At 50.8% G+C, this 57,671-nt stretch carries 54 protein-coding genes (1 of these 54 only partly in view); 20 read left to right on the top strand and 34 right to left on the bottom strand.

Annotation, left to right across the window (positions count from 1 at the left end; all coding sequences use genetic code 11):
* Positions 1–175: 175 nt before the first annotated feature.
* Positions 176–1,879, top strand: coding sequence for a cation:proton antiporter (locus WCY20_RS06330; protein WP_345977908.1), 1,704 nt, complete (start codon positions 176–178; stop codon positions 1,877–1,879).
* Between the two features lie 55 nt (positions 1,880–1,934).
* On the opposite strand, the gene WCY20_RS06325 is transcribed toward WCY20_RS06330, so the two are convergent.
* Positions 1,935–3,272 (bottom strand): sodium:alanine symporter family protein, encoded by a 1,338-nt coding sequence (locus tag WCY20_RS06325; RefSeq protein WP_345977907.1) that lies wholly within the window; start codon positions 3,270–3,272, stop codon positions 1,935–1,937.
* A 161-nt stretch (positions 3,273–3,433) separates the two neighbouring features.
* Between WCY20_RS06325 and WCY20_RS06320 the strand changes: the two genes are divergently transcribed.
* From WCY20_RS06320 to WCY20_RS06310, 3 genes are read left to right on the top strand one after another with little or no spacing between them, the layout of a single operon-like run.
* The gene (locus tag WCY20_RS06320; protein WP_345977905.1) at positions 3,434–3,979 is read left to right on the top strand and encodes a hypothetical protein; all 546 of its coding nucleotides are present in this window, start codon (positions 3,434–3,436) and stop codon (positions 3,977–3,979) included.
* A gap of 9 nt (positions 3,980–3,988) precedes the next feature.
* Positions 3,989–4,819, top strand: a complete 831-nt coding sequence (locus WCY20_RS06315; protein WP_345977904.1) for an HAD-IIB family hydrolase — start codon at positions 3,989–3,991, stop codon at positions 4,817–4,819.
* Between the two features lie 6 nt (positions 4,820–4,825).
* Complete coding sequence (locus WCY20_RS06310; protein ID WP_345977902.1) at positions 4,826–6,109, top strand: sugar MFS transporter; 1,284 nt, start codon at positions 4,826–4,828, stop codon at positions 6,107–6,109.
* A 679-nt stretch (positions 6,110–6,788) separates the two neighbouring features.
* On the opposite strand, the gene WCY20_RS06305 is transcribed toward WCY20_RS06310, so the two are convergent.
* The gene (locus tag WCY20_RS06305) at positions 6,789–7,787 is read right to left on the bottom strand and encodes a HAMP domain-containing sensor histidine kinase (protein WP_345977901.1); all 999 of its coding nucleotides are present in this window, start codon (positions 7,785–7,787) and stop codon (positions 6,789–6,791) included.
* Positions 7,777–8,454 (bottom strand): response regulator transcription factor, encoded by a 678-nt coding sequence (locus WCY20_RS06300; RefSeq protein ID WP_345977899.1) that lies wholly within the window; start codon positions 8,452–8,454, stop codon positions 7,777–7,779. The genes WCY20_RS06305 and WCY20_RS06300 overlap by 11 nt, the downstream gene beginning before the upstream one ends.
* A 211-nt stretch (positions 8,455–8,665) precedes the next feature.
* Here WCY20_RS06300 and WCY20_RS06295 point away from each other — a divergent pair, with 211 nt between their 5' ends.
* Positions 8,666–9,196 (top strand): cytochrome P460 family protein, encoded by a 531-nt coding sequence (locus WCY20_RS06295; RefSeq protein ID WP_345977897.1) that lies wholly within the window; start codon positions 8,666–8,668, stop codon positions 9,194–9,196.
* Positions 9,197–9,607: 411 nt separating this feature from the next.
* Here the strand turns inward: WCY20_RS06295 and WCY20_RS06290 are convergent, their stop codons facing one another.
* The 5 genes from WCY20_RS06290 to WCY20_RS06270 form a co-directional block, all read right to left on the bottom strand.
* Positions 9,608–10,822 carry an ABC transporter permease gene (locus WCY20_RS06290; RefSeq protein WP_345977895.1) on the bottom strand — a complete coding sequence of 405 codons (1,215 nt, stop codon included), beginning with the start codon at positions 10,820–10,822 and terminating at the stop codon, positions 9,608–9,610.
* Positions 10,812–11,492, bottom strand: coding sequence for an ABC transporter ATP-binding protein (locus WCY20_RS06285; RefSeq protein WP_345977893.1), 681 nt, complete (start codon positions 11,490–11,492; stop codon positions 10,812–10,814). Before WCY20_RS06285 ends, WCY20_RS06290 begins: the two co-directional genes overlap by 11 nt.
* Positions 11,489–12,697, bottom strand: coding sequence for an efflux RND transporter periplasmic adaptor subunit (locus WCY20_RS06280; protein ID WP_345977891.1), 1,209 nt, complete (start codon positions 12,695–12,697; stop codon positions 11,489–11,491). The genes WCY20_RS06285 and WCY20_RS06280 overlap by 4 nt, the downstream gene beginning before the upstream one ends.
* Positions 12,698–12,707: 10 nt before the next feature.
* On the bottom strand, positions 12,708–13,883 hold the full coding sequence (locus WCY20_RS06275) for a TolC family protein (protein WP_345977890.1): 1,176 nt from the start codon (positions 13,881–13,883) through the stop codon (positions 12,708–12,710).
* Positions 13,884–14,119: 236 nt separating this feature from the next.
* Positions 14,120–15,136, bottom strand: coding sequence for a glyceraldehyde 3-phosphate dehydrogenase NAD-binding domain-containing protein (locus tag WCY20_RS06270; protein ID WP_345977888.1), 1,017 nt, complete (start codon positions 15,134–15,136; stop codon positions 14,120–14,122).
* Between the two features lie 175 nt (positions 15,137–15,311).
* Between WCY20_RS06270 and WCY20_RS06265 the strand changes: the two genes are divergently transcribed.
* On the top strand, positions 15,312–15,599 hold the full coding sequence (locus tag WCY20_RS06265) for a putative quinol monooxygenase (protein WP_345977886.1): 288 nt from the start codon (positions 15,312–15,314) through the stop codon (positions 15,597–15,599).
* Between the two features lie 74 nt (positions 15,600–15,673).
* On the opposite strand, the gene WCY20_RS06260 is transcribed toward WCY20_RS06265, so the two are convergent.
* Entirely contained in the window at positions 15,674–16,204 is a 531-nt protein-coding gene (locus WCY20_RS06260; protein WP_345977884.1) for an OmpA family protein, read from the bottom strand.
* A gap of 468 nt (positions 16,205–16,672) precedes the next feature.
* Here WCY20_RS06260 and WCY20_RS06255 point away from each other — a divergent pair, with 468 nt between their 5' ends.
* Positions 16,673–17,620: a CNNM domain-containing protein gene (locus tag WCY20_RS06255; protein WP_345977882.1), complete on the top strand. Its 948-nt coding sequence runs from the start codon at positions 16,673–16,675 to the stop codon at positions 17,618–17,620.
* Positions 17,621–17,732: 112 nt separating this feature from the next.
* Here WCY20_RS06255 and WCY20_RS06250 read toward each other — a convergent pair whose 3' ends face one another.
* The 6 genes from WCY20_RS06250 to WCY20_RS06225 form a co-directional block, all read right to left on the bottom strand.
* Entirely contained in the window at positions 17,733–18,518 is a 786-nt protein-coding gene (locus WCY20_RS06250) for a DUF3050 domain-containing protein (protein ID WP_345977880.1), read from the bottom strand.
* Positions 18,519–18,730: 212 nt separating this feature from the next.
* Entirely contained in the window at positions 18,731–19,399 is a 669-nt protein-coding gene (gene murU, locus WCY20_RS06245) for an N-acetylmuramate alpha-1-phosphate uridylyltransferase MurU (RefSeq protein ID WP_345977879.1), read from the bottom strand.
* A gap of 177 nt (positions 19,400–19,576) precedes the next feature.
* On the bottom strand, positions 19,577–20,521 hold the full coding sequence (locus WCY20_RS06240) for a phosphotransferase (RefSeq protein ID WP_345977877.1): 945 nt from the start codon (positions 20,519–20,521) through the stop codon (positions 19,577–19,579).
* A complete protein-coding gene (locus WCY20_RS06235) occupies positions 20,508–21,599 on the bottom strand; it encodes an anhydro-N-acetylmuramic acid kinase (protein WP_345977876.1) in 1,092 nt (363 codons plus the stop codon). Before WCY20_RS06235 ends, WCY20_RS06240 begins: the two co-directional genes overlap by 14 nt.
* Positions 21,592–23,127 (bottom strand): sodium:solute symporter, encoded by a 1,536-nt coding sequence (locus WCY20_RS06230; RefSeq protein ID WP_345977874.1) that lies wholly within the window; start codon positions 23,125–23,127, stop codon positions 21,592–21,594. The genes WCY20_RS06235 and WCY20_RS06230 overlap by 8 nt, the downstream gene beginning before the upstream one ends.
* A 121-nt stretch (positions 23,128–23,248) precedes the next feature.
* Positions 23,249–24,376, bottom strand: a complete 1,128-nt coding sequence (locus WCY20_RS06225) for a DUF1343 domain-containing protein (RefSeq protein WP_345977872.1) — start codon at positions 24,374–24,376, stop codon at positions 23,249–23,251.
* 170 nt (positions 24,377–24,546) lie between these two features.
* Between WCY20_RS06225 and WCY20_RS06220 the strand changes: the two genes are divergently transcribed.
* The 3 genes from WCY20_RS06220 (at position 24,547) to WCY20_RS06210 (ending at position 26,465) form a co-directional block, all read left to right on the top strand.
* Positions 24,547–24,900 (top strand): hypothetical protein, encoded by a 354-nt coding sequence (locus WCY20_RS06220; protein WP_345977870.1) that lies wholly within the window; start codon positions 24,547–24,549, stop codon positions 24,898–24,900.
* A 154-nt stretch (positions 24,901–25,054) separates the two neighbouring features.
* Positions 25,055–25,411 (top strand): hypothetical protein, encoded by a 357-nt coding sequence (locus tag WCY20_RS06215; RefSeq protein ID WP_345977868.1) that lies wholly within the window; start codon positions 25,055–25,057, stop codon positions 25,409–25,411.
* A gap of 178 nt (positions 25,412–25,589) precedes the next feature.
* Positions 25,590–26,465: a DMT family transporter gene (locus WCY20_RS06210; protein ID WP_345977866.1), complete on the top strand. Its 876-nt coding sequence runs from the start codon at positions 25,590–25,592 to the stop codon at positions 26,463–26,465.
* Here WCY20_RS06210 and WCY20_RS06205 read toward each other — a convergent pair.
* Genes WCY20_RS06205 through WCY20_RS06190 form a run of 4 tightly spaced genes read right to left on the bottom strand, consistent with a single transcriptional unit; the run spans position 26,462 to position 29,132 of the window.
* A complete protein-coding gene (locus WCY20_RS06205; RefSeq protein ID WP_345977865.1) occupies positions 26,462–26,971 on the bottom strand; it encodes a hypothetical protein in 510 nt (169 codons plus the stop codon). The genes WCY20_RS06210 and WCY20_RS06205 overlap by 4 nt on opposite strands.
* Positions 26,968–27,660, bottom strand: a complete 693-nt coding sequence (locus WCY20_RS06200; protein WP_345977863.1) for a TIGR01621 family pseudouridine synthase — start codon at positions 27,658–27,660, stop codon at positions 26,968–26,970. Before WCY20_RS06200 ends, WCY20_RS06205 begins: the two co-directional genes overlap by 4 nt.
* Complete coding sequence (locus tag WCY20_RS06195) at positions 27,660–28,880, bottom strand: dicarboxylate/amino acid:cation symporter (RefSeq protein WP_345977861.1); 1,221 nt, start codon at positions 28,878–28,880, stop codon at positions 27,660–27,662. The genes WCY20_RS06200 and WCY20_RS06195 overlap by 1 nt, the downstream gene beginning before the upstream one ends.
* Before the next feature lie 21 nt (positions 28,881–28,901).
* The gene (locus WCY20_RS06190) at positions 28,902–29,132 is read right to left on the bottom strand and encodes a VF530 family protein (protein ID WP_345977859.1); all 231 of its coding nucleotides are present in this window, start codon (positions 29,130–29,132) and stop codon (positions 28,902–28,904) included.
* 312 nt (positions 29,133–29,444) lie between these two features.
* Between WCY20_RS06190 and WCY20_RS06185 the strand changes: the two genes are divergently transcribed.
* Complete coding sequence (locus WCY20_RS06185; RefSeq protein WP_345977857.1) at positions 29,445–30,551, top strand: GGDEF domain-containing protein; 1,107 nt, start codon at positions 29,445–29,447, stop codon at positions 30,549–30,551.
* Positions 30,552–30,695: 144 nt separating this feature from the next.
* On the opposite strand, the gene WCY20_RS06180 is transcribed toward WCY20_RS06185, so the two are convergent.
* From WCY20_RS06180 to peaA, 7 genes are read right to left on the bottom strand one after another with little or no spacing between them, the layout of a single operon-like run.
* The gene (locus WCY20_RS06180; RefSeq protein WP_345977855.1) at positions 30,696–32,030 is read right to left on the bottom strand and encodes a tryptophan 7-halogenase; all 1,335 of its coding nucleotides are present in this window, start codon (positions 32,028–32,030) and stop codon (positions 30,696–30,698) included.
* Positions 32,027–32,662 (bottom strand): hypothetical protein, encoded by a 636-nt coding sequence (locus WCY20_RS06175; RefSeq protein WP_345977853.1) that lies wholly within the window; start codon positions 32,660–32,662, stop codon positions 32,027–32,029. Before WCY20_RS06175 ends, WCY20_RS06180 begins: the two co-directional genes overlap by 4 nt.
* Positions 32,655–34,313, bottom strand: a complete 1,659-nt coding sequence (locus WCY20_RS06170; RefSeq protein WP_345977851.1) for an ABC transporter ATP-binding protein — start codon at positions 34,311–34,313, stop codon at positions 32,655–32,657. The genes WCY20_RS06175 and WCY20_RS06170 overlap by 8 nt, the downstream gene beginning before the upstream one ends.
* A 12-nt stretch (positions 34,314–34,325) precedes the next feature.
* Positions 34,326–35,453, bottom strand: a complete 1,128-nt coding sequence (gene peaD, locus WCY20_RS06165) for a quinohemoprotein amine dehydrogenase subunit beta (RefSeq protein ID WP_345977849.1) — start codon at positions 35,451–35,453, stop codon at positions 34,326–34,328.
* Positions 35,454–35,468: 15 nt separating this feature from the next.
* Positions 35,469–35,789 (bottom strand): quinohemoprotein amine dehydrogenase subunit gamma, encoded by a 321-nt coding sequence (qhpC, locus tag WCY20_RS06160; protein ID WP_345977848.1) that lies wholly within the window; start codon positions 35,787–35,789, stop codon positions 35,469–35,471.
* Positions 35,790–35,800: 11 nt separating this feature from the next.
* Positions 35,801–37,183: a quinohemoprotein amine dehydrogenase maturation protein gene (gene peaB / locus WCY20_RS06155; protein WP_345977846.1), complete on the bottom strand. Its 1,383-nt coding sequence runs from the start codon at positions 37,181–37,183 to the stop codon at positions 35,801–35,803.
* A gap of 9 nt (positions 37,184–37,192) precedes the next feature.
* The gene (gene peaA, locus WCY20_RS06150; RefSeq protein WP_345977844.1) at positions 37,193–38,752 is read right to left on the bottom strand and encodes a quinohemoprotein amine dehydrogenase subunit alpha; all 1,560 of its coding nucleotides are present in this window, start codon (positions 38,750–38,752) and stop codon (positions 37,193–37,195) included.
* Between the two features lie 242 nt (positions 38,753–38,994).
* On the opposite strand from peaA, the gene WCY20_RS06145 reads away from it, so the two are divergent.
* The 4 genes from WCY20_RS06145 to WCY20_RS06130 all read left to right on the top strand — a co-directional run bounded on the left by WCY20_RS06145 (position 38,995) and on the right by WCY20_RS06130 (position 42,235).
* Positions 38,995–39,807 carry a DUF6597 domain-containing transcriptional factor gene (locus WCY20_RS06145; RefSeq protein WP_345977842.1) on the top strand — a complete coding sequence of 271 codons (813 nt, stop codon included), beginning with the start codon at positions 38,995–38,997 and terminating at the stop codon, positions 39,805–39,807.
* 419 nt (positions 39,808–40,226) lie between these two features.
* A complete protein-coding gene (locus WCY20_RS06140) occupies positions 40,227–40,682 on the top strand; it encodes an NfeD family protein (protein ID WP_345977840.1) in 456 nt (151 codons plus the stop codon).
* A gap of 1 nt (position 40,683) precedes the next feature.
* Positions 40,684–41,544: an SPFH domain-containing protein gene (locus WCY20_RS06135; RefSeq protein WP_345977838.1), complete on the top strand. Its 861-nt coding sequence runs from the start codon at positions 40,684–40,686 to the stop codon at positions 41,542–41,544.
* Positions 41,545–41,677: 133 nt separating this feature from the next.
* A complete protein-coding gene (locus tag WCY20_RS06130; RefSeq protein WP_345977837.1) occupies positions 41,678–42,235 on the top strand; it encodes a hypothetical protein in 558 nt (185 codons plus the stop codon).
* Positions 42,236–42,320: 85 nt separating this feature from the next.
* On the opposite strand, the gene ftsH is transcribed toward WCY20_RS06130, so the two are convergent.
* The 4 genes from ftsH to WCY20_RS06110 all read right to left on the bottom strand — a co-directional run bounded on the left by ftsH (position 42,321) and on the right by WCY20_RS06110 (position 48,020).
* Positions 42,321–44,189 (bottom strand): ATP-dependent zinc metalloprotease FtsH, encoded by a 1,869-nt coding sequence (gene ftsH, locus WCY20_RS06125; protein WP_345977835.1) that lies wholly within the window; start codon positions 44,187–44,189, stop codon positions 42,321–42,323.
* 224 nt (positions 44,190–44,413) lie between these two features.
* Positions 44,414–46,018: a cation:proton antiporter gene (locus WCY20_RS06120; RefSeq protein WP_345977833.1), complete on the bottom strand. Its 1,605-nt coding sequence runs from the start codon at positions 46,016–46,018 to the stop codon at positions 44,414–44,416.
* A 110-nt stretch (positions 46,019–46,128) separates the two neighbouring features.
* Complete coding sequence (locus tag WCY20_RS06115; protein WP_345977831.1) at positions 46,129–46,722, bottom strand: GDSL-type esterase/lipase family protein; 594 nt, start codon at positions 46,720–46,722, stop codon at positions 46,129–46,131.
* A 71-nt stretch (positions 46,723–46,793) separates the two neighbouring features.
* The gene (locus WCY20_RS06110) at positions 46,794–48,020 is read right to left on the bottom strand and encodes a diguanylate phosphodiesterase (protein ID WP_345977829.1); all 1,227 of its coding nucleotides are present in this window, start codon (positions 48,018–48,020) and stop codon (positions 46,794–46,796) included.
* A gap of 243 nt (positions 48,021–48,263) precedes the next feature.
* On the opposite strand from WCY20_RS06110, the gene WCY20_RS06105 reads away from it, so the two are divergent.
* Together WCY20_RS06105 and WCY20_RS06100 are read left to right on the top strand one after the other, a co-directional pair.
* On the top strand, positions 48,264–48,947 hold the full coding sequence (locus tag WCY20_RS06105) for an endonuclease V (protein ID WP_345977828.1): 684 nt from the start codon (positions 48,264–48,266) through the stop codon (positions 48,945–48,947).
* 146 nt (positions 48,948–49,093) lie between these two features.
* Positions 49,094–49,429: a hypothetical protein gene (locus WCY20_RS06100; RefSeq protein ID WP_345977826.1), complete on the top strand. Its 336-nt coding sequence runs from the start codon at positions 49,094–49,096 to the stop codon at positions 49,427–49,429.
* 161 nt (positions 49,430–49,590) lie between these two features.
* Here WCY20_RS06100 and WCY20_RS06095 read toward each other — a convergent pair whose 3' ends face one another.
* Positions 49,591–49,743 (bottom strand): hypothetical protein, encoded by a 153-nt coding sequence (locus tag WCY20_RS06095; RefSeq protein WP_345977825.1) that lies wholly within the window; start codon positions 49,741–49,743, stop codon positions 49,591–49,593.
* Between the two features lie 156 nt (positions 49,744–49,899).
* Positions 49,900–50,784, bottom strand: coding sequence for a hypothetical protein (locus WCY20_RS06090; RefSeq protein ID WP_345977823.1), 885 nt, complete (start codon positions 50,782–50,784; stop codon positions 49,900–49,902).
* A gap of 277 nt (positions 50,785–51,061) precedes the next feature.
* Between WCY20_RS06090 and budA the strand changes: the two genes are divergently transcribed.
* The 3 genes from budA to WCY20_RS06075 all read left to right on the top strand — a co-directional run bounded on the left by budA (position 51,062) and on the right by WCY20_RS06075 (position 54,038).
* Entirely contained in the window at positions 51,062–51,784 is a 723-nt protein-coding gene (budA, locus tag WCY20_RS06085) for an acetolactate decarboxylase (RefSeq protein WP_345977821.1), read from the top strand.
* Positions 51,785–52,158: 374 nt separating this feature from the next.
* Entirely contained in the window at positions 52,159–53,367 is a 1,209-nt protein-coding gene (fabF, locus tag WCY20_RS06080; RefSeq protein ID WP_345977819.1) for a beta-ketoacyl-ACP synthase II, read from the top strand.
* A gap of 89 nt (positions 53,368–53,456) precedes the next feature.
* Positions 53,457–54,038: a TetR/AcrR family transcriptional regulator gene (locus WCY20_RS06075; protein WP_345977817.1), complete on the top strand. Its 582-nt coding sequence runs from the start codon at positions 53,457–53,459 to the stop codon at positions 54,036–54,038.
* A gap of 77 nt (positions 54,039–54,115) precedes the next feature.
* On the opposite strand, the gene WCY20_RS06070 is transcribed toward WCY20_RS06075, so the two are convergent.
* On the bottom strand, positions 54,116–57,283 hold the full coding sequence (locus tag WCY20_RS06070; protein ID WP_345977815.1) for a DEAD/DEAH box helicase: 3,168 nt from the start codon (positions 57,281–57,283) through the stop codon (positions 54,116–54,118).
* 8 nt (positions 57,284–57,291) lie between these two features.
* Positions 57,292–57,671 carry the final stretch of an excinuclease ABC subunit UvrA gene (uvrA, locus tag WCY20_RS06065; protein WP_345977813.1) on the bottom strand. The gene runs 2,440 nt beyond the window's last position, so the window shows 380 of its 2,820 coding nt (coding positions 2,441–2,820); the start codon falls outside the window, past its right edge; its stop codon occupies positions 57,292–57,294.

Below are 57,671 nucleotides of genomic sequence, written 5' to 3'. Positions count from 1 at the left end.
TGGTTTTTTGCTGTCTCCGTAAGATTCTTCGGGCACAGCCATGGCAGCTGCCGGGATACATATATACGGCATCCCATTCCCCTCAGATCTAAAGACTGCGATGAGAGAGAAGTAAAATCTTACATCGTTCCTTTTTAGTGTTACAATATAGCATCTATCACATCAGCGAGTTGTCATGGGCATTGAAGCACTCCTTTTCTCCACACTCTTTTTATTGTTCATCGTCTCCTTGACTGTTGGGCTCTCAAAAAAACTGGGACTGGGTTCTATCCTGGGACTTCTGGTGGCCGGGGTGATCGTAGGCCCCTATACTCCTGGACCTTACCTGACCAGTGAAGTAGGGACCCTACGCCACTTCGCAGAGATCGGGGTGGTACTGCTGCTCTTTTTGATCGGACTGGAGATGAAGCCCAGCAAACTTTGGACCATGCGAAGAGACGTTTTCGGGTTCGGGAGTCTGCAGATCCTCCTTTCGGGAGCAGTTATCGGGGTGTATCTCTCTTTTGTGATGCCGCTTACACCCGGCGTCGCCTTCCTGATCGGTCTGACGCTGGCCCTCTCTTCAACGGCATTTGTAATCCAGATACTCCAGGAGCGCGGCGAAATAGCCAGCCGCTACGGCAGCAGCGCCTTTGCGGTGCTGCTGATGCAGGATCTGGCCGTTGTTCCGCTGCTGGCCGTCGTCCCGCTGCTCTCCGGAAGCGGAACACCACTGGAGAGTGTTTCGTTCTGGAAACAGCTGCTCTTTGTCCTGGGGATGATCGCTTCCGTGTTCGTCATCGGCAAATATTTTGTACCGTTTCTGCTCGAACGTTTTGCCAAAGACCACAACAAAGAAGCTTTCGTCTTCACCGTAATGTTTTCGGTGGTCTTCGCCGCCTGGTCGATGGAGTATTCGGGACTTTCTATGGCACTGGGGGCATTTTTAATGGGGATGACACTCTCTGACTCCAAATACAGCCTCCAGATCGCGGCCCACATCGAACCCTATAAGGGGGCCTTGATGAGCCTCTTTTTTGTAGCGGTGGGAATGTCCCTTGACCTGGACATCGTTCTGGATCACCCCGCCATCATCGCGCAGCATGTTTTTTTGATCATGCTTTTCAAGATCGTAGTACTCTTTATTCTTGCCCTGGTGTTCGGCCACAGCAGGAACAATGCCGTTCAGATCTCCTTTCTTCTCGCACAGAGCGGAGAATTTGGCTTTGTCCTCTTCAGCGCCGCCCTGGCACTGGGGGTGATCGGTGCAGAGGTCTTTGCCGTTGGCATCGCTGTGATCTCAATCACAATGCTCTTGACCCCTTTCTCTATCAAGGTAGGCGAGCTGTTCGTTTCCAGTGCCCAGGGAGTGAGTGATCCGATCGGAGGTGAACTTCCCGAAGATGAGAAGTTTGAAGGGGTGGTCATCGCCGGGTACGGGCGGGTCGGCCAGATGATAGGCAACATTCTCGAAGGAAGCCAGATCCCCTATATCGCCTACGACAGCGACTACGAAACGGTCGCCGCAGAACGCCGTAAAGGCAAGCCTGTCTATTATGGGGATATGAGCGACGCCGACTTCATCGGGGCGATCAAACTTGCCAAATCAAAGCTGGTCGTGGTCACAGTAGATACACCGTTGCACGCCATCCGGGTCGTTTCTCATATCAAAAACACCTATCCGGGAGTAAAAGTCTTTGCCCGTGCCAAAGATATGAAGACGAAGAAGCTGCTCATCAAGAACGGCGCGAACTGGGCCATGCCCGAAGCGATGGAGGGGAGTCTGAGAATGGGTGCCGAAACACTGATGGCGATGAACGTGCCAGAAGAAAAAGTCACAGATCTTCTGGCCGCACTCCGAAAAGATGACTACAGCATCCTCGAATCACAGGATGAATAAGCCAACAGTTACGTCTTCATGTTTATAACACTCAGGAGAAATATGAGAGGTTCTTCTATTTCTGAAAATACTCTTTTGTCAGCATAAAGACCACCGGACTGAGCAGTGCCAATGCTATGAGGTTCGGCACCGCCATCAGGGCATTGAGTGTGTCCGCCATCAGCCAGATGAATTTCAGGTTCATCACCGATCCTACGGGGATGACGAGTATCCAGAGCAGTCTAAAAGGGATGATCGCTTTTTGGCCAAAAAGAAAATAGACGCTCTTTTCACCGTAAAAACTCCACCCCACCAGGGTCGTGAAAGCGAAGACGATGAGTCCCAGCGTCACCACATATTCACCGCCATACGGCAAAACTGTAGAGAAGGCAAGCATCGAAAGTGCGGCACCGCTCTCACCGGAGAGGTAGGCACCCGAAAGCACGATGGCCAGCCCCGTGATCGTACAGATGATGATGGTGTCGATAAAAGTCCCCATCATCGCGACAAGTCCCTGCCTTACCGGAGAGTCAGTCTTTGCCGCGGCGTGTGCGATCGGAGCCGAGCCCAGCCCAGCCTCGTTGGAGAAGATGCCGCGCGCCACACCGAACTGAAGTGCCGCCCAGACGCTTGCGCCCGCAAAGCCGCCGGCCGCCGCTGTCGGGGTAAAGGCAGAGGTTACGATCAGCACGAGGGCTTCGGGGATCGCAGTGAGGTTAAGCAGCAGGATCAGCAGACCGCTTGCAAAGTAAGCGATGGCCATGAAGGGGACAACCGCGCCGGCAACATGGGCAATACGTTTGATCCCGCCGATAAGCACCAGTCCCACCAGGATAGAGAGCACAATGCCGGTATAAAGTTCAGGGATTCCGAATGAGGACTCCATGACATCTGAGACGGAGTTAGCCTGAATAGTGTTTCCGATGCCGAACCCGGCGACCGATGCAAACACTGCAAAAAGAACGCCCAGCCATTTCCACTTTTCGCCCAGACCGTTCTTGATATAGAACATCGGGCCGCCGACGTGGTTGCCCTTTTCATCGACTTCACGATAGTTGACCGCCAGTACAGCTTCGGCGTACTTGGTCGCCATTCCCAGCAGCGCGGCCACCCACATCCAGAACATCGCACCCGGACCGCCCATGAAGATCGCGGTTGCGACACCGGCGATATTACCGGTTCCTATCGTCGCCGAGAGCGAGGTCATCAGGGCATTGAACGGCGATATCTCGCCCTCATCCCTCTCCTCTTTTCGCCCCTGCCAGATGAGTCTAAACCCCTCAGGGATCAAACGTACAGGTAGAAAATGAAGCCCCAAAGAGAGATAGAGCCCGGTCCCAAGGATGAGCACCAGCATCACCGGCCCCCAGACAAAACCGTTAACGGCACCTATCATCGCATATATCGCTTCCATATCATTCCTGTTTACGGGTCTCATACCCCGGTTTATGTGAAATTATTATACCTATTTTATAATTTATGCTCATCTTCAACGGCTTCAAGGCAGTTCTAATGGGCTTTGGTGGTGAGCCTGTGCTATGATTCACTACTACTTTTTACAGAGGACGGCATCACTTGAAAGCACTGACAATCAACCCCGAGACAAAAGAGATCGAAGCGATCGAGATCGAGATGAAGGCCAACACGGTCTACAGTTTTTTCAACTCCATACTCATTGACGAACTCCCTACGCTCAATCAGCACATCATCTACAGTGATGCCAATGCACTTTCACAGAAAAAAGAGCCTTTTTTCCTCGGCGAACAGCTCATACTCGGCAATGCACTCATTGTCGGCCAAAGGGGCATGGAAGAGATTGATGCCAGCATTCCGGCAGAGGAGCTTGAATCGCTTATCGATTATGAGGTCAATGATTTTTACAGACAAACGCTTGCACTGCTTTCACAAAGCGATATCAACCTCTATCGCAGTTTTGTACTACAGAAAGAGGGTGAAGCCATCCCGCTCAACATCGAATGGGTCCTCTACACGTTCAACATGGCGGACGAGAGGACAAAAGAGTACTTCCTGAACGAACTGAAACAAACACTTGAGGCCGGCGAAGACATGCTGGAGAAGCTCAAAAAGATGGGCCAGCTGGCTCTCAATGCGGCGCAGTAATTTGGAAAAATGATGAACAAGGTCTACATCACCGACCTCGACCACACCTTCTTAAGAAGCGACCTGAGCGTCAGCGACTTTACCCGAAAGATCTGGAACGCCAAAGCGAAGGAGTCCACCCTTTCCATCGCCACCGCCAGAAGTTTCTACGCCGCCATGAAATACCTTCCCGGCCTGACCTTCAACGCCCCGATGATCCTGCTTGACGGCACGCTGATCGCGACACCCGAACGAAAGATCATTGACGCCAAGTTTATCGACACCGCCGCTGCGAACGATCTCATCGCCGAAGCGATCCGCTTCGACAACATCCACCCCTTTGTCATCGGCCTCAAAAACGACAACCTCGACGAGAGCTTCGACTTTCCCCGCACAAAAACACCCACGCAGGAGAAGGTGCTTCTCAACTACAGGGACGATATCAGTCTGAGGGAGTTTGACCATATCGTTGCCAAAGAGCGGACCTTCAAGGTGGTCTATATGGCCTCAAAAGAGCGGCTGGTCGCCCTGACCGAACACCTAAAAGGGATCTACGGTGACACCTTCCACTTCAAACTCTCTCCGGAGAACTACACCGGCGACTACTTCCTCACCATCCTTCACCCCCTCGGCGACAAGGCCCATGCCCTCAAAAAGGTGTGCGACGTTCTCGGCCGTCCGCTCGAGGATGTCACCGTTTTCGGCGACAGCATCAACGATATCGGGATGTTCAGGCTTGCCGGGATGTCGGCAGCGGTGGCCAACGCGCTCGCAGAGACCAAGGCCGTCGCCAAGACCGTCCTGCCACACAGCAACGACGAGGATGCCGTGGCACACTACCTGAAATCAACAATGAAGTGAGAACACATGCCTGCAGACGTAAAACAATCCAGCCTGATTCCGATGCTGATCATCGGCACCCTCTTCTTTATCTTCGGTTTTGTCACCTGGCTTAACGGCTCGCTGATCCCCTTTCTGAAGGTCATCTGCGACCTTAACGACTTCCAGGCCCTTTTTGTCACCTTCGCCTTCTACATCGCCTACACAACGATGGCCTACCCGATGTCCTTTATTCTGACCAAAACAGGCTATAAAAAGGGGATGGCGATCGGCCTGGGCATCATGGCCGTCGGTGCCCTGCTTTTCATCCCTGCCGCCTTCAGCGCCGACTTCCTCATCTTTTTGGCGGCGCTCTTCACCCTCGGCAGCGGGCTGACCATCCTGCAGACGGCATCGAACCCCTACATCGTCCTGATCGGTCCGACCGAGAGCGCGGCGATGCGTATCAGCATCATGGGGGTGGTCAACAAGGGAGCCGGCATCATCGCACCGCTGGTCTTCACCGCGCTGATCTTCAGCGACCTGAGCCTCTTTTCGAAAGAAGTGCTCTCCGGCGCCGAGATAGAGCTGCTGGCTTCCAAGCTGATCGTCCCCTACCTTGTCATGGCGGCGATCCTGACCGGTCTTATCTTCCTGGTCCTCTTCTCCTCCCTGCCCGAGATCGAGTTCAACGAGGCAGAGGAAGATGAAGCGAAAACACATATCTTTCACTACCCCCAGGTCGTTCTCGGCGCCGTGGCACTCTTCGCCTACGTCGGTGTCGAGGTCGTCGCGGGTGACACGATCGGCCTCTTCGGGCAGACCCTGGGCGTCGCCAACTTCACCGCACTCACCTCCTACACGATGGTTTTCATGGTGATGGGTTATCTCGTCGGTGTCGCTGCCATTCCCAAATATCTGAGCCAGGAGAGAGCACTGATCTACTCCGCTGTCGGAGGAACACTGACCATTGTCGCCCTGCTTTTCAGCTCTTCCGAGAGCAGCGCCATCTCTAATGTACTGTGGGGCTGGAGCGGTATCGCCACCATTCCCGACCCGGTCGCACTGGTGGCGCTGCTCGGGCTCTCGCATGCCCTGGTCTGGCCCGCCATCTGGCCCCTTGCGCTTCAAGGCCTTGGGAAATTCACCGCCCAGGGGAGTGCCCTGCTCATCATGAGCATCGCCGGCGGGGCACTGATCCCCCTGGTCTTCGGTCAGGCGACAGAGCTCGGCGGCGACATGCAGTTCGCCTATGCCGTCACCCTGCCGTGCTACCTCTTCATCTTCTTCTACGCCCTCAAAGGGCATAAGATCAAGCGCTGGCAACGCTAAAAAGCTACAGCTAATTTAGATAATAATCTTGAAACTTCTGACTGCTGTTTTTGAGAGGAAGTAAGTGTTTTTATCGCATACACTCTTACTTTTTTTTGCCGCAAAAAAAGTAACAAATAAGCTCTCGTGACGGCTTCGAGGTGAGAACCGTAAAGTAAAAGCCAACTGCTTGGCTTTTATAGGTTCGAAACCAAAGGTGTTGTCGCTATGCGACCACCGAAGGCTGCTTGTCGACTGCCTTCCTTCCATTCGTTCCCTTCCTAAAAATCCCTAACTCGCTACGCTCAAACAGAGTGATTTTTTTAACGCAAGTCCACTCCTTGCAGTCAGCTCTGCAGATGCCACGATAAAAGCAAAACGGTAACGCATCTTATTGAGACTAAAAGCTGATGCTTTTCAATTCGGCTGCGCCTCATAGTGTCGAACTTTCAACTCCCTAGACGGTTTAAAATTTCTTAGAAGTTTGTGTCCCCTGTACGTCAGAACATTTATTCCGGCAGTAGTGACGGAATGCCAACTGTTAACAGTTTAAAGTTCTAGCAGTAACGATATCCGTCAGGTTCTTGCACTTTCTTTTTTCGTTAGGTTTTTCTTTGTGCACACAAAGAAAAACCTAACAACACTACTAGCAAAAAACATTTAAACTACATAACTCATCAAAAACCGTCTCTCGCATCACCTATGACGTAGAGGATTTGGAGAGAATAAACCGGGCACCTCTTTCATAACCGGCATCGTATTGGATGAGACATTGGTTGCGCCGGCAGAGATTTTTCGTGATGGCCAACCCCAGCCCGAAACCGCTATGTACACGGTTCTTGCTGCTGTCGACAGTGTAGAACGGCTCAAATATTTTGCTGTGATGCACCGGCTCTATCCCTATGCCGGAGTCTTCGACTATGATTTCGGCGTCTTGGCTGTAGATCTTTATCTCTTCGGATTGTGCATATTTGAGTGCGTTTTGCAAAAGGTTTATCAAGACCTTCTTCAGATCGATGACATTGAAAGCAAAAGAAATAGACGGATCAACAGCATTGACAATAGGTGCATCCAGAAGAGCAATGACCTCATCGGCTATGGGCTGCACCAGTATCGCGTCATTAACGCGACTTTCTTTCTCCCTGGAGTGTTGATAAGTAAGAATATCATTACACAGCTCATTGATATAGTTATTTTCGTTCTTCAGCTTTTCATACACAGCCGGCAATCTTTCACTGGGGACCAGGTTGTCTTCGAGCTCTTCGATGTAGCCGTTGGCGATCATCAGCGGTGTTCTTACATCGTGCGAAAAGGTAAGCAGCATCATGCTCAACTCTTCGTTTCTTGCTTTCAGCGAGCCTAACAGCGTGCTGATCTCCTGACTCAAACGGTTGCTTACATCGTTGATGGTCGCCAGTTCTTTGATCGCACTGCCGGAGAGATCGGTGCCGTATTCCCCCTCTGCGATCTTTTCCAGACGCTCGGCGATGGCATTGATGTGGCGCGCGAACAACCCTCCGGTGACAGCACTGATCAGAATGACGACAGGGGTTGTCAGCACAACAGTGAGCACGATTTTGGAGCCCATTTTGTACCCGATCGGCTCTTCGATGATCAGAAAGGTCATAAAGGCGGTGATCGAGGCGATAAAGAGCCCGGCTGTGCCGTAAACCAGAATCAGAAAAGATTTAATCCGCATTGATCACGTACCCTTTACCGCGTACTGTCTCTATGAGATCTTTTTGATCGAACGGCTGAAGTTTTTTGCGGATATGGGCGACATGGCTGTCAATACCCCGCTCACTGATGTCACCCTGGCCGTGTTCATAGATAAGCGCTGCGAGATCGAGGCGTGAGAAGGGCGAACGCCTGTTTTCGAACAGGGTGCTGAAAATGAGATATTCACTGGGGGTCAGTTGCAACACATGCCCGTTTATACGCAAGCGGAAAAAATCATCTTCCAGGGAGATCTCGTTGTGCCGGACGAGATGCTGGTAGGTATTGCATCGGCGGAAAAGCGCCATGATCTCAGATGCGAGGACCCTGGGAGAGAAAGGTTTGTGGATATAACTGTCGGCGCCCATCTCATACGCTTCGATCTTCTGCGATTCAGCGGTCAGTGCCGATATGATAAAAATAAATGTTTCGGGGGCATGCTTGTGCAGATGGCGGCAGACTTCGAGACCGTTTACTCTGGGAAGCATGATATCCAGTATGACGAGGTCATAGCGGTTACCAACTATAAAGTCCATCGCCTCCCGGCCATCAAGTGCATAGTCAACGACAAACAGCTCCGGATCGAGTCGGTTTTTGATCAGACGGACGATCTCATATTCGTCTTCGACAATCAAGATCCTTTTTTTCATGCTTCACCTTTATGCCGTTATATTATAATAAATTTGATTCAACAAAGTTCACTCTGAAAAAAGTTATATAAAGTCTACAGGCTGATTGTGGAGATAACGTTAAGAATAGGTTTATGAAGTTTTGAACTATAAAAAAGAGGTTCGTTCACACAATCTCCATATTGGTCTTATAGACTGTTTCTGTGTAAAAAACATATCTGGAGGTGTACACATGTACGCAAAAAACGTTTTAATGTTGTTGGCAAGTGCTGTTATCGGGTTTGGTGCCGCTGCGGCAGATGAGACCGGATCTTTCGATAAAGCGATGGAGACTTTAAAGATGCTGCAGAACGGACTCCCCTTCAACCTGATAAAAGATTTCCAGGAGTATAAGATCGTAGCAACGCATTATAGAACAGACAAGAAAGAGCTCCGCTATATCCTGGCCAACACGGAAGCCTTTGAGGCACTGAAGAACAATCGGTTACCGCTTCCGGAAGGGAGCAAGGTTGTCAAGATCGGATGGAATGTCAAGGCGATGGGAAATTTTCCCGATGCCTTGGAAGCCGATGAAGTACAGCGCATCGAATATATGGTCAAAGACAGCAAGAACTATCCCGCAGACGGCTGGGGATATGCGCGTTTCGTTAAAACAGACGGGGGCTACAGGAGCTGGGACAAAGGGACGCAAGGCTGCGTAAGCTGTCATGCAGCGGCAAGCGACAATGATTTTCTCTTCACCCGGTATCAAAAGCTTCACTAAGCAGTTCACATTCAAACCTGCCCGGACAGATAGTCTACCTATTATAGGCACACAAATCGTAAATTTTTAAACCTTCTTGTTTTGAATGTCTTTGTATCGATAGTGTGTCACTTTTTTTCTTTTGCCTGCCCAAAACAAGGGTACCGCTTTTGCGTAGTAAAATGTTTCTCTGAAAAGAAAAAAGTAACCAAAAAAAGAAAAGGGCAATACCCTTCGGCACTATTAGCTGAATGAAAATAGCAGCTTCCAGCCTTCGTACATTTCGGCACAACTGCCGAAATTATCCCTCTACGCACTAAAGCCAAAACTTTCCGGACAATTCTAATAAGATAAAAAGCGCAAGCTTTTAAATTCAAATCAAGGCATTACCGCATTTTCACAAATATTTCCAATACAAAAGAAAAGCCCATCCTACTCATACCGCAACGCATCAATCGGGTTCATATTGGCCGCCTTACGCGCTGGGATAATACCGAAGAGTATGCCGATCAGCATCGAAAAGAGCAGCGCGACCATCGTGATACTCGGGTCGATCACCAGGGCGATGTCCATCCCGACGGCAACACCAAAGGTGATCGCCATACCGACAATGATACCCACGATGCCGCCGATGCCCGAAAGCACGACCGCCTCGATCAGGAACTGGATCAGAATGTCCTGCGCCATCGCCCCGACGGCCATACGGATGCCGATCTCGCGGGTGCGTTCGGTCACCGAGACCAGCATGATGTTCATGATGCCGATCCCCCCGACGACCAGCGATATCGCCGCGACCGCACCAAGCATGACGGTGAGCATCGAGGTGATCTGGGTGATCGTGTCGAGCAGCGCCGTCATGCTCCGCACCGAGAAGTTGTCCTCCTCCCCGTTCTTGATATGCCTCTGCTCGCGCATCAGCTGCTGGATCTGCAGTTTGGCCTCTTCGAGAGGGATATTCTCTTTAACGGAAGCCATAATGAGATTGATGTTGTCGTTGCCGCTGACACGGCGCTGGAACATCTTGATCGGCACCAGGACCAGGTCATCCTGGTCCATGCCGAAGGTGTTAGCCCCCTTGGCCTCCAACACGCCGATCACCTGGCATGAGAACTTCTGAAGGCGGATCTTTTTGCCGACGATCGACTCGTCTGAGAGTGCAAGCTCCTTGATGACGGTCTGACCGAGGATACAGACGTTCTGCCCTGTCCTGAGCTCGCTCTTTTCAAACTCCTTCCCCTCTTTCAGGCTCCAGTTCTGCACCTCAAAATAGCCGTTGTCAACGCCACGGACACTGGTCTGATAGTTTTTGTCCTTGTAGAGTACCGTCAGCGAGGAGCCCTCAGCCGGCGATACCGCCTCCAGTGCGAAGATGGAGCTCTTGAGTACTTCGACATCTTTCATCTTGAACGCCTTGGTAAGCACCGATTGCGTTCCCGGGCCGTGGCGCTCCTGGCCCGGCATGATGAAGAGGGTATTGCTGCCGAGTTCGCCGACGCTCTTCGTGATCGATTCACTGGCCCCTTTGCCGATGTTGACCATCGCGATAACCGACGCGATCCCAATGACGATCCCCGTCGCCGTCAGCAGGGAACGCATCAGGTTTCGTCTTATCTCGCGAAGGGCCTGCAAAAAGGCATTAAACAGCATGACTGCTCTCCTTTTCGATCCGGCCGTCGCGCAGGTAGATCGTCCTTGATGCATAGGCGGCGATATCCTTTTCATGCGTTACCATGATGACGGTGATCCCCTCTTCGTTGAAGCCCTTTATCAGCTGCATGATCTCGTGGCCGCGCTGTGTGTCAAGGTTACCCGTCGGCTCATCGGCGATGAGCACTTTCGGACGCGTCACCATCGCTCTGGCGATCGCCACGCGCTGCTGCTGGCCGCCGGAGAGCTGCCCGGGGTCGTAGTTCATACGCTCTTCAAGGCCGACACTTTTCAGCGCTTCCGTCGCCCTCTCTCTACGCAGCTTTACGCCGAGCCCCAGATAGATCAGCGGCATCTCCACATTCTCCAGTGCAGAGGTCTTTTTCAGAAGATTGAATCCCTGAAAGACAAACCCAAGAATATAGCGCCGAAAGAGTGCCAACTGGTCTTTGGAAAGGTTCCTGATATTTGTCTCGGCAAAAAAGTAGTTGCCGTCGCTCGGGACGTCCAGCGCCCCAAGGATGTTCAGCAGTGTGGATTTACCGCTCCCGCTGGGGCCCATGATCGCGACAAACTCCCCGTTCTGTATCTCGAGGTCAACCTCTTTGAGGACATGGGTGGCCGCTTCGCCTCTGCCATAGCTCTTGGTCACCTTCTCCAGCCGGATCATTCGCGCTTCTCCTGCGTGACAATGAGCGGGTCTCCTTCTTTGAGCTCCTCGGAAGAGAGAGCGGAATTCGAACCGCTGCTTCCGAGCACTTTGACATAGACTTTTTTCGGCTGACCGTTCTCAAGAAGCCAGACATGGGGTTTGGGGTCAATCGTCACCTTCTCCTTTTTGCCCGATCCAAAGAGGCCCGATACAGTCGGTTTGACCGGGATGTAGAGCAGTGCCGCTTTTGAGACGATGAAGGTATCGCCGAGTGTCTTGGTGATGATATCGGCATCGGCGCTCATCCCCGGTTTGAGCAGAAGGTCTTTGTTGTCAACATCCATCACCGCCAGATAGGTGACGACACCATCGACGATCTCAGAGTTGACCCGGACCAGCTTGATACGTGCTTCAAAACTTATCTCGGGATAGGCATCGACACTGAAGGTCGCGCGCTGTCCGGCCTTGACCTTGGCGATGTCGGCTTCATCGATGCTCGCCTGCAGCTCCATGCGGGTCAGATCTTTGGCAATTTTGAAGAGCACCGGTGTCTGGAACGAAGCCGCAACCGTCTGCCCCGGATCAATGTCGCGCACCAGAACGATGCCGTCGATCGGCGAATAGACCGTCGTCCTCTCCAGGTCATACTGGGCCGAGACCAGCGCATGTCTGGCCTGATCGACTATCGCCTCGGCATTGGCCACCTGTGCCTTCGCGGTAAGGTAACTCGCCCAGTCGCGGTCCCAGTCGCTTTGTGAAGGAAGGGCCCTGTTTGTGGATGCTCTGAGCGTTTTGTTGCGCGTGACCGTCGCTTTCGCCTGGTAAAGCTGCGCATTCATGTTCTGCAAAGAGGCCTTTGCCGCGGCAAGGGAAGCCTCCGCCTTGTCGAGGGTGCTCTGGTATTTTGTCTTGTCCAGACGCGCCAGGACCTGCCCCTTTTTGACCACATCGTTGTAATCGACAAGGACCTCTCCTATCGTACCGGAAACCTCCGTACCGACTTCGACATTCTCTACCGGCTCAATATAGCCGGTAGCCGAAACGGTCATCGTCAAATCGCCTTTTTCAAGCGGCTGCGTCACATAACGGAACGCCTCTTCCTGATCTTTCGGCATAAAAAGGAAGTATCCACCGACAACCAGCAGCAGTGTAAAAATCGCAATACCGATCTTCCATTTCAATGCGCTGTTGCTGTAGGCTGTGATCTTTTGCATCTCTTTCATCATACTTCCTTCACTGTCTGGTATCGAAATAGAGTGAGATCTTCTCTATTATAATGTTATAACCCTGTATCTCTTTCTCGAGTTTCTGGATCTTGACCGAATTCCCGAGCGATTCGAGGTCGTACGCCGACTTGAAACCCGCTTTGTATTGGTTATTGGTAAAATTGTAAAGGTCATCGTACATCTTGATCATCTCTTCGGCCACGCCGATCTTCTCTTCGTAATCGGCGATGGTGTTGACGCGCATCGCATACTCCTGCTCCAACTCCATCTTACGGTCAATCTCAGCCGTTTTGGTCTGCAGGTATTGCAGCTTGCCCGATGCGACCGTGCCCCGCGTATTGATGTCTAGCGGCATACTCAACACGGCACCGTAGCTGTAGGTGTCGCCGCTGTACTCGGCTATGTCCCCCTGATAATCGCTGTACCCCAGCGTACCGTTGACGGTCAGTTTCGGCAGATAGGTCGAGCGCGTCACTTTCCAGGCGGCATTATCGCTTCTGTCAAGTGCACTGTATTGCAGCAGTTCAAGATGATCCTGCAGGTACGTGTTCTCGGAGATCAACGGGATCTCCGGCAGCCTTATCTTCTCGGCATTCGCCACCCCGGAGAATTTTTTCAACTCATAGCGTTCGTTGCGGAGCGTGTTCTTGATGACGATCAGGTCTGTACGTGCACTGTCGCGATCCAGCGTCGCCCGGTTGAGCTCACTGATATCGGCACTGCCGACCTTGTATTTGGCCTTGATAATAAAGAGGTCGATATCCATATTTTTCAGCGTCAGGTTGCTTTGCTCGTATTTGAGTTTGTCACGTTCGATCTGTGCTTTAAGCGTGTAGATATTTTTAAGATAGGTCGCTTCTTCAATATCGACCCCCAGCAGGCTCGCCTCCCCTGAGGCCTTCACCTGGTCGACGGCATAATAGATACCGCCGCTTCGGAAAATATCCTGGTTTAGCGAAATACCCGCATTTTTCACTTCGCTATGCCCGTCTGTCGCATCCTTGTTTTTGGCGATCGAGGCCGAAACAGTCAGCGGCGAGACCCAGGCGCTCTTGCCTCGCTCGATATCTTCCTGTATTTTCTCTCTTTTGAGTTTCAGAAGTTCCGATTTTTCCTCAGAGAGCGGCAGCTCGTTTCCCAAAAGCGGACCGGCGATCAATAGAACTGCAGCCAGTTTTTTCATAGAATCCCTTTTTATCCGTCTAAAACAATTATATAGCAATCTGCCTGCCCGATGGTGAACAATGCACCAATACAGTGTTAACCACTGTAAACGATACATCTTCGATTCCGAAAACAAGTTCTGCTCAGAATCCTTCGTCCGCCTTTGCGATCTTTTACCTTCATTGCACTGTATTTTTTCCTGTGCTCTTTTGAATCGTACACCTGAGAGAATGCTATCTGTTCTATTATGATCTTCTAACGTTGCATCTCTTTTTCAAAAACTCGCTTGGCCATCGCTACAAGCTGGCTGGCATAGCCAAATTCATTATCCTGCCAGGCTGTCAGCTTAATACAGTTACCGCCTAAAACTTCCGTCAAAGGAAGGTCTATCGTCGCACTGTGACGGTTCTTTACAAAATCGGATGAGACTTTGCAGGTGTCATCTGTCGCGATAATATTTCGCAGCCTGCCCCGGGCTTTTTCGGAGAACAGTGCTGTAAGTTCTTCGCATTTAACAGTATGGTGGACATGGAGTGTAAAATCATAAAGTGTCGTCGCCTGGACAGGGACCCTGATGCTTTTGGTATAAAGGCGTCCTTCCAGCCGGGGAAAAAAACGGCCGAGCGTAGCCGTTGCGCTACTGCTAAGCGGCAGAATGTTTTGCGTCGCCGAACGTGCGCGGCGAAGTTCATTGGTAACGGTTTTGCCGTCAAGCAGGTTTTGCTCGCCGGTATAGCTGTGGACCATACTGATGCAGGCATCATGGATGCCGTATCGTTCTTCGATGATCTTTAAAACAGGGGCGATTGCATTGGCACTGCAGCTGGAGTTAGAGATAATTGCTTCATTGCCATACGTCTCTTCATTGAAACCCATGATAAAACTGGGTGTATCATCATGAGGCGGTGCTGAGAAAATGACCTTTTTTACCCCCTGCTCAAGGTATGGTACATTCGCCTGACGTGTCAAAAACAGACCGCTGCACTGCAGCAGAACGTCAACATGCAAAGAAGAGAGGTCAAGAGACGAAGGGTCTGCCTGGCAAAAGAGCCTGATCGTATGTCTGCCCACATGCAAGATCTCATTCTCAAGGGAGACCCGGTGCGGCAGCTCTTTATAGATCGAATCATACTGCATAAGGTACTTGAACTCAGAGACAGGAAATACATCGTTGATCCCAACGATCTCAAAAGCGTCATCGTCGAGCATCACGCGCAATGCGCTACGGCCGATACGGCCGAAACCGTTAATAAAAACCCTGATCTTCTGCATTTTATTTCAAACCTGTACTATATGAATACCCTTAAAAAACCATACGGCCTTTGAGGTTTATCTGTTACGTGATTTTAGCAGGAAATAAGATGTAAAGAGCTGACATCCCCTATGATAACGCGCATTTTCATCCTCTTCTTTTTTTGTTATACTCATTTAAAAGAAGGGATTATAAATGGTCATTGCAAATCAGATCATCATTGAAGCTGTCGAGGGAAAATCAGAAGTGTTAAAACCCCTGCTAAACGTTTTGGTGGAAGCGACACTGATGGAAAAAGGGTGCCAGAAATATGAGTTATATCAACTCGATGAAGATAAGGATGTCTTTTTTATCATAGAGATATGGAAAAACAAGAAGCGCTATAAAGCACATCTTGACAATGAGCATTTTCAAAAGCTGTGTTCGCGTATGCAAGAGCTCATAGAGATCCAGGTCTCTAACGCTCTCAATTTAACAAACTGAAATATCAGGCATACACTAAAACGGTATGGATTCCCAATCAAGCGATTGCGAATGGTCTAAAACCCAAGAAGAGTTTACGGAAGAAGTTTAACGTCCACTCGGCGGTTTTGGTACCAGCACTCTTTTGTTTTCTCTGTACAGACCGGGTTGCTCTCACCGTAGCTTACCATCGAAATACGCTCAGCATCAACACCTTCAGCAACCATCTCAGATTTGACCGCATTTGCACGACGAAGGCCCAGAGCGAAGTTGTATTCATCACTTCCCCACTCGTCACAGTTGCCTTCAAGTTTGATCGCATACTCGGCAGCCTCACCGTTTGCCAACTTGCTGTTAGCAACAACATACGCTTGCATATCCGAACGGATATCATATTTATCAAAATCAAAGTTCACCGTTTTCATCTGGCCTTCAAGATCTGCTACAGTCGGCTGACTAAGTTCAATTACCTTTGCTTCGGGGACAACAGCCTCTTCTTCTACCGGTGCAGGAACCGTTGCAACCGGAGCCGCCTGAACTTCTTCTTCAACTACAGGTTCTTTGGTTGTACAACCCGTCATAGCCAGAACAGCGATCAATGCGCTAGAAAGAACAATCATTTTCATCTATATGCCTTTGTATAAATTAACATCATCATACACTAAAATAGACTAAAAACAGCTTTTAAACCAGTTGCGATCGGACAAATCAGCATAAACGCTTTTCCCCACCCTGCTCTGTATACAGCGCTCTATACGTACAGATTAACCTACGGAAGTGCCAATCTATAGTACAGCACTGCTAAGATCTCTTTGTTCTCACCCTACGATCGGTCGGATAAGATCACGGTAAAGTCCGGCCGCATCACGTAAGACACCGCCTTTTTTTACCCCGGTAGACACCTCTGCTTGATAACGTCTACCACTAAAACCCCCGGTCATTCTCAAGAAAGACGTCGATATCAAGTCTATTCTCTTTGAAAAACTGAGAGCAGTAACAAAAAAAACCGCCTGCCGGGCAGTAAATGTAACTTATACACACCTGTTTAGTATAGTGTGCTATCATTTTGCCAATTAAATCAATACAGAGAGTTTATGGACATTATTATTATATTGGCACTTATTTCCGCTTCCGGAATGTTTTCAGGCCTGACGATAGGCCTTATGGGACTTGGCGTCGATGAAGTACAGCGTTCAGCCGACCTCGGCGACAAAAATGCCGCCAAGGTCCTTCCCGTCATCCAGCACAGCAATTTACTGCTCGTTACACTCCTTCTGGGCAACACAGCTGTCAATGCCACGCTTTCCATCTTTCTAGGCGGTATGGTAGGCGAAGGGGTCATCGCCGGCGTTATCTCAACGGCCCTCATACTTATTTTCGGAGAGATCCTTCCTGCTGCATTACTGACCCGTCACGCCCTTGTCGTCGGAGCAAAAGTAGCGGGACTGGTCAGATTTTTGATGGTTGCCTTCTACCCTGTTGCCGGCCCTATCACCATGGTGCTTGACCGTGTCCTGGGCGAAGAGTTGCCATCCATGCTAAGCCGCCATGAGCTGCGGCATGTCATCGAAACGCATCAGCAGTCGGAAGACAGCGATATCGACGCACTCGACCGTGACATCATCATCGGAGCACTCTCGCTTCAGGAGAAAAGTTCCGAAGATCTAATGACACCATGCCATGAGGTCCACACGGTCGGATACAATGACGCGCTCAACGAGACAAAGATCGCCGAACTCAAAGCAAGCGGTTACACCCGTTTTCCCGTTTTACGTGATGACCGTATCGTCGGTGTGCTCAATATTAAAGAGCTTGTCGGTCTTATGCCCGATACCGGAGCGGTCGAAGAGCTCAGCGCGGGCAATAAATTTATCCATATCCGCACTGACACCAAGGCGGACGACATGCTTAACCGCATGATCAAAGGAAAGGTCCATATGGCCGCCGTCACCGACCAGTCAGGCTGGGTCGGCATCGTTACGATGGAAGATGTTTTGGAGGCACTGGTAGGCCACGAGATTACCGATGAGTACGGCCACTGATCGAAAACACTTCTCTTCGCAATACATCTAAAGACGGCTAAAAAAGACGACAAGGCGTTAGCTCTTTGTCATGTTCTAAGCTTGGATGGTTGCGCTTATGGCTGCATCCTGGTCAGGAGCTACGGGAATCCGTGATCGCCTTTAATACACCGTCCCAGAAGCTGATCCGTGCTTCAATGGCAGTGAGGGCAGCCGCTTCCGCCTCGGCGATCTTCTCTTCATCGTCACCGCACAGCAGTTCTAACATTCGAAGGGACATCGGCCCGTGGAAGTCGGAATCGAGGTGGATATGGCGTTCGAGATAGTAGTGGAAGACCTCAGCCTGCTCTTTCGTGATGTTCATCGTCGCAAGCAGGGCACGGAACATCTCCGGAATAATATGCTCTCTCCCCAAAGCGAAAGCCGCCGCAACGACATGGGGCTTGCCGCTGTCGATGAAGTCAAAGGTCGTACCCATAAAAACACGGGACGGTTCGGGAATAACAACATTATCCATCGCACGCTGCAGCGAGCCCGATGCGACCTCGCCGACAAAAGCCTCTATCTTGCTGCTGCTGCCGTTGCGTACCTCTTCCATCGCCGCGACATAAAGTTCAAAATGGCTCGCATAAGTCGGGGTTCCGTCCGCCAGCGGCAGTCCCTCGTCGGACTCCTCTTCCAGCACAATGTCGTTGATAAAGCGTCTGACCCGAGCGTCACCGTGCGGAAGCCACGGTGACCCGGTCGGGGCAAATTCGTTCTGAAGATATTTGAGAAGGGACATAAAGTCCCAGACCGAATAGACGTGGTGCTGCATAAAGAGTGTCAGGTCGTCAATGTTCGAGACAGCCGCATAGACGGGATGGGTAGAGAGTTTTTTGCGCAAAAGCCTGATCTTTTCGAGAGGGAATGTTGCCATAAGAGAGCGCTCCTGATAATTTTTGTCCCCATTGTATCGAAGCGATTTGAAGTTGACACCAAATAATCTATCTTTATATAGAGTTATCTTGCAAATAAGGTCAGATTATTACTTTTTGACACTTCAGGCCCTTTTCTGACCCTATCGTCCTGAGAGTCTGAAATGGTCAAACAGACAGCCGAGGTAACTATACGTGAAAAGTAAAATAGGCCCTATCGAAACGTTGCATTGATCTCGGCCAAACGCTCAGGCGTACCGACGTCACGCCATTCTCCCCCATAAAGTTCGCCGCTGACCTTTTCATCTGCTATTGCCTTGCGTAACAAGGGCGCCAAAGGGCACTTGCCGTAAGGGAGATCGTCAAAGAGTCGGGGGCTGTAGTAGCCGATACCCGAGAAGGTATGGAGCGACACCCCACTGTTGCTGACACGCCCTTCTTTTAATGCGAAATCGCCCTTTTGGTTATGATCAGGGTTTTGGACCAGTATAAGATGTGCCAGATCGTCTTTGAGATCGAAGCTGCTGTCAAATGGATAATCACACCAGACATCGCCGTTGACGACAAGAAAAGGTTCATCTCCAAGCAGAGGCAGTGCTTTGACAATGCCGCCGGCGCTCTCCAACGCCCCCTCCTCCTGCTCGTCGGAGTAGGTGATCTTGACGCCCCATCTGGAGCCGTTACCGAGCGTTTCGGGTATCATGAAGCCCAGATGGGCGATGTTGATGATGACCTCCTCGAACCCGGCCGCAACAAGCTTTTCGATGTGGTAGACGATGAGCGGTTTGCCCGCCACCTCGAGCAGGGGTTTTGGCCTGTGGTTGGTCAAAGGGCGCATGCGGTTGCCCAGTCCGGCGGCCAATATCATCGCTTTTTTCATCATGATCTCCTTGATGCCGGGCAATGCCTGTCACCAATTCCTCTCACTAAAGCTACACCTGTCGGTGAGATGTAAAGAGTACCTTCTTTCATTATCATCTCCTTGATGCCAGGCAATGCCCGTCACCAATTCCTCTCACTAAAGCTACACCTGTCGGTGAGATGAAAGCAGTACCTTCTTTCATGGCAGGACGACCCGTTCAAGCAGTCTGGCCAATGCCTGCGTCTCTTTGTACTTTCGCGCCGTTTCAAGCGTGTATTTGAGGGTCAGCGGCAGATCCTTGAGGTAACCCTCTTTGCCGTCACGAAGATAGAGACGCGCAAAGATACCCAGCACCTTGATATGGCGCTGCAGTCCCATAAAGTCGAACCACTTTAAAAAGGTCGTATCGTCCGCATCGAGACCCAGCATGTCTCTGAATGTCAGGGCCAGAGCCTCCACCTCTTCGGGCGGATACTCGATGTAGAGGTCTTTGAGCAGCGAGACCAGGTCATAGGTGATGGCACCGTTCATCGCATCCTGGTAATCGATCACCCCGATCTCGTCTTCAGGGGTGAGCATAATGTTGCGCGAATGGTAGTCACGGTGGACAAAGACACCGTGAGGCTGACTCAGCACCACCTTGCTGATGGCGTCAAGCGCCTTTTCAATGGTCTCTTCGTCTTCGCGGTTCAGCGGCAGCTTGACATACTGCTCCAGAAACCATGTTTTCATCAGGTCCATCTCGAAGTGCAGAAAAGCTTTGTCGTAGAGCGGTAACCCTGTCGTATCTCCCTTCTGCATCTTGAGTATCTCTTCCATCGCTTTGGTGTAGAGTATCTTGAAGTTTTGATCGTTGAGGACATCGAGGTAGTTGGTACTGCCGAAATCATCCAGAACCAGAAAGCCCTCTTCAAGGTTCTGTGCCAGGATCTTCGGTGCGCGGACCTCGACATCCAAGAGGCGTTTGGTGATATCGACAAACGGAGAGAGCGACGCTTTTTCCAGCGAGGCATCCATCAGAATATAGCTCTCGCCCGCTTCGCTGAGACGAAAATAGCGGCGAAAACTCGCATCGGCCGAGGCGACCTCGATATCAAAATGGCGGTAGTTTGTTCTCTCCAGCCACGCTTTAATCTTTTGCATAAACACCTCCTAAAATACCGTTTGTTTTTGCCCCGGTCACCGCTTTGAGTTCCACCGCCTCCCTGTGAATGCGTTTATAGGCCAGCCAGGCGAAGAGCATCGCTTCCATCTGTTCGCTGCTCACCCCGTAGGCATCGGTCGCGGTCACGCTGATATTGTCAAGTTCCTCGGCGAGGCGGTGCATTAAAAAGCTGTTCTTAACCCCGCCGCCGCAGACCAGCAGATGTTCTATCTTGTATCGCCTGACTTCGTTGACAACCGACAGGACCGTCAATTCCAGCAGGGTCGCCTGTACATCTTCGGCTGTAATCTTCAGATGCTTTTGCAGGTGGCCAGCCAGCCACGTCAGGTTAAACAGCTCCCGACCCGTACTTTTCGGCGCCTGCGCTGCAAAGTACGCTTCATTATTCAGGTCGTCCAGCAGCGCTTGATCGCTCTTTCCTTTTTGAGCCCACTGCCCATCGTTGTCATAAGGGAGGTTGCACTGTTTTTGCACCCACAGATCCATCAGAACGTTGCCCGGGCCCGTATCGAAACCGATCAGCGGCTCCTGCAGGACCGAGAGGTTCGCCATGCCGCCGATGTTCAGCACACCGATCGACTTGGCCATATGATGGAACAGAAACTGATGGAACGCCGGCGCGAACGGCGCCCCTTCGCCACCAAGGGCGATATCTTTGCTTCTAAAGTCGCCCACCACGTCGATGTTTGTCTGTGCTGCGACCATACTGGCATCGCCCAGCTGCATCGAGAAAGGGTGTTCCCCCCGCGGATTGTGCCAAAGCGTCTGCCCGTGCAAGCCGATGGCTCTGATACGTGCCGCTTCGATCTTTTCCTTTGCCAGCAGGGCATTGACCGCTTCGCCAAAGAGCAGCCCCAGGCGATGATTCATCTCCCCGACCGTTTGAAGAGTGGTACTGCTGCCGATCATCTGCAGTACCGCTTCTTTTAACGCTTTCGAAAACGGATACTCCAGGGAGGCTACCAATCGGCAATGGCTCGTGTCAACCTCGCAAAGCGCGACGTCCACGCCGTCCATGCTCGTGCCCGACATCAGGCCGATATATAACTCAGACATTCTCACCTCCTCCAGCTCCTGAACTTGACTGCATGATGGCAAAAGAGACAAGCGTTCCTATGACGATCTGCCAGGCAAACCCCACTTTAAAATCGGTGATCATCCCAAGAATATAGGGCTGCATAAACAGCACCGTCATAAAACCGCCGATCAGTGCGAAAAGTACGCTTTTTGAACTGCCGCGCGATGTAAAAATGGCCGAGAAGTAGACCCCCAACAGGCCGGAATAGGCAAAAGCCATTACGCCGAGTGCAAAATTCAACAGCGGCAGGTCCGTATAGCGCTGCCAGAAATAGCTTATCATCGCCATGATCGAGAGCAGCAGCGCGAAAAGTAGGACCCCGGCTCTCGCCGCTTTGACAAAATGGAACTCGCTGACCTTGCCTTGTTTCAGCTTCCACGGCTTGTAGAGGTCCTCTATGGCGACGGACGACATGGCGCCCAGAACCGAATTGGTACTCGAAAGCGCCGCGGCGATGGCGCCGACCGTGACAAAACCGCGCACCCCTTCGGGCATCTCGTTCAAGATGTAGTACATCAGGATCGTGATCTTCTGCCCCTCGAACTGCTGGTCTACGCCATTGGCAAAACCGGAGAGTTCGGGGTGTTCATAATAGAGATAGAGCAGCAGCCCGATCAGCATAAAGAGGAGAACGACCGGAATGGTCATCAGTACCGAGATGATGATGGCCCGCTCGCCCTCTTTTTTATCCCTGCATGAGAGCACCCGCTGCGTCATATCCTGGTCCATCCCGTACGCCGCGATGTTGAGCAGCAGCCACCCGCTCATCAGCCCCCAGACATTGAAACTGCCTGTCGATAAGAAGTCGAGTTTGAAATCCAGAAGCCGCAGTTTGTCATCGGCCGCCAAAGTGTAGAGCACGGTCGAAAAGTCGCTGTTCAGGGAGTAGTAGAGATAAAAGAGCACCACCAGTGCGGCGGAGATGTAGGTTAAAGCCTGGATAACATCACTGTAGATGATCGACTTGACCCCGCCGAAATAGGTATAGGCCAAGGCCCCAATGACCAGAATGAGTATGGAGAGTGCGACATGGTAGGCGGCGATGTCCATAAACAAAATCATCGAAATGGCCAGGGCACCGATGTAAAGCCTTGCCCCGCTGGCAAAAAGCCGCCCGATCAGGAACATCATTCCCGCATTTTTCTTGGCCGAGGAGCCGTAACGGGTCTCCAGGAGCTCATAGACCGTTACCGCTTTGATCGCATAAAAACGGGGAATCAGCACCCTGGCGACAAAAATGACGGCAAAGAAGGCTGAGAGGTAGAAGCCCAAAAAGGTCAGATCGTTGCGAAAAGCGTACTCCGGCCCGCCCAGGAAGGTCGCCGCCGACTGGGTCGTCGCCAGCACCGAAATCGCCACGGCCCACATCGGCATGCTGTTGCCGCCTACGAAGTAGTCCCGCGAGTTCTCTATCCTGGTCCGGCTCAATAGAACCGAACTGACGATCAGTACGATAAAGTACGAAGCGAAAATGATCCAGTCGATGGCGGCAAAGCTTGAGTTCATCACTCTCCCTGAGGATTTAAAGTTGTTTATTTTAGCGCAACATACTTAATAGGTGCACTGTAGCAGGAGCTGTGCCGGACTTCCGGCCGGAGCTGTTATTTTGATCTGCACGAAAAAGAGCTCACGGATAAAGAAGATACTTTCCACGTACCGCTCTAAACCGTTTCAAATCCTCTTCCCAGCCCGCACGGATCGTTTTTTCGCTTTTGCCGGCGATGATCTGCTTTCGCAGTGCATCGCTTCCGGCAAGTCGGTCGAAGAAGTTATTCTTTAAAAAGAACCGCTCTTTGTCGGGGTAGTTGCGGTAGGCATCGAACAGATAGGAGAGTTCGATCTTTTTAGATGCGCGTGCGGCGTCGAGTGATGTGCCGCTCAGATCTGCCCCGTAGCAAACCTTTCCCTGATGTTTGGGGTACTTTGCCCCCTCTCTCGGTTCAGGGACGAAAGAGAAGTCACGCTTTGCGTAGTCAGGAGCCCCGTAGAGCTGGAACTGCTTTGGCGTGCCGCGCCCTGCCGAAAAGACGGACCCTTCAAAAAAGGCCAATGAGGGGTACAGTGCGATAGAGAGGTCATTGGGCAGATTGGGTGAAGGTTTGATTGGCAGATGATAAAAGTCACTGTGGCGGTAGTTGTGCAAAGGTATGACCGTCAGTTTCGCTTTGATGCCGCCCTTCAGCCACCCTTCGCCGTTGATCATCTGTGCATACTCACCGATCGTCATGCCGTATAGGACAGGCACCGGGTGAAGTCCGACAAAAGAGCGGTACCCTTTTTTAAGAACAGGCCCGTCGATACGGTAAGCGTTGGGATTGGGCCTGTCCAGCACAATGACGGAAAGATTGTTTTCGGCGGCGGCCTCCATCACATAGTGCAGCGTCGAGAGGTAGGTGTAAAAGCGGACCCCCACATCCTGAATATCAAAAAGAAGCGTGTCGATGCCTTTGAGGTCATCGGACGTCGGTTTGTTATGGCTGCCGTAGAGCGAAACGATAGGCAGGCCGCTTTTGACGTCCACCCCGTTCTTGAGGTGTTCGCCTGCATCTGCTGCACCACGAAACCCGTGCTCGGGTGCGAAGATCATCTTGATGCTGATATTGTTTTCCGACAGCAGGTCCACAAGGTGTTCGTCCTTGACGACGGAGGCGTGGTTAACGACCAGAGCGATATTTTTATCTTTGATGAGCGGAAGATAGGCATTAAGTTTTTGCGCTCCGGCCTCTATCTCGGCTGCCAAAGCCATGGATGCCATAAATAAAGTAAAAATAAGTGTACAGATCTTCATAAAAGTGTTTGTCGCCTTGCAAATATATAACATATTATAGGCAGATATGCTTAGTAAGATAAAAATTCCAGCGAACTTTAATCGATTAAACTCTCTTTATTGGTTTGTGTATTATGATAAAAAAAAACAAGGACGGTATGATGCAAGAAATACCTAAATACTCAAATTTGCATGAGATACTGCCGGAGCTCCTTCCGGTACTGCAGGAATCTGTCCAAACCGATCGTCTTGAGATCCAAAAGATCGATAAGCAGTCAAAAAAATTTATAATGGCGTTGGAGCGTTTTCCGGCATTGAAAGATGCTGTTTATGTTATCTATTCAAAATTTATCAAAAAATGTGAGCACGAATATGAAACCTTTATTTTTCTGGATGAAAAAGGGAAGTCGATCAGCCACATAAGCGGTCGCGAGTTGACACTTTACGGCATTATCAAACCGTGTGAAGAGTTCTGTATCTCGGAGGATTATATTTTTCAAGAAGAGGATTGATACTTCAATCACCCTTGTGGTGTCTTGACTGCAAAGCTTTTAAAAAGATGGGGGATTTGCCCTTTCTTAGCTTTTCATCATCAACGTTTCATTTCATCATACTGTTTGGTTCAGACCAGCATAATTAGCGCACTACTTTTTAATCGGATCAATAATGACAGCACCCCTTTCAAAACTCCATATCAGATTTATTCAGACGCAAAAGAACTTTGTCCTGACCGGAGAGAACCAAAGCAAAGGCGAAAAGCTCCCCCTCAGCCAGCTCTATGTCAAGAACAACAGCAGTTTCTACTTTGTCAATTTCAACGATACGCTTCAGGATGGAGGGCAGGCAGAGCTGCTCTTCAAAGAGGCCAACGACTATCTCAAATCGTTGCAGTGCAAGGTCTCAACAGAGGTCATTGCACCTTCGAGCGACGAGTATGAGGATGGCCTCCTCTTTTTCCACGTCGAACCGGCACAGGTCAAACAGCTGGTGCTGTTCACAGTTGAGACACTCAGCGATAATTGATCTACGTTTACCCCATATGCGATTGATACAGCTGCTGCTTTAGAGCACTGGCTGATACGTAAAGAGGTGATTAAGCGGCTCTCTTCTCTAGAAATCAACCCTTAAAATTTACACCCTGCACCGCATCACTAAAAAGGTATAATTCCATCATCACTTACAGCCCACCGAAAGAGACGCAATGCAACCGAAACACTTTAGCTATCTCCTCATCTTTGCAATGCTGCTCTGGGGAGCGGGCTGGCCGGCACTGAAGGTTCTTACCTATTCCCTTGAGTGGCAGGTGGTCTCTTTCTGGCGCTTTTTCTTGATGATCTTTGCTTTTTTTCCTGTACTCTACTTTCTCAAAAAACCCCTTGTCCTTAGGGCCGGGATGTTCAAATACATCATTCCCAGTGCCGTCTTGAACGTCCTTTTTATGATCTTCGCTTTTATCGGTGTACAGAAAGGGTTTGCCGGAAGCGGCGGGGTCATCATTACCACCCTTTCGCCTGTTTTGACCTTTTTGCTGGTCTCACTGGTATTCAAAAAACATCCGCCCAAAATGCAAATTGCCGGTCTTGTTATCGGGTTTGTCGGCGGTCTTATCATGTTAAAAGTGACGGCACTTGTAAGTAATCTAAACGGTGCCGAATTCTACTTTTTGCTCTGCGCATTGGACTGGGCGGTTTTGACGCTGATATCGCAACGCTCGCACGCCCTTATCCACCCTGTCCATTACAGCTTTTTCATTGCCATCTTTGCCTCAATAATCTTCTTTTTTATCGCGCTGCCTTACGAGATAACGGCGGTCAAAGAACAGGGCATCGGTTTTTGGAGTGCCCTGCTCTATCTAGCCATCTTCGGACAGACCATCGCAACCACCATCTACTTTATCGCTTCGGGTAAACTCGGTTCGGCCCAGGCCAGCTCCTACATGTTTTTAGTGCCGCTTTTTGCTTTGCTTACCAGTTATCTTCTTTTAGGCGAGCGCGTCGAGCTGCACATCCTCGTCGGCGGCGCAGTCACGCTCCTGGGCGTCTATCTGATCAACCGTTCGCAGCGTGAGAGGCGTTAACGCGGAGTGACCACCCCTTTTTTGGGCTCACGTCTGGCATAGCTGGTCGCACTGACGACATCACCGATGATAGCGCGGTGATAGGCGTAAGGCTTCTTGATATTACTGATGACGTAGCGCCCGCCAGAGGTCGTCAGAACCTCGAGCGTCCCCACATCGACAATGTGTTTAAAACGTTCATTGATAGGCTTGATGTAGATCGTCCTGATCTCTTCAAGCCTGACGGGAATGATCTCGCGCTTTTTGTACCCCTTCATGATGATGAGGCGTTCTTCCGTCAAAATACAGTGATAGTGCTTTTTCTCCTTGATCTCATACATGTGCATATAGAATGTACGCAGGATCAGGACCAGCCCGATGACGCCGATTTCGTACTCGTAACCGAGAAAGAGCAGCAACGCACCCAATGCGTAGAGCGAGACGATGCCGTTGTAGAATGTCTTGGAGATCTCGGCAGCGACCAGAACCGATTCGCCCTTGTGCAACACCTTGTCAATCGCCTTCATTTTGCGCTCCTAAAAAGGTCCCATGGTCTGGACCACTCTTGTGAAAGTGTATCACGAAATGCTTCACTTAAAAAGCGCTCACCCTCTTTCGGTGCGGAGACAAAAGCATAGGCTTCGCCGTCGAAAACAAACCGTAGTGCGTAGGCATGCAGGTAGCCCCTCTCCTCTTTTTTGGCCTCTTCGCTCCGGGCGTAGCGGAGGTCCCCGGCGATAGGCGAGCCCAGGCTCTTGAGCGCGACCCTGATCTGGTGGGTCTTGCCGGTATGCGGCTTGACAAGAAAGCCGCGCTCGCCTTCGCGCATCGCCTTGGAGTGGAACTGTGTGACGGCGGGATTCTGCATTGTGTTCAGAAGCATCCAGTCACCGCGACGGGCGCTTTTCATGTCCCCCTTGATCCACCCCTGTTTCTTCTTGGGTTTGCGCAGCGAGATCGCCAGATAGTACTTCTCAACCTGACGCTCTTCAAACATCGTGCCGAAGCGCTGCGCCGCCTCTTTTGTCTTGGCAAAGAGCACCAGCCCCGAGGTCATCTTGTCGAGGCGGTGGACAGGATAGAGTTCCTCCAGCCCCAGCATCTTTTTCGTCAGCACCACCAGCCCCGCCGCCTCTTCACTGTGAAAGTTCATACCGGCCGGTTTGTCGACAAGGGCAAAGAGATCGTTTTCATAGAGCAGTTTAATGGCTTGCATTAGACTTTCAGACCCCGTTTTTCATACTGGTCGACCACTTTGGTAACGACAAGGTCGGAGGTGACGTTCAGCGAGGTGCGGCACATGTCCAGAATGCGGTCCACCGCGACGATCAGGGCGATGTACTCCACCGGAAGCCCGATCTGGTTCAGGATGACCACCATCATCACCAGCGAGGCACTCGGCAGTGCGGCGACACCGACGCTCAGCGCCACGACCGTGATGCCCAGAAGAAGCTGATCGCCCAGACCGAGTGAAACCCCGGCAAGGTTGGCGATGTAGAGTACGGCTACGGTCAGGTAGGCGGCCGTACCGTCCATGGAGACGGTCGCGCCAAGCGGCAGGACAAACGAGGCCGTCTTTGCATCGACATCGCCCATCTCTTCGACCACGCGCAAAGAGACCGGCAGGGTCGCCGCAGATGAAGCGGTCGAGAAAGCCATGACCGGCGCTTCGCGAACGTCGGAGAGGTAACGGTAGGGGTTGACGCGGCCGAAATAGGCCAGTACGGCAGGCAGGCTGATGATGCCGTGTACGAGCAGGACACCGACAACGACCAAAATATATTGCCAGAGGTCAAGTACCACATCGATCCCCTGATCCGCGATGACATAGGAGATGAGACTGAAGACACCGATCGGGGTCATCAGGATGACCCACTCCGCCATCTTGAGCATCGCTTCGCTGACTGAGGTAAAGAAGTTCAGCATCGGCGCCTGCTGGGAAGGCTTAAGATAGAGTGAAGCCACGCCGAAAAGGATGGCGAAGACGATGATCTGCATCATCGCACCGTTGCTCAGCGAGGCGAAGATATTGGTCGGGATGAAACTGAGTATCATAGCCGGAAAAGAGAACGGCGCGATCGTCGCCGCCTTCTCGAAGCTGAGGCCCGCACTGCTGACCGGCTCGCCGATCGCGAAGATATTCATAGCGGCGATCGCCAGAAAGACAGCCAGAGCCGTTGTCAGGAGATAAAAGAAGATCGTCCGCAGCCCGATGTTTTTAAGGTGTTCGAGCGAACCCAGCCCCAGTATGGCCACGTAGATACTGGCAAAGACAAGCGGCACCACCAGCATCTTCAAAAAGGCGATAAAGGCCGAACCGATGATCTTCTGCTGCAGGGCGAGTTCCGGAAAGAAGAGACCGAAAAGTGCCCCGAAAAGAATACCGAAGAGGACCAAAGTGTTCGTGGTGGCGTATTTCTTGATTTTATTTATCAACTGCTTTTCCTTACTGCATGGCTATTTTGAACGGCTCTTGATCATGTCGATGTAAAGATCCTCGACCTTCTTTCTCGCCCAGGGTGTCTTTCGCAGAAATTTGAGGCTTGAGTTGATGGAAGGATCATTGTAGAAACAGCGTATCTCAATATAGTTGGAAAGCTCTTTCCATCCGTAGTGCTCAACCAGGCTTTCAAGCATGGCTTTGAGGGTGATGCCGTGCAACGGGTTGTTCTTGTGTTCTTCGCTCATGAGTAAAGTGGTCCTTGCGTTTTATGTATGGACTAATTTTACCTAAACAATGTGATATCATCGGAATGCGTTCTCAACGTATTGCGCAGAAGCACCGAAATAGAGGAATACATTCGCACAGCGGCCTGATTCGATACGTTCGATTAAAACTTATACAACGTTTTGTAACCAAAAATGTCAGAGGTGCATTAAACTGTATGTTAGAATTAAGCTCGGAATGGCCAACATCTATTATTACCTGTCTAATCATTTTTTGATAAGATCATTCATAACTGAGAAAAACCACCTATCTAAAACGAGGATATTTGCCCTATGACAGACAAACAAATAGACTCATATCATCATTTCCATCCCAATCACTTTCAAAACAAAAGAGTCGAAGAAGAGTTCAATACGTGGCTCGCCTCGTTAAACCGTCTACAGATCTCTGCTGTAAGTTTTCTTACCGGAACCCTGTATGTGATATATTCTCTGCTGGACCATTATGTCGCGCCCCCGCAAATGGTACCGATGATGACAACGATCCATTTATATCTTATCGCGCCTGTCCTGTTTTTAATAAGTCTGCTTTCCTTTTCAAAAAAACTTCCCGAGTTAGCGGTCACTTTGCTGCTCCTGGCACCTATTGGTGCGTCTGTCGGGAACCTGGTTATCGTTGCGAATGTAGACAATCCTGCCACCTACCTGACTGAGCTCTATCTTATACTGTTCTGGACATTCACCGTCTCCGGACTGCGGCTGATGCAGGCAACACTCAGCGCATTCTCAACATTCACGGTCGTCTTTATTACGACCTTTTTCCTCTTCCCGCTTCCGCAAGAACTTTTCATCATGCATTTTTTCTGGATGTTTTCGGCATTCTCGTTCGGTCTTTTGGGCGCCTACCTTCTGGAAAGATCCAATAAACGTGTTTTTCTTAACCACGATCAGCTCGAACGCTTAGCGGTGACCGATAAATTGACAGAGCTGTTCAACCGCACCAGGCTCGACGAGATCCTGCAAAACGAACTGGACCGGAGCCAGCGTTTCGGGCATGCCTTCGGGATAGTCGTTTTGGACATAGACCACTTCAAGAACGTCAACGACAACTACGGGCATCAGGTGGGCGATGCCGTTCTCGTGAGTATAGCGGAGCTGATCAAAGAGCATCTTCGTTCGACTGACAAAGCCGTGCGCTGGGGCGGCGAAGAATTTATTATCATCTACCTGGAAACGAATACCGATGAGCTCCTGACATTGGCGGAAGAACTCCGCCAGAAAATCGAAAACCATACTTTTGAAAAGGTCGGAGACGTAACAGCAAGCTTCGGTGTGACGCTCTATAACAACGGCGACACCATCGCATCGATCATCAAAAGAGCGGACAGTGCGCTCTACGCAGCAAAAGAAAAGGGCAGAAACCGCATCGAATTCATATGAGTGCTGCGCAGCCGACAGTATAAACAATTGATTACCTTATATAGTAATCTTACCGTGATGGATAGCTCTTTCATGGTTACAGACCACTTTGGACACACCATACAGCTTCATAACACTATTAATCCGCGCATGGCGAACAAGATATCAATGACTGATACTTACTATGTTCTGTGATACAAGCCAATGTTTCAGGGAATTGGCTGTTGCAGAAGGTAGCGCCCGGTCCCTGCAAAAATCATCCACATAGTTCCACGACTGTTCAGGCGTATTTTCAAGACACAGCCTTGCGAGAGCTACCACTTCGAGATCGCCGTAGTAACAGACACCCATCGGGTTGCTTTTCGTAATAACGACCTCCTGAGCATGGATATTCGGTACTTTCACAACGGCTCTTTTTTCAATGCGCGGAAGGGTCTGCACACCTGCAGATACTTCCGAAGGCCAGTTCTGACGTTCCTGCCAGAAACCGCTCTCATAGCGTTGTTCGAGTCTGTAAAAATCCCTTCCCACCTTCGAGAACTTGTCAAAGATCAAACGGACCCGCTCTTTGTAAAAATCGATCGCAGTCTGCTTTTCATCGGCACTGCCCTCTAAAATCGTGTTGACAACGAAAGGGGCGATACTCGACATACTCATCGCCTGAAAGGCACCGTTTCCTGAGAGCGGGTCAATGCTGGACGCCGCATCACCCACCAGCATCATCTTCTCATTAATGATCTCTCTGTGCAGCTTGCTGTAGGCATCCCTTTTAACGATCCGTTTCACCGGTTTCGCACTCTTCAGACTCCACAGCTCCGCGTTCTGTCCGCTCAGCAGTGCCAAAAGGTCCTCAAAACTGTTGACTGACGCCGCCGTGCTTTCGTCGCAGGTAAACTGTACATACCCCCGTTTACCGCCGACATAGGCCTGCCACACCCAGCCGTCCTGCGTTGAGTCAATTGAGGTCCGTTTTTCATTCATCGCTTCTATCTCGAGCTCCTGAAGAATGGAAAAGCTTTTCGGTCCACAGACATAGGCCTCTTTGAAAGGGGTAAACCTTCCCCTCGCGTCAACGATAAAATCCGCCGCCGATTCGAACTGGCGGCCGTTGTACTTATAGCCGACCTTCGGCCGCGCTTCACTGCAGTCGATGCCGCCGACCACCGTCGCCTCCACACAGACGACGCCGGAGGACCCGGCATCTTCGAGCAGCGCACGGTCGAGATCATCGCGGCAGACGACATATTCGTAATTGACTTTTTCAGACGCTTCAGCCCAGTTGGCATTTCGGACCGACTCGATTTCAAGCAGCCGTGAAGCCCTGCTGCAGCCGCTTGAGAGCAGCCCCTCTTTCGTCTTTTCCGAAAAACCTTCATAAGCGGTAAAAGGACGTCTTTTATAAAAAAGCGTCACCCCGAAACCGAGCTTTTTCAGCCCGATCGCCGTGGTAACACCGGCGATGCCTGCACCCAGGACCAGACAGCTCTTTTCACTACTCATCGTATAGCCCCTTTCTTTATAAGTTCCAGGCTCTCATCCCGACTATAGCCTTCCCCGAGATAGCGGCAGAAGAGCCTGGTGAATTTTGCGACGGCAACACTGGAACCGCCCACACCCTCAACATTTGACAAAGGATTGGCCCCGAAAATCAGTCTCTTCTCGTTAAGCAGGCTGACCTCGCCCTCGGCGCACATGCCGTCCGAGGTCACGCTGATGACACCGTCATACGAGGCCGGGTAGACAAACTCCGCCCCCGCTCTCGGAAAAGAGGCGACGATGGCGACCCCTTTTTCAATCAATGCTTCGCAAAGCGATTCGATCTCCCTGTAGTTCGTTTTTAGCCCCAGACTCAGATGGATAAGGTCGACCTTCTTTTCCATCATGTACTCCAAAGCCCCGAGAACATGTAACGGTGTCGTTGCCAGACGTTCGTCGAAAACCTGGATATCATAGAGTGCGACATTGGCTGCCTCCGTAATGATCGCGCCGACCGTGTCGCCGTGTTTGAAACGTACTGCTTTCGGCTCGACCACCTTCGGTCTCTTTGCTTCAACCTCTATGGCCGCCTTGTAGTAGGTCTCGAAACTGCAGCCGCTGTCGATCAGCGCTACAAACACCTCTCTCTCAGCCATGTTTCACCTCCTTGAAGGTCTGCTCATCGAGTTCATAGACCGTGTCGAAATGGCGCAACATGTCGAGATGATGCGTTATGGCAACGATTGTAGCCTCCGGAAAGAGCCCGGTGATGTTCTCAAAAAACCACTCGGTATCTTTCCGGTCGATCGCGGAGGTAAACTCGTCGAGAATAATGATCTTTGGTTTAAGCAGGATGATCCTTGAGAGTGCGATCCGTTGCTTCTGCCCGCCGGAGAGGTTGTCCCCTGCTTCGTAGATATTGGTCTCCAGCCCCTCTTGCAGGCTCTCGAACCATGCCAGCATCCCGGTCTGCTCCAGAGAGGCGATCAGCTCTTCGTCACTCGCGTCCGGTTTGGCCAGCAGCAGGTTCCCGCGCAGCGTGTCGTCGAAGATGACCGGCGTCTGTTCCAGTTTGACGATGTAATGGTGCAGGTTCGTAAAGTTCTCTTTGCCTATCTCTTGCATGCCGATCGAAACGGTTCCTTGAGTACATGACTGCAGACCGCACAGCAGGTCGCCAAAGGTACTTTTACCGATGCCGTTCCTGCCGATGATCGCTATTTTGCTCTTCTCTGCGATGCAGAGGTTCAAACCCTCGAAGATAACATTGTCCCCGTAGGCGAAGGAGAGTCCCTCTACGGCAATATCGAAACGCTCAGCGCGGAATCTTTTGGGCTGCTCCTCGTTCGGCAGGATCTCCATTACCCTGTTCAGACTGACTTTGACTTTGGGCAGGTTGTTGATGATCCCCAGTATCGTATTGACCGGGGCCAGGATCATGCCGAAATAGGTCAAAAACGCGATCAGCTCACCCAGTTTAAGCTCCCCGTTGATGGTCAGGTAGCCGCCGTATGAGATAATAAGGGTTTTGCCCAGCAACGAGATGAAAGCAGGCAGCTGCGTAAAGAGCAGATTGAGTTTCTTGTTCTTTATAACGACCTCTTTATAGTCGTTTTGGATCGTGCCCAGTTTAGCGATGGTCCCCTCTTTCGCCCCCAGGTTTTTGAGCACCGGGATGTAGCGGAAACTCTCTATAAAAAACTTGCTGATGTCCGACGTGCTTTCACGTACATTCTTGGTACTGTCATGCATATGCGGGTAGAGCGGCCTTAGACAGAAGAACTCGATCGGCAGGAAGACGATGATCAGTATCATTAGTTTTATGTTATACGCATAGATGATGACCGAGATAAACACAAGACTAATGATAGTTGAGAAGAGCGCGAAGAGCGAGTCCGTAAAGAAACGCTGCAGTTCGCTGACATCACCCTGCACCCTTGACATAAGATCGGCCGAGTGGTAACGGGTCATAAACTGTTTGTTGTGCAGAAAGAGTCTTGCGAAGATCTTCTCTCTGAACGCAAACAGCACATTCATCGATGTCGAAGTGTAAAAAAGTTCGTTGACACTGCTGATGAACATAGCAAAGATGGTCAGGAAAAACGATACGGCAACCAGGATAAAGAGCTGATCCAGGTTAGCCGAGAGCAGCGCATCGTCGATGATGTGCTGCATGATAAATGGCTGCAATGCGCCGCTCAAAGAGACGAGCGTCGACAACAGGAAGATGACAAAAAACCCTCTCCTGTTCTCTTTCAGAAGCGGAAGGATCGTATTTTTGATCAATGGCGGCATTGCAGAAAACATCTCTTCTACTTTTTATTTATGGAAGATCTGCATTGCTGCCGCACCCATATCGCCGGAGAGGTGGATCTTGCCCAGTTTTTCGAACGTTGCTTCGTCATAAACGGTAATGTCATCCAAACAACCGCCCACATACAATTTGCTGCCGTCCGGCGAAGGAACGACACTGTAATAGGTGTGATCCAGTGTGATACGGTTGAGCACCTTCTGATTTTTAATATCGAACTTGCTCAAGTCATTGAGTGAACCGTAAAGAATGTTCGAATCGTTCGGACTTCTGATCGCCGTAAACATCAAGGTCTCATACTCCGTAAACTCAACCTGCGTCACCTCTTTTGTTCTCAGGTCCACACTTGTAATACCCCAGTACCAGGTCCCATCTTCAGAAGGGACATCCGGGTCTTCATACTTCAAGGTCGCATACAGTGTCGAGAAATCACCCTGCTGCTGTCCTATGAGGTAATTCCCGGCAGAGTCCGCGTCGCTGTAACCTTTTCTGTCCCACCCGACGATCTTTTTGACGACTTTGATATCGCCCGTGTTCGGGTTGATCTCATAGAGGGCCGAACCGATCCCGAAAACCGTACCGTCATAGGCTGTACTGATCTCCGTCATCTGTCTCGGTATCACGAAGCTCTTCACCTCTTTTGCATCAAGCCCGTCTTTGACATCATAAACAGAGAACATCGGGTCTAGAACCGTATAACGGTCCAGTCCCATCTTTGTTCTATTATAGATGACATAGACTTTCTTGCTGTCTTCACTGACGGCAAGACCTGAAAGAGTCTGCCCCTTGATGTCACCCTGCGTCAAAGAGGTATGAAAGACCTTTTTACAGGTGTCGATCTCATAGCCGGCAATCTCTTCGCCGAAGCCGCCGATGATGTAGGCCGTCTTGTAATCCGGTGCGAGTATAACCCCTCCAGGAGAGAAGCTTTCGTCGATTTTACACTCGTTGATCACTTTATTTGTCTCAAGATCGACCAGGACAAGGTTGTTCGGTCTCGTCATTGTGACCAGATAATCCTGACCCGAGTCTGCCGTTGGCGCTTTCTCAGTCAAGGCCGTTTTTGCACAGCCTGAAAACGCCATAGACATAGCTACAAGACCTATTATGTTTATAGTAATTTTTTTGTTTAGCATCTCTTTTCCCTCACCTTATTTTTTTGGATACACATTGTCAAGTTCCCGCCAGTCGTCTTTCGTTGACGGGGATTTGTCAGCCCACTTTTTGTAGCTCGACGAGGTATCCGGTACCTGTGTCGGCCACCAGCACGGATCGGAACAACCGTATAAGTCTGCCTGCAGAGGCTGGCAGAGACTCGCAAGTCCTCCATCCTCATCGACTTCCCAGCCCGGATCGAACGTTGTGACACAGCCGACGATACTCGACATCGCGACGACCTCTTTGGCGGTACCGCTTTCAACAGCCTCTTCCAAAAGCTCTGCCTTTGGTGTTATTGGTTTTAAATGTTTCATCTTTTCTTCCCTTATTTAAAATATTTTGTAAAAAATTCCGGGTTTCCGGCCTTGATCTTGACATAAGCATAGATCGCCAGATCGATCCAGTCACGCATCTCATCGCAGTAATGAAGGACAGACTTTTCAGGTGTCCCGTACTTGATGTAGCTCTCGTGGTAGCAGCCGCCCGCACAGAGGTTTCTGATGCGGCAGGTCTGGCAGTCGGTCCCTTTGTCGTTCGCCCGCTTTTCGAGGAAGGTCGAAAGTGCTTTTTTATCGAGCCCCTTGGCAACGCTTCCGAAAGAAGGATACTCCGAACCGGTAAAACGGTGGCAGAGATCGATATCGCCTTTATACGAGACCGACAGCAGACCGACGCCCGCACCGCAAGGCAGCTTTTTCTTTCTGCCTTCATGGATGTCGGTCACCGTCCTGTGCAGGTTGGAGAACCCGTTGAAGTTTCCTTTGATCGCTTCGGCAATATAATCGTCCGCTAAAACTCTGAACCCATCAAAGACCTTTGAAAGATCGCGATCGGAAAGGTTGAACATATCGCTCTCTCCGGACGTGACCGGCGCAAAACCAACCTCTTTAAAGTTCAGATCATGGCGGAGGTGATTCCAGATGGCCTCGATGTCCGTCACGCCTCTCGTCAGCGTTACCCTTGCCCCGACCGTTCTGTCTTGATAGATCGAAAGAAGGGATGAGAGGTTTTTGACGACTCGTTCATAACTTCCTTTTCCGCCCTCATAGACGCGCGTCTTGTTGTGAAGCGCTTCGGGTCCGTCAATACTGACCGTCAAGTCCACTTTATTGTCGTGCAGATAATGGATGATCTCATCTGTCAGCAAGGTGGCGTTCGTTGTCATCCCGTACCCGATCCCGAGTCCCTTACTGCCAAAGAAGTCGTTGGCATAACTGATGATCTCTTTGATCAGCGGCAGATTGCTGATAGGCTCACCGCCGAAAAAGGTGATCGAATACTCCGGTAGATACGGGGACTCTTTAAAAAAGAGGTCGATCGCATCTTTGGCTATTTCGAGTGTCATATCACCGCTGTTCTTCAACGAGGTCAGATCCTCTTTGTAACAGTAGGTACAACTCAGGTTACACCCCGAAGTGACATTCAGCACCAGCGCTTTTGCCGGGAACGTCTCTATTTTTGTCGGTTCTTCTTTTAGGAAGAACTTGGCACCCAGAATGTCCAACTCTCTGAACTCTTCAAGTATCTCGACATGTCCCGGGTCGATATCTTCCTCATTTTCGAGCTGTCTTAAGACCTTTGAACTCTCTCCAGAGAGTTCGAAAACAGACGAACTCGGAATATGGAACAGGACCTCTTTTTCATCCACTTTCATGAGATGGTAATTCGTTCTGATAAGATTGTAATTCTTTACATTCAAAATGCTCATAGGACACCCTTAATTGATCGGCGGATTAACGAATTTAGGCACCGTAGCGATAAGGTGTGCTTTCCCGTCGATCTGCCCGTCGTCCTGAAGGTAAGTCGCCACGATAAAGAGGTTCCCGACATTGTTCGTCGAATACGTTCGTTTAGGGTTCAAACCGTCTTCACTCGGCGTGAACATTCCTGTATAACGGTTAATACTTCCGGCATACAGAACATCTTTATCTTTGATTGCCTGCTCATCGAACGGCTCGATATTCCAGGTCACCGGCAAGACACCAAGATTTACGTCGTCCTCAGTTCCCTGTTCTCCGTCAGCACCGTTACTGAAACCGATCGCTTCAAAGGTCGCATATTGTTTAAGAATTTTAGAATTTTTCGCTTCGCTTCCCGTTCTTGAGACGGCATAGTCCGGCGTTACACTTACATAGTCCACTTTTTCATAGACCGCAAAGCTGTTTTCAAACACAGCACTGCCGATCGTGATACTGCTCTGTGAGGTTTTGGCAGCCTTGTCCGCTTGCACTTCAAGCACGATCTCGTTCTCGTTCTGCTTCAGTGTCTTGAGTACTTTTACATCACCGTTGAGTGATACTGTCCCGCCAAGATTTGAACCGACGATCGTTAGTGTCGTACTCTCGCCCGCTTTTAGCGCTTTAGGATAAACACCGGCGATCTCCGTCTCTTTTTTGTCTGCTGCCGTCGCTTTCAGATAGCTTCCGTTCTCGTTGTGCAGTGTTTCGTAGACACGACCCGTGAAAGTGCCGTCCGACGCGTTGACGTGCATGATCTGCTGCATTGCCACACCGTTTTGCTCCAAAGAGGCTCTTACTTCCGTACCGCTGTAGGCAATACCTGTACCTTCGGCTGTCACTTTCTCACCGTCAGCATATTCTGAGAGCATCGTGACCGCATAGGTTTCGTCGCTGTTCTTGGTAAAAGTCAGGTCTGCTTTAAAATCACCCTTGCCAGGCGTGTGACCATAGACACTCCATTTTAGAGGAAGTTCAAAACCTTTGATCGACTCCTGATACGCTTTCCACACCTTTTCATCTTTACCGAAATTGGCTTCGAGGTAAGGTACGATCTCGTTATTGGCGACACCGAACCAGTCTCTGTCACGCGCCTGAGCCTGTACTTCGAACGAGATGAATTGAGCGACATGGAAATTGACCAGTCCTCTCCATTCGTCCGCCGTTCGTCTCTGAAGACCGATGCGTGCTTCCGAGTGACAGCGTACGCACATCTCAGTCAACAGCTCATCTTTGCCCTCTTCCATAGCGTTCGGCGTCTTGTCCAATACATAGACATACGGCATGAGTTCATCCGGTGTCAACCCCTGGTTGTCAGAGAGATATTTCACGGCACTCATGCGTTCTTCTGTTGTAAGGTCCAGGCCGTGACGCTGCATTCTGGAGATCGTCATGTACCACCCTTCCGGCGACTTTCTCTGGTCTGAGATTCTGCTCAGTCCCGTCCCAAGGGTCCCGCTGTGACATGCCGTACATTTACTATTAATTATTTCAGCACCCATTTTTGCATCTACTGCTGCAAATAGCGGTACTGAAGACAATATGGCACCAAGTCCAAATTTATATAACCTGTTGTAATTCAAGGTTCACTTCCTAAAATAGATATTTCACACTCTTCAGTCTTTGTGTAAAGATTTGTGATGCGGTAATTATAGGAATTGGGCCTCTCTGAGGTATAGTAAATATACGACATCTATGCTCAATATTTATACAACTGCCTATTCTGCCCCAATTTGATAAGTGCTACTATTGACATAGTTATATTTCTCGATGAGGGTTACTTTTGTTTAAACACAGTATGTATCTACCGGATGATAAGTTAAAAGACTGGGTAAAAGTGATCTGGTTTCTTGAACAAGATGGCAAGGAGAAGATGGAGGAGAAGATCATCATGCCTGACGGTTGTGTCTGTCTTACCTTTATATTAACCAATCACACCGAAAACTCTTTTTGTTACGGATCGACGCTCGAATACGGCATCTATATCTCGCCGCCTTCGATGGAAAAGTATGCAACGGCACTCAACGATGAGTTGTATGCGGTTGATGTGACCTTGTACCCCGGCGTCTTTTTCAACCTCTTCGGTATTCCGATCACTGCGATGGAACACAGAATGTACAATGTCAAAGAGCTTTCACTTAATTTTGACGAATCCATACTCGAAAAACTGATCCGCTACAAGGGGAACGTCGAGCTCTCGCTGAACTGTCTGAACGATTTTCTCTACAAGCTCTTCTATCAGAGGTTCCGTCCTGACGCCCTGCTTCTGAGCACATCGGACCTTGTCAGAAAAGGAGATCTCGACCATTTCTACCTGCAGCAGAGTCTTTCAACACGACAGATCCAACGGAAGATAAAAGAGTCCACCGGACTCAATCCAAACACGATCCACCGTATCAACAGGTTCTACAACTCACTTAAATACATTAAACAAAATGAGTGCAACCTAAAATTCAGCCAGATCGCGCTTGCCAACCAGTTTACTGACCAATCCCACTTTATCAAGGAGTTTAAATTCTTTTCAGGCAAAACCCCGAAAGAGTTTCTGCTCAACTCACAGGACTATCTTCAGTACACCTGTAATATCTATTGTTGATACGCACCTTGATCACACCATAATCGGTCGGTCTGCTACATACAAGAACAGTGTTTTATGACGATGTACACGTGTTCGCATGGAACACGCAAAAGATCAAGCTCTAATAGCCCGGTTGCACGGCATTCATCCCAATGACAAAGAACATCACGAAATAGAGTGCCATGTGTTCACGAGTGTCAGTCCGTAGACAGCAAGTCTTGGGGTTACGACCTATCGCGACAATGACACGATAACCAGTATCATACAACGTGCTGACAAAGCGTTCTATATGGCAAAAGAGAGCGGCAGGAACTGTGTAAAGTTTTTATGACATCCCCTCGATAAGCGATCACCTCTGTTCCGCGACGCTGAGAGCCCTGCTGCGCAGGCCTTTTATGTAAGTTTATTTTGGTTACTATCGTTGTCAAGGAGTTTTGATGATCGAATTTTTGAGTTCCCATATGCTTTGGTGGCATTGGCTGATCCTCGGCAGCATACTGGTCGTCGCGGAGATCTTTATCCCCTCGTTTATCACTGTCTGGCTGGGTCTTTCTGCCCTCATCGTAGGGTTTATGGACCTTGCCCTCGGGACCTCTTTTACCGTCGAGCTGGCAGTCTGGATCGTCCTCTCAGTGCTCTTCATCTATCTCTGGTTCAAGGTCTTCAAGCCTAAAACCCCTTCACGCGCCGGGCAGTCCGACAACTCGTTCGATGTCTACGGAACCGTGGTCGAAACGATCAGAAAAGGCGAAAAAGGGAAGGTGAAGTTCGATGCGCCGGTGTTGGGCGATACCCAGTGGTTCGCTATTGCCGACGAGGATCTAGACGAAGAGACACGGGTCGAGATCATCGAGATCCGCGGTCAATTAATGTATGTGAAAAGGTTGGTATAGAATGGAAAGTCTCTATGTATTGCTGGTTATCGTCATCGGTGTCATCGTCGTTCTCTTCAAGGGGATCAGGATCGTCTCCCAGGGTGAAGAGTGGGTCATCGAACGTCTCGGGAAGTACTCGAGGAACCTGAACCCGGGGCTCAACCTCATCATCCCCTTCATCGACTCGGTACGCGAGAAGGTCTCGACGCGCGACATCATCCTCGACATCCCGCAGCAGGAGGTGATCACGAGCGATAATGCGGTCATCCTGGCCAATGCCATCGCCTTCATCCGCGTGACGAAACCACAGGACGCCATCTACGGCGTCGAGGATTTCCGGGAGGCGATCCGCAGCCTGATCATGACGACGCTGCGTTCGATCATCGGGGAGATGAAACTCGACGAAGCCCTCTCCAACCGCGAATCCATCAAAGCCCGTCTGAAAAGCGAGATCATCGACGACCTCGCCGACTGGGGTGTTACGGTCAAGTCCGTGGAGATCCAGGACATCACCCCGTCCAAGTCCATGCAACACGCCATGGAGCAGCAGGCCGCGGCAGAGCGTGAGAGACGCGCCGTCGAGACACGGGCCGAAGGAACGAAGAACGCCATGGTCCTTGAGGCCCAGGGCAAACTTGAAGCGGCCATGAAAGAGGCCGATGCGCAGATAGCGCTGGCCAGAGCCTCCGCCACTGCCATCGCCGACATCACGCAGGCGACGGAGGGCAAAGAGTTCCCTGCGATGTTCCTGCTCGGCGACCGCTACATCGATTCATTGAACCAGCTCTCCAAATCGGAGAACAGCAAGTTCGTCGTCTACCCCGCCGATCTTCAGGCGACCGTCAAAGGGATGATGGGCTCCATTTTCAACAAAGGGTAGTACCCACCACCTTCTGCTCACTCCGTCTGTCGATCGCACTGTTTTTGGCAGTGTGAACCGCCCTGACGATCCAACCTTATGTTCTCTTTTGCATAATTCCATTATAATATGGTAATTTTAATGAAGAGTGTCAATGACAGTTAAGATCACCAATAATGCAAGAATAAAAGATTATATAGCCGTACTTGGCAACTCGGTCACCGTTGTCGGCGGATCTGACGAAAAACTCGCCCTTCGCGACGCGGATGCCAGTATTATTGTCAAGGCGATGACGGCAGGACAGGGGTATATTATCGAAGATACGACCATGACAATCAACGCCAAGACCTACCACACCGTCAGTAGGCACGACCCGATCCATAACGGCGATAAAGCAGTATGGTCGACAAAAATGGCCTATCACAGCGGCTATATGATCCATTTTTACGAAACCGACATTACCGGGCACATAAAGATCGATCCGTCAGAGCATACCGGAAAGCTATACTTCGGCGATATCTTCGTACCCGAAGGGTATGACCTCACCATCTGCGAAATTGAAAGAAGAGGCGTCCCGTTTGAGAATGCCCGGCGCCGGGTATTGACAAAGATGCTGCTGGGCGAATCGTTTCATACGGAGCTGATCGAACCGATCACCAAAGAAAAAGTCCCTGTTTCCAATATAGAACAGAGTTTCATAGCGACGAACTGACAGCCTCCCTCCTATAGGGAGGATAGATTCTATTTTCAACAAAAAACAAACGTCTGTAATTCTTCACCATAGTTGCGAGACAATTCTATTCGGCGGACGAAGTCTTTTTGGAGTGCTGCAACAGTATTTCGATCTCCTCTTTGTTCATTGTCTCTCGTTCCTGCAGCTCTTCAGCGAGAAGGGTGAGCTCCTCTTTGTGCACATTCAGCAGCCTGGTCACCTCCTCCTCTTTTTGGGTGATGAGCATTCTCACTTCGTCATCGATCAGCTTGGCCGTAGCTTCGCTAAAGTTTTTCGGCATGGCCATCTCCCGTCCCAGAAAGACATGCTCCTCCCCCCGTTTGTAGTGGACCGGACCGATCTCGCTGCTCATCCCCCATTGGCATACCATATGGACAGCCAGTGCGGTAGCCTCTTCAAGGTCGTTCGCCGCTCCTGAAGAGAGCTCATGGAGCAGGATCTGTTCGGAGACTCTGCCCCCGAGCATAACACCGATCTTGTCCAAGAGGTACGATTGCGGGAAGTTCCTCATGTCTTTCTTGGGAAGTTGTTCCGTAGCGCCAAGTGCCCAGCCACGGGGGATGATACTGACCTTTTCCAGCGGATCGGCATGTTTGAGCAGCAGCGCCGTCAGGGCATGCCCAGCCTCATGGATGGCGACTCTTTTTTTGTCTTTTTCGTCCATGGCAAACTCCTGTTCGATCCCCATCAGAATGCGGTCGCGGGCATAGAGCAGATCATCTTGCGTCACCTTCTCTTTTTTCTGCCTGGCGGCATACATGGCCGCTTCATTGACAAGGTTTTTGAGATCGGCTCCGTTGAATCCCACCGTCAGCTTCGCCAGCTTGGCAAGATCGACGGAGGCCTCTTTTCGGACCTTTTTCGTATGGATCTGCAGAATCTTCTCTCTGGCCTCTTTCGAAGGCATCGCCAGGATGATCTTGCGGTCAAACCTTCCCGGACGCAGCAGGGCAGGATCGAGTATGTCCGGGCGGTTGGTGGCCGCCAGGACGACTACCTGCTCGTTGGGTTCAAAACCGTCGAGCTCCGATAGGATCTGGTTGAGGGTCTGCTCCTTTTCATCATAGCCGCCGCCGATTCCCGCACCGCGTGCCCTGCCTATGGAGTCGATCTCATCGATAAAAACGATGGCCGGCGCCTCCTTCTTTGCAGACTCGAACAGGTCACGCACTCTGGAAGCGCCTACCCCGACAAACACCTCCACAAACTCGGAACCGCTGATGCTGAAAAAGGGAACGTCCGCCTCCCCGGCGACCGCCTTGGCCAGAAGTGTCTTGCCTGTACCCGGAGGACCCATCAGAAGGATGCCTTTGGGTATCTGTGCCCCGATCTGTTCGTACCTTACGGGGTTTTTCAGAAAGTCCACGACTTCGGCCAGCTCTTTTTTCGCATTCTCCAACCCCGCCACATCGTCATATCCGATGGCACTTCGTCTCTTTTCGTATTTTTTGGCGGTTGATTTAATGAAGTTTAAAAGTCCACCCTGCACATTGTCCATATGCTGTCTCATTCTGGAGGCAAAGAAAAAGATGAGCCATAAAAACAGCAGCCATGGGAGCATTGAGACGAGGGCAACCCATAAAGCGGACTCTTTCTGGGATTTTACGCGTATCTCCACGTGATGCTTTTCCAGGAGGTCAAAGAATGCTTTATCTTGAAACGGCGGGAGTACGGTCCTGTAATAATGGGGCTTCTGCCCCGGTACTCTCCTGCCAGCGGCAGTCACCTGATCCTTGTCTATCATTATCTCTTTGATCGTCCCCTGTCCGATCTCTGTTTTGAAACTGTTGTATGAAAGTGTTTCGACCTCTTTTTGCTCGCCAAAAAAGTTATAAAGAACCATAAGTGACGCAACCAGGAAAAGGAGCATTAAAAGATTGGACCACGGACTTTTTTTCAGCGTATCGGGCAATGGGGGTTTATTAAGAGGCATACACGATCCTTTTATTGATTATAACTTTTTTTGCCATGATCGGATAGCGAGTACTGTTGCGATGACCTATTTAATCATAACATCTCTTTAGAGGTACCCCTTATAATCAATTACACCCCATTCTTCATTTTTGCTGCTGCCATCCTCAAACGTGTTGTCTCTGTTGACGACCTGCTTCACGACATGCCCGAGCGGTTCACCTCCGCATTTCGGACACCTGACGTTCAAGCGCTATGTCTCATAGCACGGTCGACCAGCAGGTTTGAGACTTCGAAACTCGCATCGACGAACTCAACGTCATGCAGATCCCGCATCTGCTTGCGCTCCTCCGCGCTGTCGATCTTCATGATGATATTGGCATGGTCCGAAAAGCTGTGCACCGCTTCGCTGATGAGCCGTTTGTTGTGTTCGCTGTTCACGGTCAGGATGACAGCTTTCGCCTGGTCGACCTTCAAAGACTCCAGAACGGGCAGTTTGTTCAGGTGGCCGAAGTAAGCCATGTAGCCCAGTTTCCTCGCATGCAGGACATGCTTGAGGTTGTCGGAGATGATGACGAAGGCGACGCCCCGCTCTTTCAGATCTTTTGCGACGATCTTTCCGAGCATGGAGAATCCGGCAACGACGACATGCTCTCTCAGGCCGATCGGGGTGATGACGTCCGCCTCGTAAAACTCTTTTTCAAAGTAGGAGGAGAGTTTGTAGATGTTGTTGATGACGAATGGGGTCAGGATCATCGAAATAACGCTCACAAGGATGAGGAAACTGGCCGTCTCTTTGGTGATGAGTCCCTGCGACCCCGCCAGTGCAAAGACCGCAAACGAGAACTCTCCCACCTGGGCCAGTGCCAGTGCGGTCTTGGCCGAGGTGTTCTTGTCGGAACTACGCCTGATGATGGCATAAATGACAACGGCCTTGAAAAGCATCACCAGCACAAAGACGAAGAGGATGATATGGATATTCTGCACAAAATAGAGCACGTCGATCTTCGTCCCGACGCTGAAGAAGAAGATGCCAAGCAGCAGGTCTTTGTAGCTGGCGATGTCCGATTCGACCTTGACATTGTAGTCGGTGTCGGCGATGATCATCCCCGCGATAAAAGCCCCCAGCGAATAGGTAAAGCCCATCTCGTGCGCCAGCAGGGAAGCCCCGATAACGATGGCAAAGACCGAGCCCAAAAAGAGCTCTTCGAGCTCCGTCTTGGCTGAGAACTTCAGCAGCGCATTGACCGTCTTCTCGCCGACGGTAAACATTACGGCGACCACGACGACGGCCGAAAGAACCGTCTTGACGAGCACCTCGCCGATGGAGAGGTCGTTGTTGGACAAAAAGGTGATCAGCAGTAAAATGGGGATGACCGCCAGATCCTGAAAGATCAGTATCCCCATTGACTTCTGCCCGTACGGCGTGAGGATGTCTTTGGACTGTTTCAGGTAGGTCAGCACGATCGCCGTCGAGGAGAGCGAGAAGGCCAGCGAGACGATGATGGAGGTGTTGAAGTCCAGGCCGAAGACAGAATAGGCCATGAGAAAGATGACGGCGACGCTGAGCACCACCTGCAGCAACCCGTTGGCAAGAAGGATCTCTTTCATCTTCCTGATCTTGTTAAAGCTGAGCTCAAGCCCGATCGTGAACATCAGAAAGACAATACCGAATTCCCCGACAAGGTCGAGCGTGTCGATGCGAAGTCCGTTGAAACCGAAGAGGTAGCTGATGATCGTCCCGGTCATGATGTAGCCGATGATGTGCGAGATGCCGAAGCGTTTCAAAACGATGCTCAGCACCGCCGCGATGGCCAGTGTCAAAAAGATGGCGAGTAGTAGATGTTCCATAAACGAAGTATAGGCTATAAAACGGCGGCTTCTGCAGGCAGGCATGTATAAAATAGATGCAATCCCTGCTCTTTTGCGAACGATCTCTTCAGAACATGGTCAATATTCTGTCAGTTCCTGAACCACCACCCTTCCCAACTTTGGATGTACTCGGCCAGCCGTGTGTACCCTTCTGCGCGAGGGTGGGCGCCGTCATTGCCCTTGACCTCGCAGTTCCACACCGCATCACCGGCCAGCCGGTCAAAGACGGAGAGGTAGGGTACCTTCAGCTCTCGGCAGAGGCCTGCGTACTTCTCATCGAGCTCTCTGATCTTTACGTTGAGCGCATCGTCATCGATCGGCGGCGGCCCGACCATGATGACAGCATAAGTCCTCAGCGCCTCCGTCAGAATCGCTCTTGCATTGACCACACTTACATCAACCCCGACTCTCGGGCTGCCTTTCTCGACGACAGCGTCGTTGACCCCGAAGGAGAAGACCACCCGGTTATCACTGCCATCGGGCAGCCTCGCACGGCACTCCGACGCCCACCTTTGCACTATATCGCTAGAGGTCTCCCGCCTAATACCAAGGTTGTAGTGCGTGATCTCAATACCGTCACTCTCGGCATTCCGGCTCAGCCGGCCTACCCAGCCCAGTTTGTCAGGATCGCCGGTCCCGTTGACAAACGAGTCACCGACATAGCAGATGCGAATATCTTTCAATGTTGTCCTTATTGTTACTATTTTTCCGTTCTTACATGCAACGTATCGCGGTACTCAAAGGCGAGTTTATGTCAACCCGGCATCCTATACGTTACCGGCAGTGCTTCAAAGGCCGGTCCGGCAAACAGACGTCCCTGATAGAGCTCGATCCCTTCGTTGTGCAGCCACCTGTACTCCTCCGGTGTCTCGACACCCTCGGCGATGATGTCGATCCCAAGATCCTCGCAGGTGCGGATGATGCCCCGCACTATCGCCTGGCGCGGTCCTCTGTAGTCGATGCCGCGGACCAGCTCCATATCGAGCTTGATCAGATCGGGCTGGAACTCTGCCAGGAGGTTCAGCCCCGCGTACCCGGAGCCGAAGTCGTCGATCGCAAAGTGCATCCCCGAACCGCGATAATCGTCAAGGACCGCATTGAAGTAGTCGAAATCGTCGATGATCTCCCGCTCCAGGATCTCCAGCACGATCTGGTCCTCTCGCAGACCGCACCGCTTTGCCGTCTGCAGTATCGAGGAGATCGCCGTCGGCGAAGAGTCCACGCTCCTGGGGAGAAAATTGAGGTTCAGACGGGCGGAGAGCCCCAGCTTTGCGGCCATTTCGATGGCCAGTATCCTGCTTTTCTCGTCGAACCTGTGCATTTCCTTCTCCTCCACATGTTGCAGGATGCTTTCGGCGGATTCGTTGTCCAAGCCCCGAAGCAGCGCTTCGTAAGAGAAGATGGTACCGTTTTTGACATTGACGATGGGCTGGAAAGCGAAAGTGTAATCCGGATGCGGCGGAAGCCCTGACGGGGTGCCCGCTGACGGTACAGAGCTATCGGGGGCACCCGTGGAATCTTGGATATCCGACAGCTCGGCGTTATCACTCAGCCTTACCCGCCAGCGGCCATGTCTGAAAGCTTCAAGCAGTTTCATGGCCCGGTCCTGTCCCAGACGTGTAAAAGACTCTTCTGTACCGAAAAAATCGTTGGCCCCAAGGAGCTCGTCGACCTCCTTGGAGGTGATGTCCGCGTACCCCATCGTCCAGTCACCGAACGTACGCTCCGCAATGGGCTCATGTATGATGAGCGTGACATCTCTGTGGCGCCGATCGTGCCTGATCGTCTCGAACAGCCTCTCTACGACCTCAGGTTCCCCCTCCAGTACCTGGAAGAAGCTTCCTTCGGCATAGAGGAGCATGCCGGTCACGCTGTTTTTTAGATTGTTGCTGCGCGATTTGGCAAGCAGATGCACCAGCTCGCTCTTGCTGAAGAGATGTTTGGCTGCACTGCAGTAAATGATCTGAATAAGTTGGGACATGATCTCCCCCTCTTTTTAGACACGTTTTGATACTACTTTACCATACCATCCATAAGAATCAAACGCGGTCTTACAGCAGGTTCCAGATTTAAGGACTCCGCGCACATTACGACCGTCATGTTTCCAAAGCAACCCTCTCTGTTCTCCTGCTCGCTCCTTTTAACATTGCCTGTTTTCCATTACGATGAGACAGCTTGTATTATGTAACTGTGGCATAATAGTTCATTAACGTAACAAGAAGTGATGATGACATACAGGAAGATACACCCCCTTGAAGGGCTCAGTTTTCAGGAGATGACCGGAATCCAGAAAAGCCTCCGCACCCGAATATGCGACACCCCGCTCGCAAAAGAGCCCCGTTTCGTCAGCGGCGTGGATGTCGGCTACGACACCTCCCGCAAAAGAGGGGTCGCCGTCATCATCACATTCGATTTCAAAAGCAGGGAGGTCGTCGACACCGCCTATGCCGTCGGTGACGCAACTCTCCCTTACCATCCGGGTTTCCTGGCCTTTCGTGAACTTCCCCTTTTTCTCAAAGCGTGGGAGAAGCTCGAAACGGAGACGGACCTTCTCTTTTTCGACGGCCAGGGACGGATCCACCCCAGACGCATGGGGCTGGCGACCCATGCCGGTTTTTTTGTCGACAGACCGACGATCGGGATTGCGAAAAACCCTTTTTTCGGAACATATGAAGAGCCGGAAAATACTCTCGGAAGCTACCGCTACGTCTATGACAATGAGGAAAAGATCGGGGCCGTATTGCGTTCAAAGATCGGCACGAAACCGGTCTTCGTCTCAGCGGGCAACCTTATTACGCTGGAGGATGCGCTCAGGATCACCCTGCACTTTGTTGACGGAAAGTACCGGCTACCGATGCCCACCCGTCTGGCGGACAGCTATACCAAACAGCTTCGCGGTGAGTACTGATGTGCTTAAATCTATCTCCTTGAGAATGACAAATAGAAACAGTATAGTGGGCGGATAACTAGGTAGGTGTACTTACTGTGACATAGCCATATCCGTTATGTGCACAGATTATGCATATCATCTAGAAACAATACAAAAGGAATAATATGGTCTGCAAATTACACGAGGTCATTAAATTCGTCCGCGAATACAATTTACTCAACGACTTAACCGATGAAGATATTGAACAAAACTTCAATATCTTTCACCATGCCTGTAGTTTTGACAAAAATCTTGCCGCTTATGAAGTTAACTCTGACAACCCAAACGTATTTGAGACTGTTCTTGACAAAACGATGGAAATTCTTGATGAAGCGTTCGAACATGAATACACTAAAGATATGATCAGGAAAATCGCCACTACGTTTTGTGACGTCTTTGCCGCAGCAGGCGCACCGAAACGTCCCGTGCCGTTTATCATAGTACTACTCTCAAGAGTCTAAGTCTCATACTATGAACGGGCTGCCTTAAAAGAGTTGAAGGCTTTTGAAGAGTTCATAACATCATTCAAAAGAAACTTCGCTGTTTTGTCTATGACAGTGTACGCAAAGTGTTCTATATAAAACAGTATAGAAAATGAGCCTGCTATTTTAGAGGTTCCCCTTTATTCATCAACGGGACGCCAACCACTGATATCATCAGGAACACCTAGGTCACTGGGGTCAAGCGGGTCACCCATTTCCGGGTGCAGCAGTGTCAGTGAAGTGTTGTACGCGATACCCTCTATCGCATCGACAATGGTTGTATAACGACCCAAATCGTGTTCATCAAAATAAGGATGATAGCTGCCATCAGAAGCTTTTACGATATAGAATGTTCCTACCACTGTATTAAAATAAAGTAACTTCATCATTTGATTTTCAGTCCTTGAAGTTTAGAGAGCATGCTGTGCAGCACAATCGAAGCACACTTGCTAGCTGCTTTCTAAATCAGGTTTTTCTTTCCAATATTTTATTGCTTTGTACGCAACATAGCCAATACCCGCTCCACCAGCAATACCGGCTACTATCGGCCAAATTGGCGCAGAGACAAGACCAAGAGAAACGGCTGCTCCGCCGAGGGCCTGTGAGCCAAGCAATGTAACCGAACCTGCAGCAACAGCACCGCCAGCAGAAGCGCCAAGCCCTGCTCCAAGGGCAGCACTTCCTGTACCGACAGATGCCTCAATTATGTCCTCCGGCAATTTTTTCAACTCTTCAATAAAACCCTGAAGTTCTCCCATTGATTGAGCAATTATCTTCGATGATAAATCGTTGAGAATTACTACTTTCTCTTTAAATAATGACAATGCAGACAAGACCTTAGGGTCTTTAATACACCTGCGTGCTCCATCAATGATTAAGGCGACTCCTACCAACAAAACTGAACCGTTCGCTGCAAGAGTATTAGTGTTTATAGCATTGGTTGCATTGTGTGCTACATCTCCTGCTGTATAGCCTGCCATGCCTAGTACTACAGCTGCACCACCTATCACAAGGGCTGCAGGAATCCCAATTGCTCCCCCCATTCCTACAACGCCAATAGAGCCCACTATTGAACCCGCAACAGCTCCTATACCGGAGCCGCCAGCTGCTCCGGCCATTGACTCAATATTTGAACCACCAAGTTCAGTTGCAACCAATTGGGAACCCATCTCTATAACGCCATTATGAACACCCCACGCAACAAGACTGGCTCCAACTGCCATTTCAGCAACACCAACCGCCCACTGATTATCTGAGCACCATTTCTTTGCATACTCAAATGCTTCGGAGAAAGCCTTTGCTTCATTGTTCGATAGTACAAGCTCTTTAGACATTTACTATTACCTCTATTTTACAGCTAAGTATATTATAAGAACACATTCTATGCAATACCGACTTAAATGGTAAATATTTGAACACTAAATTTGTTAGTTTTAGATACAAAACAGACTGAAAAGTGACGCATATACATCATTTCATTGAAAATGCGCGAATTTCGGGAGAATCGGCTTCTCCTGCCCGATGGCGGTAAGCACGGTCGATTTTCATGGCACACATGCCGCTACTGTGGTATGATAAGGACAGACAACAGCCTTCGCAAAAGGAGTGACGATGCCCGCCGACCGAACCGCCTCGACCCACCCGCTTTACCTCTGCGCCCCCGTCAATGCCCTGGTGGAGGGCTTATACGAAGAGAACATCCCCTTTACCGAGGTCAAACGCCACGGCGACTTCGGCCTGGGAACCTTCGACGACCTCGACGGGGAGATGGTGATGCTCGGTGGCAGGATCTACCAGATCACCGCCGACGGTGAGGCGAGTGAGGTCAGTGAGGGACTGCATACCCCTTTCGCTGTCGTCACCTTCTTCGAACCGACCTTTTCGACGGCATTCGACGAAGCAATGGCGTACGAAACTTTCCTCAAGCACCTCGAAAGCCTGCTCCCTTCGCCCAACCTTTTCTACGCCATCCGCGTCACGGGCCGCTTCAGCCACGTCAAGGCGCGCTCCGTTGCTAAACAGCACAACTACCGCCCGCTCGACGAAGCGGCGCACGAACAGCATACTTTCGACTTTGAGGACGCCGAAGGGTGCCTCGCCGGCTTTTTCACCCCCGCTTTCATGGCGTCGCTCAACGTTCCGGGCCTGCACCTGCACTTTCTTACATCCGACCGGCGCCGCGGCGGCCACCTGCTCTCATGCCGCCCGGAAACGGTCATCGTAGAGATCCAGGTCATCCACGCCCTCGAGCTCTCCCTGCCGATGACCCACGACTACCTTACCCGCGACTTTTCCCGCGATACGTCTGCCGCGCTGGAGGAAGCGGAAAAATAAGCCCTCCGGAGTAAGAGTTAAGAATCAGAGCTCAGCTCTTCAAATTCTTTTGGCTTAGCTGAACAGCTCCAGCAGATTCTCCGCGTCAAGCGCGGTGACACCCTCCTTTTTCTTGCCGTGAAGCGCATTAGAAAATTTCCTTTGCTGCATGTTGAACATCCAGATTATAAAGTTATTATCCGGTAAAAAAGCGTCGCTAGACCGTTCAGTCTATATTAAGGGTCAGCAAAGTAAACTTGCACTCTAGACCGATTGGTCTAATGTTCAGATGAATGTAATTTAGTCTAATCAAAACAGATGACCGTTCTTGATACCAATGTCATGCGGGCTATACCTCCTGTTCAATAGGCCAATCCAGTTACAAAGGAGTTCAAATGAAAACAGTAGTTATCACGGGGATCGGTATGATCAATGGTGTCGGAAACAGTGCTCCCGAATCATTTCAGGCGATGCTAAACGGGGTCAGTGGTGTCAGTAAGATTACCCATTTTGATGCAAGTGATGATGCTGTTCAGATTGCCTGCGAGGTCAAAGAGTTCGATCCTGAAACCGTCATGCATCCCAAAGATATCAAAAAAAGCGACCGTTTTATCCATCTCGGTCTTCATGCGCTCAAAGAGGCGCTCAGCGATGCCAACCTTGACCCGGCATCGCTGGACAGCACCCGTATGGGCGTAAGCGCAGCGACCGGTATCGGCGGGTTGCCGATGATCCAGACCAATATTGAGAAAAATGCCTTGGGTCAAAAGATCTCTCCTTTTTTCATACCGGGCACCATTACCAATATGCTTGCCGGCTATGCCTCGATCTACTACGACCTGAAAGGCCCCAACCTCTCATCGACGACTGCATGTACAGCAGGTCTGCATGCGATAACACAGGCTACCAAGACCATTATGACCGGCGGTGCCGATGTCATGGTCGCCATGGGAAGCGAAGCAACGATATCCTCCATGGGCATTCGCGGGTTCAGTGTGATGAAAGCGCTCTCGACACGCCATGACGATCCTGAAACCGCTTCCAGGCCTTTCGATAAAGAGCGAGACGGCTTTGTCATGGGCGAAGGTGCCGGGGCACTCGTCTTAGAGACACTGGAACATGCGCAAAAGCGGGGTGCTAAGATCTATGCCAAAATTTCAGGCTTTGGCGAAAGTGCTGATGCCGGTCACATTACGACACCGTCCACAGACGGGCCCGTACGTGCTATGCAAGCGGCTTTAGCTATGGCAAACAATCCGACAATAGACTACATCAATGCGCACGGGACAAGCACCCCGCTCGGCGATGCGAATGAGACGAAAGCATTTAAAGAGGTGTTTGACACCGTACCGCCTGTCAGCTCTGTAAAAGGGAGCACCGGACACTGCTTAGGCGCAACAGGTATTATTGAAGCCGTTGTTTCAATTATGGCATTAGATCAAAATATTATGCCCCCGACGATCAATCAACTCACTAAAGACGAAGCGTGTGATTTGGACTATGTTCCCAATCTGCCGCGTAAAAAGCAACTGCAGACAGTGATGAGCACGAATTATGGATTTGGCGGTACAAACGGCGCCATCATTTTTACAAAGAGTGTTTAACGCAGGCGACGACTAAACTTCTGTAATGCAGGCTGCAGCACCAGGAACTTGTTATAATCTCATAAAAATACGTTCAAGGGACTGTTTGCATGAAACATAATGACGGTCGTGAAAGACTATTGGATGCGGCTTTTCTTGAAGTCTATAAAAATGGTTACCACGGTGCAGCTACGGCATCCATTCTAAAAAATGCCGGCGTTCCAAAAGGGAGTATGTACCACTTTTTCAATTCAAAAAAAGGTCTGATCCTCGCCGTTATCAAAGAGCGTATCTTTCCCCGAATGGATGCGTTTTTTGATTTTACAAGATATCCCGATGAAACCGTTTTTCAGAGCCTTGAACGCATCTTTACCAAAATGGGCACGCATGAAGTTCTGATTGCCAACGGATGCCCCATGCACCGTTTGCTGGTGGAGATGGCCCCTTTGGACAAAGAGTTTGAAACAGTGCTTGCAAAAGGCTTTGAAGGCTTTGTCTCCAAACTGTCGGCTCTGTTGACAAAAGCCGTCGATGACCAGGAGTTGGCTCCGTTCAACACTGAAGCTGCCGCACGGTTTTTCATTACATCCATATGGGGAGAGATCTCATTGCCCCCATCTTTATCATCCAAAGCGTCTTTTTTACATCACGCCGATTACTTATTGATACTGCTGAAGCATTATAAAAAATAATGTAAAAGAACCGTCTTCGCAAATGGATTGCTTCCCGTTGCCATCATCTCCCTTGGCAATATCTTCAAAGGTTCAGATTAGCTAAACAGCTCCAATAGACTCTCGGCATCCAGCGCAGAAACACCCTCTTTCTTCTCGCTGAACAGCGAGTTGGCAAGTTGCTTCTTCTGCTCCTGCAGGGCAAGGATCTTCTCTTCCACGGAATCTTCGATGATCAGCTTGTAGACAAAGACCGGTTTCTCCTGCCCAATGCGGTAGGCGCGGTCGGTGGCCTGCTCTTCGGCAGCGGGATTCCACCACGGGTCGTAGTGGATGACGGTGTCGGCTTCGGTGAGGTTGAGGCCGACGCCGCCGGCTTTCAGCGAGATGAGAAAGACAACAGCTTCACCGCCGGTGAAATGCTCTATCACCTTCTCCCGGTTCTGCGTGCTGCCCGTCAGTTTGGCGAGGGGGACCGATCTCTGCAAGAGCGCCTCTTCGATGATGGAGAGCATCGAGGTGAACTGCGAGAAGATGAGGATACGTCGCCCCTCTTCCAAGAGCTCCTCGACCAGTTCAAGCAGCATCTCCAGCTTGGCGGACGCATGAACCTTCTTCGCCTCCTCCAGCGGCACCAGACGCGGATCGCAGCAGACCTGCCGCAGTTTCAAGAGCGCATCGAGGATCGTGATGTGGCTTCTTCCCAGCCCCTGTTCGGCGATCACCTCTCTGACCTTCTTCTCCATCGCAATGCGTATCCCCTCATAGAGCTTCGCCTGCGGCCCTTCGAAGGTGACGGAGCGCGTCATGACGGTTTTGGGCGGCAGCTCTGTTGCCACCTTCTCCTTGGTACGACGCAGCATGAAAGGGGCGGTCTTGTCGCGCAGTATCTCCTGGCGCTCAAGAGAGTGTTCCTGCTCGATGGGTGTCTGGTAGAACTGTTTGAAAGTGCTGTAGTCGCCGAGGAAGCCCGGCATCACCACGTCGAAGATCGACCAGAGTTCGCCGAGGTGGTTCTCCATCGGGGTCCCCGTCAGCGCGAGCAAGTTCTTCGCCGTTATCTTCCTGGCGGCGCTGTGGACCTTGGATTTGAGGTTCTTGACGTTCTGCGCCTCATCGAGGATGAAGTAGCCAAACCGCATCTGCTCGAAAAGGGCCAAATCGCGGCTCAGCAGCGCATAGGTAGTGATGACGATGTCGCTTTGACAGTCGAGGTGGATATTTTTGTTTCGCTTGAGACCGTGGTGGAGCTCCACACGCAGGTCGGGTGTGAACTTCTTCGCCTCGTTCTTCCAGTTGCCCAGCAGCGAGGTCGGCGCGACGATCAAGACCGGAAGGTCGAGTCTTCCCTGCTCTTTGAGCCGCTGCAGGAAAGCAAGTGTCTGCAGCGTCTTGCCAAGCCCCATATCGTCGGCAAGGATGCCGCCGAATCCGAAACGCTCCAGGAAGCCGAGCCAGTTGAGCCCCTCCTGCTGGTAGCCACGCAGCGTCGCCTGCAGCCCACTGGCGTGCTCCAGTTTTTCGATGCCGTCAAAGCTTTCGAGCTCTTTTCTGACCCTTTTCACCCGTTCTTTGGCACTGCCGCCGAGTTTGACGGACGGCCCTTTTGGCAGAAGGTGGAGATCACACGAACTGATCTCCAGGCGCTCGACACGTTCCCCTTTATAGAGGGCCAGAAGGGTCTTGAGTACGGGCCTGAACTGCGCCGAATCGAGGGTAATGAAATGGTTCTCTGCCACTTCAAAGGAGAGGGTCTCGGGCAGACTGTCGATGTCGGTCTGCTGCTCCAGCAGCGCACTGACGACAGAGAGAAGATTCAGTTTTTCCCCTTCGAAATCGACCGACATCTCCACGTCGAACCAGTTTTTATTCGGTTCGATATCGAGCTTAACCTCACCCCCTTTTTCAAATCGGAAAAGGAAGCTGTTATCGACCTCTATTACGTACCGATCCTCTTTCAAATCCGGCAGATAGTGCTGAACGAATGCACGCCAGATTTCGATAGCATCGTGTCCGTTTCCCTCCGGCATAAACGTGTCGTTTTCGCCGCTCTCATCCGCCACAAAGCCCATCGTTTGCAGTGTGTCTTCACACCTCTTTTCAAAGGCATTGTCGCGGATGATCTTCAGGTATGTATCACCCTCTTTCAGTACCTTTGTCGTTTGTGCACGGCCGCCTTCAAGTTCATAGGCATCATAGAGAAAACGCAGTTTCAAACAGTGTTTCCCTTCAGAGGCGAAGAGTGTCAGTTTCGCTTTCGGGTCTGTTTTTATTTCGGTAACCGCCAGGGTATCAGGCAGCGGCAACGATGGCAGCGTCTCGATGGCCTTGAGTGCAAAGGCGTTGACCTCCTCTTTTGTCAGCAAAGGTGCCTGAAGGAGCAGACCGAGCTGTCGGGCATCGAACCCATCCAGTTTCAATCGGCCGGCGATGTGCTCTTTGGTATCCACATACGACAGCGGCAGGGTAATAAGAGGTTCATACTGTTTCCCAAGATCGAGAGCGAGGCGATAGTGCTCTTTGCCCTCCGCTTTGTAGAGCAGCGAGGCCGAGAGCGGCTCACCCCACTTCAAGGCACGGTTACGGTTGCCGTGCCAGTAACAGTTGCCGCTTTTGACCATCTTCTCCAGCAGCAGACCGCCGAGTTCGCCCTCGATCTGCGCATTGCGCTTCACTTTCGACTCCAGCGCCCCGAAAAGTTCAAGGATCTCACGGTCGTTGTCGGTGAGAAAGTCGCGCTGCATAAAGCTCGAACGCAGCTGATGAAACTCGATACGCTTCTGTTTGCCGTAGCCGCCCTCTTTGAGCAGGCGTGCCCGGTAGAAGACCAGCTGCAGCTTTCCCCTCTCCTGTGTCGGCGAAATGCGGTAGATCAGGATGGATTTTTTGACCGGTTCGGGTTCGAGGGACTTTTCCAGACGCTCAAGCCACTTCTGGCCCTCACTTTTCTGCACCGCCCTTCCTTCTCTGACAAGTGTATTTTCGTTCATGAAGGTAAGCGCCGCCGAGACGACATGTTTGCAGTTCTCATCGCCGCCGCAGGAACAGCGTCCGTTCAAGCGCACCTCATTGCCGTAGACCATCACGCTGATGGACTGGACGTAGTTGTGGCTCCCTTTGGTCGTAGCCGTTATGACCATATGCCCTTCGTCGACCATTTCAAAAGACTTGACGGCACTTCGACCCTGGCGGTAGTACTCCATCCCGGCGTTAAAGTCGCTCTGTGAAGCGATGCGCATGACATCAGAGATACGAAAAAGGATCAAGCAGCTTCCTATTTGTGCAGAGCCAGCTCTTTGGCGAGGTACTCTCCCGTGTATGAGCCGCTCTCTTTATAGCTTATTGCCATGGATTCCGGCGAACCTTCGTCCATGATCCGTCCGCCGCCGGAGCCCCCTTCGGGTCCCATATCGATGATGTAGTCGGCATTTTTGATCATATCGAGATTGTGCTCGATGACCAGTACCGAGTTGCCCAGCTCGACAAAGTGGTGCAGAACCCCTGTCAAGCGGTCCACATCGGCAAAGTGAAGTCCCGTCGTCGGCTCATCAAGGATATAGAGGGTACGTCCCGTATCTTTACGGCTCAGCTCTTTGGCAAGTTTGATACGCTGCGCCTCACCGCCGGAAAGAGTGACGGCATTCTGGCCGAGCG

Source organism: Sulfurimonas sp. HSL3-7 (assembly GCF_039645985.1).
Lineage (GTDB): Bacteria > Campylobacterota > Campylobacteria > Campylobacterales > Sulfurimonadaceae > Sulfonitrofixus > Sulfonitrofixus jiaomeiensis.
This window is presented reverse-complemented; position numbering and strand designations above follow the sequence as displayed.

Excerpts from the sequence above, each read along its gene's own strand:
- WCY20_RS06190 (WP_345977859.1), bottom strand. The coding sequence starts at position 29,132 with ATGAGCGAAGAACACAAGAACAACCCGTTGCACGGCATCACCCTCAAA.
- murU (WP_345977879.1), bottom strand. The coding sequence starts at position 19,399 with ATGATGAAAAAAGCGATGATATTGGCCGCCGGACTGGGCAACCGCATG.
- WCY20_RS06230 (WP_345977874.1), bottom strand. The coding sequence starts at position 23,127 with ATGAACTCAAGCTTTGCCGCCATCGACTGGATCATTTTCGCTTCGTAC.
- WCY20_RS06270 (WP_345977888.1), bottom strand. The coding sequence starts at position 15,136 with ATGCAGAAGATCAGGGTTTTTATTAACGGTTTCGGCCGTATCGGCCGT.
- ftsH (WP_345977835.1), bottom strand. The coding sequence starts at position 44,189 with ATGCCTCTTAATAAACCCCCATTGCCCGATACGCTGAAAAAAAGTCCG.
- WCY20_RS06105 (WP_345977828.1), top strand. The coding sequence starts at position 48,264 with ATGATGACATACAGGAAGATACACCCCCTTGAAGGGCTCAGTTTTCAG.
- WCY20_RS06110 (WP_345977829.1), bottom strand. The coding sequence starts at position 48,020 with ATGTCCCAACTTATTCAGATCATTTACTGCAGTGCAGCCAAACATCTC.
- WCY20_RS06280 (WP_345977891.1), bottom strand. The coding sequence starts at position 12,697 with ATGAAAGAGATGCAAAAGATCACAGCCTACAGCAACAGCGCATTGAAA.
- WCY20_RS06215 (WP_345977868.1), top strand. The coding sequence starts at position 25,055 with ATGACAGCACCCCTTTCAAAACTCCATATCAGATTTATTCAGACGCAA.
- WCY20_RS06330 (WP_345977908.1), top strand. The coding sequence starts at position 176 with ATGGGCATTGAAGCACTCCTTTTCTCCACACTCTTTTTATTGTTCATC.
- WCY20_RS06180 (WP_345977855.1), bottom strand. The coding sequence starts at position 32,030 with ATGAGTAGTGAAAAGAGCTGTCTGGTCCTGGGTGCAGGCATCGCCGGT.
- WCY20_RS06310 (WP_345977902.1), top strand. The coding sequence starts at position 4,826 with ATGCCTGCAGACGTAAAACAATCCAGCCTGATTCCGATGCTGATCATC.
- WCY20_RS06250 (WP_345977880.1), bottom strand. The coding sequence starts at position 18,518 with ATGGCAACATTCCCTCTCGAAAAGATCAGGCTTTTGCGCAAAAAACTC.
- WCY20_RS06265 (WP_345977886.1), top strand. The coding sequence starts at position 15,312 with ATGGTCATTGCAAATCAGATCATCATTGAAGCTGTCGAGGGAAAATCA.
- WCY20_RS06205 (WP_345977865.1), bottom strand. The coding sequence starts at position 26,971 with ATGAAGGCGATTGACAAGGTGTTGCACAAGGGCGAATCGGTTCTGGTC.
- WCY20_RS06135 (WP_345977838.1), top strand. The coding sequence starts at position 40,684 with ATGGAAAGTCTCTATGTATTGCTGGTTATCGTCATCGGTGTCATCGTC.
- qhpC (WP_345977848.1), bottom strand. The coding sequence starts at position 35,789 with ATGAAACATTTAAAACCAATAACACCAAAGGCAGAGCTTTTGGAAGAG.
- WCY20_RS06120 (WP_345977833.1), bottom strand. The coding sequence starts at position 46,018 with ATGGAACATCTACTACTCGCCATCTTTTTGACACTGGCCATCGCGGCG.
- WCY20_RS06175 (WP_345977853.1), bottom strand. The coding sequence starts at position 32,662 with ATGGCTGAGAGAGAGGTGTTTGTAGCGCTGATCGACAGCGGCTGCAGT.
- WCY20_RS06305 (WP_345977901.1), bottom strand. The coding sequence starts at position 7,787 with ATGCGGATTAAATCTTTTCTGATTCTGGTTTACGGCACAGCCGGGCTC.
- WCY20_RS06210 (WP_345977866.1), top strand. The coding sequence starts at position 25,590 with ATGCAACCGAAACACTTTAGCTATCTCCTCATCTTTGCAATGCTGCTC.
- peaD (WP_345977849.1), bottom strand. The coding sequence starts at position 35,453 with ATGCTAAACAAAAAAATTACTATAAACATAATAGGTCTTGTAGCTATG.
- WCY20_RS06075 (WP_345977817.1), top strand. The coding sequence starts at position 53,457 with ATGAAACATAATGACGGTCGTGAAAGACTATTGGATGCGGCTTTTCTT.
- WCY20_RS06290 (WP_345977895.1), bottom strand. The coding sequence starts at position 10,822 with ATGCTGTTTAATGCCTTTTTGCAGGCCCTTCGCGAGATAAGACGAAAC.
- WCY20_RS06255 (WP_345977882.1), top strand. The coding sequence starts at position 16,673 with ATGGACATTATTATTATATTGGCACTTATTTCCGCTTCCGGAATGTTT.
- WCY20_RS06130 (WP_345977837.1), top strand. The coding sequence starts at position 41,678 with ATGACAGTTAAGATCACCAATAATGCAAGAATAAAAGATTATATAGCC.
- WCY20_RS06315 (WP_345977904.1), top strand. The coding sequence starts at position 3,989 with ATGATGAACAAGGTCTACATCACCGACCTCGACCACACCTTCTTAAGA.
- WCY20_RS06220 (WP_345977870.1), top strand. The coding sequence starts at position 24,547 with ATGATGCAAGAAATACCTAAATACTCAAATTTGCATGAGATACTGCCG.
- WCY20_RS06100 (WP_345977826.1), top strand. The coding sequence starts at position 49,094 with ATGGTCTGCAAATTACACGAGGTCATTAAATTCGTCCGCGAATACAAT.
- WCY20_RS06240 (WP_345977877.1), bottom strand. The coding sequence starts at position 20,521 with ATGCAAAAGATTAAAGCGTGGCTGGAGAGAACAAACTACCGCCATTTT.
- WCY20_RS06275 (WP_345977890.1), bottom strand. The coding sequence starts at position 13,883 with ATGAAAAAACTGGCTGCAGTTCTATTGATCGCCGGTCCGCTTTTGGGA.
- WCY20_RS06090 (WP_345977823.1), bottom strand. The coding sequence starts at position 50,784 with ATGTCTAAAGAGCTTGTACTATCGAACAATGAAGCAAAGGCTTTCTCC.
- WCY20_RS06285 (WP_345977893.1), bottom strand. The coding sequence starts at position 11,492 with ATGATCCGGCTGGAGAAGGTGACCAAGAGCTATGGCAGAGGCGAAGCG.
- budA (WP_345977821.1), top strand. The coding sequence starts at position 51,062 with ATGCCCGCCGACCGAACCGCCTCGACCCACCCGCTTTACCTCTGCGCC.
- WCY20_RS06225 (WP_345977872.1), bottom strand. The coding sequence starts at position 24,376 with ATGGCATCCATGGCTTTGGCAGCCGAGATAGAGGCCGGAGCGCAAAAA.
- peaB (WP_345977846.1), bottom strand. The coding sequence starts at position 37,183 with ATGAGCATTTTGAATGTAAAGAATTACAATCTTATCAGAACGAATTAC.
- WCY20_RS06260 (WP_345977884.1), bottom strand. The coding sequence starts at position 16,204 with ATGAAAATGATTGTTCTTTCTAGCGCATTGATCGCTGTTCTGGCTATG.
- fabF (WP_345977819.1), top strand. The coding sequence starts at position 52,159 with ATGAAAACAGTAGTTATCACGGGGATCGGTATGATCAATGGTGTCGGA.
- WCY20_RS06170 (WP_345977851.1), bottom strand. The coding sequence starts at position 34,313 with ATGTTTTCTGCAATGCCGCCATTGATCAAAAATACGATCCTTCCGCTT.
- WCY20_RS06325 (WP_345977907.1), bottom strand. The coding sequence starts at position 3,272 with ATGGAAGCGATATATGCGATGATAGGTGCCGTTAACGGTTTTGTCTGG.
- WCY20_RS06185 (WP_345977857.1), top strand. The coding sequence starts at position 29,445 with ATGACAGACAAACAAATAGACTCATATCATCATTTCCATCCCAATCAC.
- WCY20_RS06235 (WP_345977876.1), bottom strand. The coding sequence starts at position 21,599 with ATGTCTGAGTTATATATCGGCCTGATGTCGGGCACGAGCATGGACGGC.
- WCY20_RS06300 (WP_345977899.1), bottom strand. The coding sequence starts at position 8,454 with ATGAAAAAAAGGATCTTGATTGTCGAAGACGAATATGAGATCGTCCGT.
- WCY20_RS06140 (WP_345977840.1), top strand. The coding sequence starts at position 40,227 with ATGATCGAATTTTTGAGTTCCCATATGCTTTGGTGGCATTGGCTGATC.
- WCY20_RS06200 (WP_345977863.1), bottom strand. The coding sequence starts at position 27,660 with ATGCAAGCCATTAAACTGCTCTATGAAAACGATCTCTTTGCCCTTGTC.
- WCY20_RS06295 (WP_345977897.1), top strand. The coding sequence starts at position 8,666 with ATGTACGCAAAAAACGTTTTAATGTTGTTGGCAAGTGCTGTTATCGGG.